Here is a 57,671-nt window from a genome sequence, read left to right as displayed (position 1 = left end):
TGCCGTTAGTCAGCAACTTTTGCAGCTTTTGCATACTTTGCGCCGCCGTTAGCGTGGGCGTGAATGCGCGAATAAACGCCGCCATATACTCCTGCGCTTTGGCTTTCGCTGCCTTCTGTTCCGGGCCTTGTACCGGTAGCCAGGTTATCTGCATGGATTTGATTTTCAACGTGCCACGTTCCAGCGCCGTAGACGCGTAAAGGCTCTCGTTAATCTTTGTTGCTGCTCGCGTCAGGTTCTGATCACTGCCGTCAACAGCGCGGAACTCGCTCAGCGCCAGCGTGGGATTGTCGGTATTAAACCGCTCACGGAACTGGCTGATCGATTGATCAAAGGTCGGTGCGCCCGGCAGTAAATAGGGCGCAGTCGCCGCGGTTGGCGCGTCTTCCGCCATGACGGGCGAACAAAAGATCAGCGTTGAGAATAGCAGCCAAACCTGATAACGCCATGCTTTCATGAACATCGCCCTCTGTACAGTTTGCTCACGATTAAAACGATAACCGACTGGCTTGTCAAAAACTCCTGCCTCCAGGGTAAACTACGCAGCATTACGATAATAAGGAACCATACATGGGTATACAGCAGTGGTTGTTTTCATTTAAAGGGCGTATAGGACGCCGTGATTTTTGGGTCTGGATTGTCCTCTGGCTTCTCAGCATGACCGTTTTATTTGCGCTGGCGAACGGTGGAATGCTCGATTTCCAGATGGCGGCCTTTATGCTGGTGTGCCTGATCTGGCCGACGACCTGCGTCATGGTGAAACGCCTGCACGATAGAGGACGCCACGGTGCGTGGGGATTATTAATGGTGCTGGCGTGGATGCTGCTTTCCGGAAACTGGGCAGTCCTCAACGATACGCTGGAATGGGCGGTGGGCAGCCTGATCCCGGTGGTGATTATCGTGATGATGTTGATTGACCTGGGTGCGTTTATCGGCACCCAAGGGGAAAACAAATACGGTAAGCAGACGCTGGATGTGAAGTACCGCTGATCACCAGTAATGTTCCGCGGTGATATGTCCCGGTCGGCGGCGAAGATGCTTCGTCATCTGCCGGGTCTCTTTCAGCAGTTGCGTGGTATCGCGCACCATCTGGGGGTTGCCGCACAGCATCACGTGACTGTTCCCGGCGTTCATTGGCAGCCCGACCGCGTCTTCCAGCGCGCCGTTTTCAATGAGTGCCGGCACCCGCCCGGTCAGGGAACCTGAAATGGTCTCCCGGCTGACCACGGTCTGAATGCGTAATTTTCCTTCGTAGCGTTTTTGCAGCTCAAGCATTAACGGCAAATAGCTTAAATCCGCCGCATAGCGTACTGCATGCACCAGCACCAGATTTTTAAAGCGTTCGAGGTCTTTGCCTTCTTGCAGAATCGACAGATATGGCCCAATCGCTGTGCCGGTAGCCAGCATCCACAGCGTATCGCAGTCCGGCACTTCTTCCAGCACAAAGAACCCCGCGGCTTCGCTCACCACCAGCACTTCATCCCCCGGCTGTAAAGCTGCAAGACGCGGGCTGAGTTTGCCTTCAGGAACAATAACAAGGTAGAACTCAAGGTCGGGGTTGCCTGGCGCATTCACATACGAGTAGGCGCGCTGTACGCGCTCGCCGTCAATTTCCAGTCCAAGTTTAGCGAATTGCCCGGCGGTGAAGGGAAGAACGGGGGCATGAACGGTGAGACTAAATAATGCGTCGGTCCAGAACTGCACCTTTGTGACTTTTCCTGTTACCCAGTCCGCCATGGTTATCTCCTGTTCTGTTGCGTTGCCTTATCTTCGTGTCAACAGGCGAAGATTTCCAGCCCATCCGGGCCGGAAAGCTCAATTGAACAAATACCCTTACAGTATATGTCGTTGTACTTCAGGGTCTTTGCGATCCAGATAATGAATCGATTGAATACGGCGAATCGTGCGTGACTTGCCGCGGATCAGCAGCGTTTCCGTGGTGGCGATATTCCCTTTACGGCTAATGCCATCCAGCAGATCGCCTTTAGTGATCCCGGTGGCGGAAAAAATCACGTTGTCGCTGCGAGCCATATCATCCAGACGCAGGACGTGACCGGCTTCAATACCCATGCCACGACAGCGTTTTAACTCGATTTCACCGATGCGGCGATTCTCTTCGCTGTCGCCTTTAACCTGATGGCGCGCCAGCAAACGCCCCTGCATATCGCCATCAAGTGCACGGATCACCGCAGCAGACACCACCCCTTCCGGTGCACCGCCAATGCCATACAGCACATCCACTTCACTATCCGGCATACAGGTGAGGATCGACGCTGCGACGTCGCCATCCGGGATAGCAAAAACACGAACGCCCAGCGTTTGCATCTCTGTGATAGTGGCATCGTGGCGAGGTTTTGCCAGAATGGTGACCGTCAGTTCGCTCAGCGGTTTATTCAGCGCAGCAGCAACATTACGCAGGTTATCCGCCAGTGGCAGATTCAGGTCGATAGCGCCTTTTGCACCCGGGCCGACGATCAGCTTTTCCATGTACATATCCGGCGCGTTCAGGAAGCAGCCTTTATCGCCCACTGCCAGTACCGCCAGCGCATTTGCCTGACCCATAGCGGTCATGCGTGTGCCTTCAATGGGGTCGACGGCGATATCCACCGCATCACCCTTACCGGTTCCCACTTTCTCACCGATAAACAGCATTGGGGCTTCGTCGATCTCCCCTTCGCCAATCACAATGGTTCCGTCGATATTGACCTGATTGAGCATAATGCGCATAGCGTGCACCGCTGCGCCGTCCGCTGTGTTTTTATCGCCGCGTCCCAGCCACTTATAGCCCGCCAGCGCGGCGGCTTCGGTAACCCGGGAGAATTCGATGGCAAGTTCTCGTCTCATAACAAACTCTACAGTGAAAGAAATTGAGCGAAGTTTATCACAGCGAGCGAGGGAGGGTTGATTGGGCATAGCCCTCTCCCCACCGGAGAGAGGGCATCTGTTCGGGCGGGTTATTCGTCGTGATCTTCCCACGCCAGCGCACGTTTAACGGCTTTTTTCCAGCCGTTGTAACGGAAATTACGCTCGGTGGTTTCGATGCCCGGGCGGAATTCGCGCTCGATCACCGCTTTTTCCTGCAGTTCATCCAGATTCTGCCAGAAACCGACCGCCAGACCGGCGAGGTATGCCGCGCCAAGGGCCGTGACTTCACGCACTTCCGGGCGTTCCACGCGGGTGCCGAGGATATCCGACTGGAACTGCATCAGGAAGTTATTGGCAACCGCGCCGCCATCCACACGCAGCGCGTGCAAACGAATGCCAGAGTCAGCCTGCATCGCTTCCAGTACATCGCGAGTCTGATAAGCAATAGATTCCAGTGTTGCACGAATGATGTGGTTTGCGTTGACGCCGCGGGTCAGACCGAAGATCGCGCCGCGCGCATACGGGTCCCAGTACGGCGCACCCAGGCCGGTAAAGGCCGGTACGACGTATACGCCATTGGTGTCTTTCACTTTGGTGGCGAAATACTCTGAGTCGAAGGCATCGCTAATCAGCTTCATCTCGTCACGCAGCCACTGAATGGACGCTCCCGCCATAAACACAGCACCTTCCAGCGCGTAGTTAACTTCGCCTTTCGGGCCGCAACCGATGGTGGTCAGCAGACCGTGTTCCGATTTCACTGCTTTCTCGCCAGTGTTCATCAGCATAAAGCAGCCGGTACCGTAGGTGTTTTTCGCCATCCCTTCTTTCACGCACAGTTGGCCGAACAGCGCCGCCTGCTGGTCACCGGCAATACCGGCGATAGGAATACGAGTGCCGCCTTTACCACCGATATTGGTCTGGCCATACACTTCCGACGATTTACGCACTTCCGGCAGCATGGCGCGCGGGATATCCAGCGCTTCGAGCATTTTGTCGTCCCAGTCCAGGGTGTGGATGTTGAACAACATGGTTCGCGAGGCGTTGGTGTAATCCGTGACGTGAACGCGGCCCTGCGTCATTTTCCAGATAAGCCAGGTATCCACGGTGCCGAACAGCAGTTCACCGCGTTTTGCGCGTTCACGTGAGCCTTCCACGTGGTCGAGGATCCATTTCACTTTGGTACCGGAGAAATACGGGTCAACCACCAGACCGGTGGCGTTACGCACGTATTCTTCCATGCCGTCGCGTTTCATTTTTTCGCAAATATCCGCGGTGCGGCGGCATTGCCAAACGATGGCGTTGTAAATCGGTTTACCCGTTTCGCGTTCCCAGACAATGGTGGTTTCGCGCTGGTTTGTAATGCCGATGGCGGCAATTTCATCGGAATTGATATCGGCTTTGGCTAATACTTCCACCAGCGTAGAGCTCTGGGATGCCCAGATTTCCATCGGGTCGTGCTCAACCCAGCCTGGTTTCGGGTAAATTTGTTCGAATTCGCGCTGTGAAACGCTGATGATGTTGGCGTCATGATCCATCACAACGGCGCGGGAGCTGGTAGTGCCCTGGTCGAGCGCAACGATATATTTTTTGTCAGTCATGGTTATGTTCCCGTAGTCACATTACAGCGAAGCTTTTTGTTGAGTCGTGGAGGCGGTGCCTTTTTCTTCCGCCGCCACGCTGGTATTTGACGGCAGATGGCGACCAATCAGCTTGCGGTAGCCAAATGCGCCGAGCGCCGCGCCTACGATCGGCCCGAACAGCGGGACGAGGAAGTAGGGAATATCTTTGCCGCCGGTAAAGGCGACATTGCCCCAGCCTGCCAGCCAGGCGAATGCCTTCGGTCCGATGTCACGTGCCGGGTTCATGGCGAAGCCGGTCAGCGGGCCCATTGATGCGCCGATAACGGCAATCAACAAACCGATCAGCAAGGGTGCCAGCGGGCCACGCGGAATGCCGTTGCCATCATCACCTAACGCCATAATCACGCCCATCAGGACTGCGGTAATCACCATCTCAACGGCGAAAGCCTGCACAAAATTGATGTGCGGGTTGGGGTAAGTAGAGAAAATACCAGCCAGATCAAGACTTTCAACACTGCCGCGCACCATATTGTGCGTTTGTTCAAAGTCGAGGAAAAGATTGTAGTAAAGCCCGTAAACAAGTGCAGCCGCGCAAAACGCGCCGGCAAACTGAGAAATAATAAACGGAACAACTTTACGTCCGTCAAAACTCGCGAAGAGCCACAATGCAATGGTAACTGCCGGGTTTAGATGCGCGCCGGAAACCCCTGCGGTCAGGTAAATGGCCATTGCCACGCCCAGACCCCAAATGATACTGATTTCCCACTGGCCAAAGGTAGCTCCCGCCACTTTTAGCGCTGCGACACAGCCTACACCGAAGAAAATCAACAACCCGGTGCCGAGAAACTCGGCGATGCACTGGCCTTTTAAGGTTGATGTTTGACTCATAATCGGATCCTGCAAAAAGTTTAGTGGTTATTGTTAGCACGGAGGCCGAAGACCACCATGGTGTCGTGTAGACACAGTGTTAATTTATCGTTAACGAGCAAAAACGAGAAATATCGAAATCAAAATGTGTGTACTGCGTCAATAAAATGAGCGTTTTCGCGCGATGATGCGCGTTTTTGCACCATGAAGAAGTGTGAGCTGAATCATTTTTGTAACCTGGGTATTAACAATTTAGAGGTAGATCCCTTTCTTGCACCAGGAGCAGGCTGAAAAGTGTTGCAAAGCGCAAACAGCGGGGCTCTGCGCTGGACAGGGGCTGGTGGGCTTCATACAATCGGTAACAAGCAAATATGCTCATATTCATAAGGCGTCACCGGTATTCGGGACGAGGATTTTGTAAGACACGAATAATTCGAGCGGCAGGAGAGCTAACCCCCTGCAACTTGAAAGATGAAGTGTATATCCATCAACGCCTTGCAACTCAGGAGAGGTATGACAATGTCATTAGAAGTGTTTGAGAAACTGGAAGCAAAGGTGCAGCAGGCGATTGATACCATCACGCTGTTGCAGATGGAAATCGAAGAGTTGAAAGACAAGAACAACAGCCTGACGCAGGAAATTCAGTCCGCGCAGCAGAATCGTGAAGAGCTGGAGCGCGAAAACAATCAACTGAGAGAGCAACAGCACGGCTGGCAGGAACGTCTGCAGGCGCTGCTGGGCCGTATGGAAGAAGTCTGATTACGCTCCTGATTGGCTGCCAGACATAAGAAATAAGAAGGGCGCCTGAAGGCGCCCTCTCTTTTACTACTCGATATCCAGCGGGTCTTCCGACAGGATAATGCCCGTGTTGTCGGCGTAGAGATGGTCACCGGAGAAGAAGGTTACCCCGCCGAAATTGACGCGGACATCGCTTTCGCCAATGCCTTCGCCTGCGGCGCCAACCGGGATTGCAGCAATCGCCTGAATGCCGATATCCAGTTCTTCTAGGTCGTCCACCTGGCGCACCGCGCCATAGACCACAATGCCTTCCCACTCGTTTTGCACCGCTGTGCGGGCGAGATCGGCGTCAATTAACGCGCGACGTACGGAGCCGCCGCCGTCAACCAGCAGGATGCGACCACGGCCATTCTGTTCGAGCAGATCGTAAAGCAACCCGTTATCCTCGAAACATTTCACCGTGATGATTTGTCCGCCAAAAGACGACCGTCCACCAAAATTGGAGAACAGCGGTTCCACGACGTTGATCTCTTCCTGGTAGATATCACAAAGCTCAGAAGTATCGTATTTCATAGGCTTAACGTTTAGTTGCGACAAGAGTTGTCAGTATATCGCGCATCGCGCACTGTTGGCAAAATCATCAATTTTTAATTGACATTAATCAGTTAAAAATGCGTTTGACTGAGGATAATTCCAACTACAAACAACAGGTTAGTTAACAGTGCACCTTTTACCGTGCGTTCCAGCATGGGCGGCATCGCGCGCGGGTCGAGTTCACGCAGCACAAAACGCGCCTGTTTTATCAGCAGCGGGGCGGAAAGAATAAACAGCCACCCCCAGGCGCTGTGCAGCGACAGCAGATTAAACAATGCCAGGCATATCAGCGCGCCAACCAGTAAACCCGCGTGATAACGGCGAGCATTGATCGGCCCTAAACGCACCACCAGCGTATTTTTACCGTTTTCGCGGTCGCTATCGATATCGCGCAGGTTGTTGATATTCAATACCGCTGTGGCCAGCAGGCCGCAGGCAGTTGCAGGCAGGATCACGGCGGGAACCAGCATATGCGTTTGCAGATACCAGCTACCCATGACGCTGAGCCAGCCAAAGAAAATCAACACTGACACATCGCCAAGGCCAATGTAGCCGTAAGGGCGTTTGCCAATGGTGTAGGTGATGGCGGCGATAATTGAGAGCCCACCCAGCACCAGAAAACCAATAAAGTCGGCCATTGTCTGAGTGGCGGCGGTGACCAGCAACAACCCGGAGATGCAGCTCAGTATGATGATAATGATCAGCGCGCGCTTCATTTGCGCGAGGGAAATCGCCCCTTTCTGCATGCCACGCAATGGCCCGAGACGGTCTGGCTTATCGCTGCCTTTGACCGCGTCACCATAATCGTTGGCGAGATTCGAGAGAATTTGCAGCAGTCCGGCAGTGAGCAGCGCGAGCACAGCGACCAGCGGATCAAAAAAGCCCTGCCACCAGGCCAGTACCGTACCCACAACAATGGCGGCAAACGCCAACGGTAGTGTTTTCGGTCGCAGGCTTTCCAACCAGGCTTGAGTACGGCTCAGAGTTTGCGTTTCGTTCATAAATTAGGCCGACAAAAATGGGGGCATAAGCCCCCATCGAATGTGATGAAAACGTTGTGGCGATGATTATAAGATAAAACGGCTCAGATCTTCATCTGCCACTAAAGCATCAAGGTGTTTACTCACATAGTCGGCATCAATGATGATCGTCTGGCCACCCAGATCGCTGGCATCATAGGAGATATCTTCCATCAGGCGTTCCAGCACGGTATGCAAACGGCGAGCGCCGATGTTTTCCGTGGTTTCGTTCACCTGCCAGGCTGCCTGTGCGATGCGTTTGATACCGTCGTCAGTGAAGTCGATATTTACGCCTTCGGTCGCCATCAGCGCTTTGTACTGAACGGTAACCGATGCGTTCGGCTCGGTGAGAATGCGCTCGAAATCTTCTGCGGTCAGCGCCTGCAGTTCAACGCGGATCGGCAAACGGCCTTGCAGTTCCGGGATCAGGTCTGACGGGCTGGCAATCTGGAATGCGCCGGAAGCGATAAACAGAATATGGTCGGTTTTGACCATGCCATGTTTCGTCGATACGGTGCAGCCTTCCACCAGCGGCAGCAGGTCGCGCTGTACGCCTTCGCGGGAGACATCCGGACCGGAGGTATTACCGCGCTTACAGATTTTGTCGATTTCGTCGATAAACACAATCCCGTGTTGTTCAACGGCGTCGATAGCCTCTTGTTTCAACTCTTCCGGGTTGACCAGCTTCGCGGCTTCCTCTTCAATCAGCAGCTTCATCGCATCTTTGATTTTCAGCTTGCGCGGCTTCTGCTTCTGGCCGCCCAGATTCTGGAACATCGACTGAAGCTGGTTGGTCATCTCTTCCATGCCCGGAGGTGCCATGATTTCGACACCCATCGGTGCTGCGGCGAGGTCGATCTCAATTTCTTTGTCGTCGAGCTGGCCTTCACGCAGTTTTTTGCGGAAAGACTGGCGCGCCGCAGAAGGTTCTGCGGGCTGCTCTGGCTGGCCCCAGTTATTTTTCGCCGGTGGGATCAGCACGTCGAGAATGCGTTCCTCCGCCATTTCTTCTGCGCGGTAACGGTTTTTCTCGATCGACTGAATACGCACCATTTTAACGGCAGCATCGGTCAGATCGCGGATGATAGAATCCACTTCTTTGCCGACATAGCCCACTTCGGTGAACTTGGTCGCTTCGACTTTGATAAACGGCGCATTGGCGAGTTTTGCCAGACGACGGGCGATTTCGGTTTTACCGACACCGGTCGGGCCGATCATCAGAATGTTTTTCGGTGTCACTTCATGGCGCAGTTCTTCATCGAGCTGCATACGACGCCAGCGGTTACGCAGAGCAATCGCCACTGACCGCTTGGCAGCGTCCTGGCCAATAATGTGTTTGTTCAGTTCGCTGACGATTTCGCGTGGGGTCATTTCAGACATGGGAGATCCTTACGCTTCAGAGGATAATTCTTCGATGGTATGGAAGTGGTTGGTATAGATGCAGATGTCGCCTGCAATATCCAACGCCTTCTCAGCAATTTCACGCGCGCTCAGTTCGGTATTTTCCAACAGTGCACGCGCCGCAGCCTGGGCATAAGGCCCACCGGAACCAATGGCGATCAGATCATTTTCTGGCTGCACCACGTCGCCGTTGCCAGTGATGATAAGCGATGCCGTTTCATCAGCCACGGCCAGTAACGCCTCAAGCTTGCGCAGCATGCGATCGGTACGCCAGTCCTTTGCCAGTTCGACAGCCGCTTTCACCAGATGTCCCTGGTGCATTTCCAGTTTACGTTCGAACAGTTCAAACAGCGTGAAGGCATCGGCGGTGCCACCGGCAAAGCCAGCGATCACTTTGTCGTGATACAGGCGACGGACTTTTTTCACGTTGCCTTTCATTACCGTGTTGCCCAGTGTGGCCTGGCCATCACCAGCGATAACGACATGGCCGTTACGGCGTACGCTTACTATTGTTGTCACGAGCAGACCCCTTGGTTACAAATGCAGAATACAGACCCCGCAACAGTGTGCGGGGCAGATTGCAATTATAAATGGGGGAGATTTTGGGGGTTTCAACCCCCGGCGGCGAGACGGATGCAGTTTGTGTGGCCGGCCATTTTCAGGCGGCTAATGGTGGAGTCGGCATTCTCTTTGCCTTTCACCGGGCCTATCACAACGCGATTCCAGCCGTTGTTGGCGGTAATGCGTGAGTCAAATCCTTCAAACGCCAGTTGCGCACGAACGGTTTCGGCTTGATCCTGGCCTTTAAACGAGCCGCACTGTACCAACCAGCGACGATCATCTTTTTTCTCTGCCGTTTGCTGCTGTTTCGGCGCTTCCATCTCATGTGTGATGGGCGCGGCTTGCTGCGTTTTGGGCTGTGACGCCGTGTTGTGTGGCGGAGTCTGCAACAGATCCTGATACGGCTGTGACGTCGTAGCGGGTTTCTGCTGCTGCGTCTGACGCGGTGCCGTTGTGGCTGGCGCTGTGGTTTGCGCTGTACGCGCAGGTTGCTGAACCGGTTGTTCCGTTACGCGTGGCTGCGAACGCGGCTGCTGCACTGGCTGCGTTTGTGCCCATTGCTGCTGCTGTTGCATCTGCACCTGCTGCTGCGCCTGGCGCTGGCGTTGCAATGTTTGCTGGCGCTGCTCCGCAGTTTGCTCATTCCACGGCACTTCGTTGAGCTGCGTTGGCTGCTGGCGCATATCCGCCTGCATTTGCGCTAACAACTGGCGTTGTTCATCAGTGAGCTGGTCCGGGTTTTTCACTTCACCACCGGCTGAAGGCTCCGTGGGGGCCAGTACGCCAGGCTGGCGGCTTTCCAGCTCCTTGATATAGCGCCAGCGTTCTTCCGGTTTCGGGGGTAAACCGTTACCGGCGACTTTTTGATTTTGCAGCGATTCGGATTCTTCTTTTTTGTGGTGCGTAATGAAGTACAGACCACCGATAAAGGCAACCAGCACGGCGGCCGCAATGGCGACCATGGCTGGAGAGACCGCAGACTTGCTGCGTTGCTTGTTCCTTGAGCTACTCTTTTTGCGCCGCGAAGGAGCCGACTGGCTGCCGCGGCGTACATAATCTCGTTGTGCCACTATCGTTGTTTCGCTGTCTTTATTTCGTTTATCAGCCCGCCATGTTACTTAAGCGACGGGCTTTTGACCAGAAGCGGGAGTCTGAAAGCCCCGGCTTTACTTCAGTGCCTGGGTTGACCCGCGCAGAATCAGTTCGCAATCCAACAGACGCGATCCGCTGTTGACGTTATGGCCTTGCAGTTGCTCGAGCAGCAATAGCATCGATTCGCGGCCAATGTCGTAGCGCGGCTGTGCAACGGTAGTCAGTGGCGGGTCGCAGAACTCCGCCAGTGAAATGTTATCAAAGCCGATGATGGATAAATCCTGTGGCACTCTCAGCCCGCGGCGTTTGGCTTGCGAGAGCGCGCCGAGCGCCATGACATCGCTATGGCAGAAGACAGCTGTTGGCGGTTTCGGCAGCGTCATTAATTGTTCCAGCGCATGAGCACCCGCTTCGAAGGTGAAGTCGCCGCGTGCAATATAATGGGGGTCGACGACTACGCCTGAGCGACGCAATGCTTGCACGTATCCCTGCAGCCGATAGTGACACAGCGGCATCTCTTCCGGCCCGGCGATACAGCCAATCAGATGATGTCCTTGTTCCTGCAGATAATTGACGGCGTTAAACGCGGCGGTCAGGTTATCAATATGAACCGTCGGCAGTTCCAGTTCGGGAGCAAATTCATTCGCCATCACCATAGGGGGCAGATTGCGTTGCTCCTCAATACTGGCATCAAACGGCAGACGCGAACCCAGCAGCAGCATGCCATCGATTTGCTTGGTGATAATCAGGTCGATAAAGGTCTTTTCCTGCTGATTCTGATGGGCGCAGTCGCCAATCAACACCAGATAACCGTGTTCAGCTGCGGCAACTTCAATACCGCGAATAATTTCGCTGAAAAAGGGATCGCAGATATCCGGCACAATCACCAAAATGGTCCGGGATTCATTGCGTTTAACGTTGCGTCCCATTGACTGGGGCAAATAGCCCACTTCCATCGCCGCTTGTTCAACCCGATTGCGGGTTGCTTGCGACACTTTATCCGGATTCATTAACGCACGGGATACGGTTGCCGTAGATACCTTTGCTTTCATGGCAACGTCTTTCATGGTCGCAGCCGCAACCTGATTTTTGGGTTTCACCTTGTTCTCCTCGCATGCACGGCGCAGGCGTAGTCACATTTTTATCAGATAGTTAAGCCCTTCGGTTACAGAATTTTCATGAAAAGTGTGATGAAAGTTGAATTTTACGCGCTGCCTCGCAGCATTAGCCTTCGATAGGGTCGACATCCAGCACCCATTTCACCCGGCGCGCTTCCGGCAGAGTATTCACGAGCGCCAGTGCGCCGTTAACAATATGTTGTAGACGAACGCGGGAAGGGTGTTGTAACAGGATCTGCCAGCGGTATCGTCCGGCACGTTTAGCCGCCAGCGCGGGAACCGGTCCAAGGATCCACAATGGATTATCCGCCAGCGGGCTGGCCTGCAGCAGATTTCTCAACTGTTGTAAAAACAGGGGCGCGTGCTGGTTGTTTTGATCTTCGGCGCGGATCAGCACATGACTGGTCCACGGGGGTAATTGCAGGGTTTGCCGCTCTGCCAGCGCCTGTTCAGCAAAGGTGTCATAGCCTTTATGCAGCAGTGTCAGCAAGAGCGGATGTTCCGGATGGTGTGTTTGCAACACCACCTCACCCTGCTTTCCGGCACGGCCAGCGCGACCGGATACCTGGGTATAAAGCTGGGCGAAACGTTCGGCTGCGCGGAAATCCGCCGAAAACAATGCGCCATCCACATCCAGCAGTGCGACCAGCGTGACATCCGGAAAGTGGTGACCCTTCGCCAGCATCTGAGTGCCAATAAGAATACGTGCGCCGCCACGGTGGACTTCGGCAAGATGTTGCTCTAATGCCCCTTTACGGCTGGTGGTATCCCGGTCGATACGCGATACCGGCACACCCGGAAACAGGGGGGCCAGCGCTTGTTCCAGTTGTTCTGTGCCTAACCCCACAGGCAGTAAGTGCGTGGAGCCGCAGGAAGGACACTGGCGCGGCACAGGCCGCTGGCTATCGCAGTGGTGACAGCGTAAATGCTGCTGCGCCTGGTGGAAGGTGTAATAGTGATCGCAGCGGGGGCATTCTGCTATCCAGCCGCAATCATGGCACAGCAGCGCCGGGGAAAAACCGCGACGATTAAGAAACAGGATCACCTGATTGCCCGCCTGCAGATGCTGGCGTATGCGGTTGATAAGCGCAGGTGCCAGTCCGGCCTGTAACTGCTGGCCTTTCATATCCAGTACATGCTGTGTTGCCGGGCGCGCATTACCGGCGCGGCGGGTGAGTCGCAACAGATGATATTTACGCATCCGGACGTTATACAGGGTTTCCAGCGCCGGGGTGGCGGAACCAAGAATAATCGGGATTTGCTCGCTGTGGGCGCGGTAAACCGCGAGATCGCGGGCGTGGTAGCGCCAGCCTTCTTGCTGTTTATAAGAACTGTCGTGCTCTTCGTCGATAACGATCACACCGAGGTTTTTAAACGGCGTAAACAACGACGAACGGGTACCGATAACGATGGCGGCTTCGCCGCTTTTCGCTTTCTGCCATGTCACCAACCTTTCGCTGTCGTTCAGCCCGGAATGCAGAACCTCAACGGGCGCGTTAAAACGTTCACGAAAACGGGCGATAGTTTGCGGTGTCAGACCGATTTCCGGCACCATCACCAGCGCCTGTTTACCTTGCGACAGTACGTTTTCCAGCACGCTTAAATAGACTTCTGTTTTGCCGGATCCAGTAACGCCCGCCAGCAGCCAAGCGGAGAAACGATCCGCCGCGCTATGAATGGCCCCCACCGCTGTTGCCTGCTCAGTGTTTAACCGCAGCCGGTCGCCGCTTACTGAGAAGCTGTTGCGCCAGTCGCTAAAAGAGGGAGCTTCACTGTTCATCTCCGCCAGACCTTTCGCGCGCAATGCCTGTAAAGTGACGCTTTTAAGATCCAACGCGGCCAGTTGATGCTGCCAGATTTTTCCTTTACGCAGCGCCGATAACGCCTGCTGTTGCTTTGCCGACTTTACGCGATTGATGTCCGTCGCTTGTCCCTGCTCGGTGGCGAACCAGTATCCTTGAAACTCCGCGCTGGCTGGCTTTGTTTGCCGTAGCAGAACGGGGAGGGCATTAAACAGCACATCGCCGATAGGATGATGATAATAATCCGCTGCCCACAACAGCAGTCGCCATACCGGTGGAGAAAATGACGGGTCGCTGTCGAGTACCTCTTCAACACGTTTTAACTCTGTGAGCGGCAATTCGCTTTTGTCGCTGATGGCCACCACAATGCCAACGCGGTGCTGCGTACCAAAAGGCACACGCACGCGACAACCTGCGCTAACGGGCATGTCATCCGGCAGCAGGTAGTCAAAGGTGCGGGGCAAAGGTACAGACAGCGCAACGTGAGCGACGGGCATCTCATCTTCCTGACTTGAAAACTGGCGGGTTAGTATACACATTGTTAAGACTGGCGAGCTGATCAGTTTGCATGTGGTGGTTAATTTCTGTATGATTCGCCGCCTTTGGTGCGCTTTTGCAGTGCCGAAGATACACTTACACATTAACTCGCGTGGTGTCTGGCGTTAGGGCTGGAAGAGCGACGCGGCCTTAAACTGAGGTTTCCCATGAAAAAAGGTATTCACCCGAATTATGTTGCTATTACTGCAACCTGTTCTTGCGGTAATGTGATCAAAACCCATTCTACCGTGGGTCACGACCTGAACCTGGACGTGTGCGGCAAATGCCACCCGTTCTTTACTGGTAAACAACGCGTAGTTGATACCGGTGGTCGTGTTGAGCGTTTCAACAAACGCTTCAGCATCCCGGGCAGCAAATAAGTTGCCAGAAAAAAGCGCCGAAAGGCGCTTTTTTTGTCTCTGATGTTTCCCGATGAGCAAGAAAGGCGGATAACATCATCTTCCGCCTTTTTCGTTTTTATCAGTATTCCCAGGTATCCGGGTCGATACCCAGTTCACGCATAATCACTTTCGCCTCTTCCGGGATTTCGTCGCTGCGCTCTTTACGCAGATCTTCATCGTTCGGCAAAGGTTGACCGGTAAACGCATGCAAAAACGCTTCACACAGCAGTTCGCTGTTGGTGGCATGACGCAGGTTGTTCACCTGACGACGGGTACGTTCATCGGTGAGGATTTTTAACACCTTAAGAGGAATGGAAACCGTAATTTTCTTTACTTGTTCACTCTTCTTGCCGTGCTCAGCGTATGGGCTGATATATTCGCCGCTCCATTCAGCCATGAGATACCTTTAATCCTCTCAGTCATTAGTCTCAGTCTCAGGTGGCTACACCTGAGTCATAATCCCGCGTAGTTTACCGTAGAGTCATCAGCGTGACACGGTGTATCGCGTAACAGTGCCTTACTAAAGCATATAATTTTAACGGCTATTATGCCTTTGCTCAATCTATACGCAAAGAAGTTTAGATGTCCAGATGTATTGACGTCTATCGGCGCAGTGTTTACTCTGTTGCCAGACTTTTCATCCATTAAGCCAGGAAGCCTTCATCATGACGCGTAAACAGGCCACCATCGCAGTGCGTAGCGGATTAAACGATGACGAGCAGTACGGTTGCGTTGTCCCGCCGATCCATCTTTCCAGTACGTATAATTTCACCGGTTTTAATGAGCCGCGCGCGCATGACTACTCGCGCCGTGGTAACCCAACGCGTGATGTTGTGCAGCGTGCGCTGGCGGAACTGGAAGGCGGCGCAGGCGCGGTGCTGACCAATACCGGGATGTCGGCTATACACCTTGTAACCACCGTGTTTCTTAAACCAGGCGATCTACTGGTTGCGCCACATGACTGCTATGGTGGGAGCTATCGCTTGTTTGATAGTCTGGCGAAGCGTGGTTGTTACCGTGTACGGTTTGTCGATCAGGGTGATGAGCAGGCGCTAAAAAATGCGCTGGCGGAAAAACCGAAACTGGTACTGGTTGAAAGCCCAAGCAACCCATTGTTGCGCGTCGTTGATATTGCGAAAATCTGTCAACTTGCTCGTGAGGCCGGTGCGGTGAGCGTTGTGGATAACACCTTCCTGAGCCCGGCGTTGCAAAATCCTCTGGCGCTGGGTGCCGATCTGGTGCTGCACTCCTGCACCAAATACCTCAACGGGCATTCCGATGTGGTGGCGGGCGTGGTGATCGCGAAAGATGAAGGGATTGTCACTGAACTGGCATGGTGGGCGAATAACATTGGCGTCACCGGTAGTGCCTTCGATAGCTATCTGTTACTGCGTGGTTTGCGCACACTGTCTCCGCGTATGGAAGTGGCCCAGCGCAATGCGCAGGCGATAGTTGATTTCCTGAAAAAACAGCCGCTGGTGAAAAAGCTGTATCATCCCTCTTTGCCGGATAATCAAGGGCATGAGATTGCAGTGCGTCAACAAAAAGGCTTTGGCGCGATGCTAAGTTTTGAACTGGATGGCGATGAGCAAACGCTGCGTCGCTTTTTAAGTGGGTTATCGCTGTTTACGCTGGCGGAATCATTAGGCGGAGTGGAAAGTTTAATCTCTCATGCCGCTACGATGACCCATGCGGGCATGGCGCCGGAAGCGCGTGCCGCAGCCGGGATCTCTGAGACGCTGCTGCGCATCTCAACCGGTATTGAAGATAGTGAAGATCTAATTGCCGATCTGGAAAATGGCTTCCGGGTCGCCGCTGAGGGGTAAACATGAGTGTGATTGCGCAGGCAGGGACGAAAGCTCGTCAGCTGCACAAATTTGGTGGGAGTAGTCTGGCGGATGTGAAATGTTACCTGCGCGTGGCGGGGATCATGGCGGAATATTCGCAACCGGGCGACATGATGGTTGTCTCGGCCGCTGGCAGCACCACCAATCAGTTGATCAACTGGCTTAAATTAAGCCAGACCGATCGCCTCTCTGCGCATCAGGTTCAACAATCACTGCGCCGCTATCAAAGCGATCTGATCGGCGGTTTGCTGCCCGCGGATGTCGCCGACGGGTTAACCAGTGAATTTATCCACGATCTGGAACACCTGGCTGCACTGCTGGATGGCGGCATTACCGATGCGGTATACGCGGAAGTGGTCGGCCACGGTGAAATCTGGTCTGCGCGTTTAATGGCTGCTGTACTGAACCAGCAAGGTCTGGACGCGGCCTGGCTGGATGCCCGTGACTTTCTGAGAGCGGAGCGCGCCGCGCAACCGCAGGTAAATGAAGGCGAGTCCTGGCCATTACTGCAACAGAAACTGGCGCAGTTGCCGGGTAAGCGCATTGTGGTGACTGGTTTTATCAGCCGCAACGACGCAGGTGAAACCGTGCTGCTGGGGCGTAATGGTTCCGACTATTCCGCGACACAGATCGGTGCGCTGGCGGATGTCTCGCGAGTCACCATTTGGAGCGATGTGGCGGGGGTGTACAGCGCCGATCCGCGCAAAGTGAAAGATGCCTGCTTGTTACCGCTGCTGCGTCTCGACGAGGCCAGCGAGCTGGCGCGTCTTGCCGCACCGGTACTGCATGCCCGCACGTTGCAGCCCGTTTCCGGCAGTAATATCGACCTGCAATTACGCTGTAGTTACAGTCCGGAGCAAGGTTCAACGCGTATTGAGCGTGTACTGGCATCCGGAACCGGCGCGCGTATTGTCACCAGCCATGATGATGTTTGCCTGATTGAGTTTCTCGTGCCGGCAGGTCAGGACTTTAAGCTGGCGCAAAAAGATATCGATGTGGTGTTGAAGCGCGCTCAGGTGCGTCCGTTGGCGGTTGGTGCACATGCCGACCGTAATCTGCTGCAACTGTGCTACACCTCCGAAGTGGTGGACAGCGTTTTCAAACTGCTGGATGAAGCGGGTTTGCCGGGCGAGTTGCGCTTGCGTCAGGGGCTGGCGCTGGTGGCGATGGTGGGAGCCGGTGTTTGCCGTAACCCCTTGCATAGTCACCGTTTCTGGCAGCAATTGAAAGGTCAGCCGGTGGAGTTTATCTGGCAGTCCGATGAAGGGATTAGCCTGGTTGCGGTGTTGCGCGTAGGGCCAACCGAGAGTCTGATCCAGGGGTTGCACCAGTCGCTTTTCCGCGCGGAAAAGCGTATTGGCCTGATGTTGTTCGGAAAAGGCAATATCGGTTCCCGCTGGCTGGAGCTGTTCTCCCGCGAGCAGAGCGCGTTGTCGGCGCGCACCGGGTTTGAATTTGTACTGGCCGGAGTGGTGGATAGCCGCCGCAGCCTGCTGAGTTACGACGGGCTGGATGCCAGTCGCGCGCTGGCGTTTTTCAATGATGAAGCGGTCGAGCAGGATGAAGAAGCCTTGTTCCTGTGGATGCGCGCCCACCCTTATGATGATTTAGTGGTGCTGGATGTCACCGCCAGCGAGCAGCTTGCCGATCAGTATCTGGATTTTGCCAGCCACGGTTTCCATGTGATTAGCGCCAACAAACTGGCTGGCGCGAGCAACAGTGATAAGTACCGCCAAATTCACGATGCGTTCGAAAAAACCGGTCGCCGTTGGCTGTATAACGCCACCGTCGGCGCAGGTTTGCCGGTTAACCACACCGTGCGCGATCTGCGTGAGAGTGGCGATGCGATTCTGGCGATCAGCGGAATTTTCTCCGGTACGCTCTCCTGGCTGTTTTTGCAGTTTGATGGTTCCGTGCCCTTTACCGATTTGGTCGACCAGGCCTGGCAGCAGGGGCTGACCGAGCCGGATCCGCGCGTCGATCTTTCCGGGAAAGACGTGATGCGTAAACTGGTGATCCTGGCCCGTGAAGCGGGTTATGACATCGAACCAGATCAGGTTCGTGTGGAGTCGCTGGTCCCGGCAGGGTGTGAAGAGGGCTCGGTGGATCACTTCTTTGAAAATGGCGACGAGCTCAATGAACAGATGCTACAGCGCCTTGAGGCCGCCCGTGAAATGGGGCTGGTGCTGCGTTATGTGGCGCGCTTTGATGCCAACGGTAAAGCGCGCGTTGGCGTGGAAGCCGTTCGTGCTGAGCATCCGCTCGCGTCGCTACTGCCGTGCGATAATGTTTTTGCCATTGAAAGCCGCTGGTATCGTGATAACCCGCTGGTGATCCGCGGGCCGGGTGCCGGTCGTGATGTGACCGCTGGCGCGATCCAGTCGGATATTAACCGTCTGGCGCAGTTGCTGTAATCCTCCCTTTGCATCTACCCTCTCCTTATAAAGGGGAGGGTTTTATCTTCAGTTATGAATTTTTTTCATCTTCACTGAACATTCCTCACGAATAATGGTGATTTTCCAGTTGACGCCCTGACCGTTTTCCGTCATTTTTACATCTGGACGTCTAAACGTATAGAAGTTCACAAGACAACAGACAATGACATGCGATTGATGAGGTAAGGTATGAGCTTTTTTCACGCCAACCAGCGGGAAGCCCTGAATCAAAGCCTGGCGGAAGTACACGGCCAGATTAATGTTTCCTTTGAATTTTTCCCGCCGCGCACCAGTGAAATGGAACAAACCTTATGGCACTCCATCGATCGCCTGAGCAGCCTGAAACCCAAATTCGTTTCAGTGACCTACGGCGCTAACTCCGGTGAGCGCGACCGTACGCACAGTATTATCAAAGGCATTAAAGAGCGCACAGGGCTGGAAGCCGTGCCGCATCTGACCTGCATTGATGCCAGCCGCGACGAGCTGCGTGCTATCGCTCAGGATTACTGGAATAACGGTATCCGTCATATTGTGGCGCTGCGCGGTGACTTGCCGCCGGGCGGTGGTAAGCCCGATATGTATGCCGCCGATCTGGTGACGCTGTTAAAAGAGGTGGCGGACTTTGATATCTCGGTCGCTGCCTATCCGGAAGTGCATCCGGAGGCGAAAAGCGCCCAGGCCGATTTGCTCAACCTGAAGCGTAAAGTGGATGCAGGCGCCAGCCGTGCCATTACCCAGTTCTTCTTTGATGTGGAAAGCTATCTGCGTTTTCGCGATCGCTGCGCGGCGACCGGCATCGATGTTGAGATTGTGCCGGGCATTCTCCCCGTCTCTAACTTTAAACAGGCGAAAAAATTCGCAGACATGACTAACGTACGTATTCCGGCGTGGATGTCGCAAATGTTCGATGGGCTGGATGATGACGCGGAAACCCGCAAGCTGGTGGGGGCCAATATCGCGATGGATATGGTGAAAATTTTAAGCCGCGAAGGGGTGAAAGATTTCCACTTCTATACGTTGAATCGCGCTGAAATGAGCTATGCCATTTGCCATACGTTAGGCGTTCGCCCGGCGGTGTAAACCACCCATCAGGTCGGACGGCGGTTTTATACCCGCACCCGACCAGTAAAACGTTCTGCAGGCCCGATAACCGGGCCTGTTACGTTTAGACGCTTATTCCCACTCACCTAAGAAACGCTGACCGTACTGGTCGGCGACCAGCAGTGCGGCATACACCTGATCCGGCGTCGCGCCGCCCGGCATATTGTGAATGGTTTCCCCTTCAGCGCAGGCCGCCTGCGCCACAATGCGCATTTTCGCCGGAATATCGGTTTTGATATCCAGTTGCGCCAGCGTGATGGGCAGGCCCACGGTATGACACAGCGCTGCAACGGTTTCGATCTCTTCCATCGGCGCGTTTTCCAGCACGAGTTGCGTTAACGTGCCAAATGCCACTTTCTCACCGTGATAAAAGTGATGAGCGTCCGGGATCGCGGTTAAACCGTTGTGGATAGCGTGCGCCGCCGCCAGACCAACGCTCTCAAAACCGACACCACTGAGGTACGTGTTCGCTTCCACCACGCGTTCCAGTGCGGGCGTTACCACATGTTGCCCGGCGGCCAGCATCGCTTTTTCACCCTCTTCTATCAGCGTGTTGTAGCAGAGTTCCGCCAGCGCCAGTGCGGCTTGTGTACACTGTCCACCCGCCATGGTTTTTGCGCCACTGCGCGAGCAGGCGCGGGCTTCAAACCAGGTAGAGAGGGCATCGCCAATCCCCGCAGCCAGCAGACGCGGTGGTGCACCCGCGACGATTTTGGTATCGACGATCACACGATTGGGATTGTTCGGCAGCAACAAATAGCGGTCGAATTCACCGTTATCGGTGTAGATGACCGACAGGGCGCTACAGGGCGCGTCGGTAGAAGCGATGGTGGGCGCAATCGCCACCGGGATCTGCATGAAATGCGCCAGCGCTTTGGCGGTATCCAGCGTTTTACCGCCGCCGATGCCCAGTATCGCTCCGGCATGGGCGTTTTTCGCTACGCTGCGTAGCCTGTCGATTTCATTTTGTGAACATTCGCCGCCGAAGGGCACCACCTCGCATGCCAGCCCGGCATCCGCCAGACTTTTTTGCAGCGCTTCCTGAGCGAAACCGAGAACAAACTTGTCGCCGACGACCAGCCAGCGGTCGGACAGCGGTTTGAGATAGTCGCCGAGACGGGTGATGACGTCTGCACCCTGGATGTACTTACCTGGCGCCTGGATGACACGATCCATATACTGCCTCCTTACAAATTAAGGTTGCCAAAAGCCGTTTTCCAGTCCTGTTCAAACTTCTCCACTGCTGACTCTACCGCTGGCGTATTGAGCATTTGTTGCGCTACATCTAAAGGAAGGGTGATTGCTTCGCATCCTGCCAGCAGGCAGTCGAGCGCCTGGCGTGGTGTTTTGAAACTGGCGGCCAGTACCTTGCTCTGCGGCGCATGGAGGGTGAGCAGCGTTTGTAACTCCTGCACCATTCGAATGCCGTCGCCGCCCTGGGCGTCTACACGGTTGACATAAGGAGCAATATATTTCGCGCCCGCGACGGCGGCCAGCAACCCCTGAGCGGCGCTGTACACTGCGGTTCCCAGCGTGACAATGTTTTCTTTTTTTAATTGCTTGATGGCGGCAAGCCCTTCGGCAGTCACCGGGATTTTCACCACAATACCGGGCACGGCATTATTAAGGCGTTTCGCTTCCGCCACCATGCCTGCGGCGTCGCGACTCATGACCTGCGCAAACAGCGTTCCCTCCGGGCCGACAGCCTGTTGCAGGCGCGGTAAAACATCCCATACGGACGTTTTGCCTGCGGCGATAATACTGGGGTTAGTGGTGACGCCCGCCAGGGGATAAATGCGCGCCAGGCGTTCAACTTCCGCCACGTTGGCGGTATCCAGATAGAGTTCCATTGTGCTTCCTCATCGCTCGTTTCTGCTAACAGCATACGAGCGTCTCGCCCGGTGCCGCTATATCACAAAACTGCCAAATACTGGACAAATGTGATCGCCCTATTGAAGTGTGATTTACTTCACAAGTAGCTGGATGGCTTGGTAAAACAGGGCGAAAAATCGTGTCGGAGACAGAGAGACATTTCAGATCGTACAAAAATCCAGTGCATGACTGCTTTGTCCAGATCAGTTCTTGTCACTGAGCTGGCTATGGTAATGACGACGATATTCAGAAGGGGAACGTTCTGTATTTTTACGGAACAGGCGGCAGAAGTAGTTGCTGTCGACAAATCCGCACGCGTGCGCGACCTCTTTTACTTTCAGGTCGTAGCCTTTAAGCAGGGTTTTCGCATGTTCCAGCCGGGTATGATTCAGGTATTCGTTAAACCCGATGGCACCGGTTTTCTGGAAGAGATGAGAAAGGTAGTTGGGAGAGATGTAAAATGCCTGCGCGACAGCTTCACGGGTAAGCGGCATCGCATAATGTTCGTCGATATAGTCGCGAATGGCCTCGAACAACGCCTGACTGCGGGAAGCTGTCTGGATTTGGCTACCTAACAGATCATGACAATGGCTGAGCAGACTGGCGACGATCAGACGTGCGGTTTGTTGTTCGCGCGGTTGCATCTGCATCTCATGGAGCGTTTGCAGCAGGAAAGATCCGATACGCGGCCCGCGGCGGGCAACATGCTGTTTGGCCTGGTTCTGTAATGCCAGTCCATTCCAGTGCGTTACGCTAAAACTCAGTTGTTGCTTGCCGAACAATACGCTTAATGTGGTGGCCGGGGTCTGCCACTGCGGCAGGTTCCAGCCGCCGGCAGGCACATACAGAACGTCATGCTGCGTCATCAGCGTGGCTTCTCCCGTGACGCCAGCATCCATCAATACACCTTCAAGTACGATTTCCAGACGCGGGAAATCCACCTGAACCGCCTGCGCAGGCGCTGTACCGGTTGCACCGGCGAAGCAAATTTGCCGCAACGGCGCAGGGCCGTTAATCAGGCGGGAGAGAAGATGAGCGACATCGTGGTTCATGGTGTTCCTTGCGTTGCACGCGAAGGGACAACCTTAACTGCCAGCATAAAAAAAGGCCACAACACGTGTGGCCTTTTGCGATAACAGCGGGGAATTAGCCAGTATTACGCATACCTGCTGCAACACCGGCAATGGTGACCATCAGCGCTTGTTCAACGCGATGATCCGGCTCTTTGCCTTCTTCTTCGGCAAGACGTGAGCGATGCAGCAGCTCGGCCTGCAGTACGTTCAGCGGGTCGGTATAAATGTTACGTAGCTGAATAGACTCGGCAATCCACGGCAAGTCGGCCATCAAATGCGAGTCGTTGGCGATTGCCAGCACGACTTTGATATCGGCTTCTAACAGCTTACGCAGCTCTGCGCCCAGCGCCCACAGCTCTGGTTTCACCAGCCGCTGATCGTAATATTCCGCCAGCCACAGGTCGGCTTTTGAGAAGACCATTTCCAGCATCCCGAGACGGGTTGAGAAGAACGGCCAGTCGCGGCACATCGCTTCCAGCTCGCTTTGCTTGCCGTCTTCCACCACTTTTTGCAGCGCAGCGCCAGCGCCCAGCCATGCCGGCAGCATCAGGCGGTTTTGCGTCCATGCGAAGATCCACGGGATCGCACGCAGCGATTCCACCCCACCAGTCGGGCGACGTTTTGCCGGACGGGAGCCGAGAGGCAGTTTACCGAGCTCCTGCTCTGGCGTGGCGGAACGGAAATAGGGGACGAAGTCTTTATTTTCACGTACATAGCCGCGGTACATATCGCAGGAGATATCGGACAGCTCATCCATAATGTGGCGCCATTCGGTTTTTGGCTCCGGCGGCGGCAGCAGGTTGGCTTCCATAATCGCGCTGGTATACAGCGACAGGCTGCTGATGGTGATTTCCGGCAGACCGTATTTAAAGCGGATCATCTCACCCTGTTCGGTCACGCGCAGGCCACCTTTCAGGCTGCCTGGCGGTTGTGAAAGCAGTGCCGCGTGCGCAGGCGCGCCGCCACGACCGATAGAACCCCCACGACCGTGGAACAGCGTCAGTTCAATACCGGCTTTTTCGCAGGTTTTGATCAACGCATCCTGTGCCTGATATTGCGCCCAGCTTGCTGCCATCACGCCTGCGTCTTTCGCCGAGTCGGAATAGCCAATCATCACCATCTGTTTGCCCTGAATAAAGCCGCGATACCAGTCAATATTCAGCAATTGGGTCATCACATCGTCGGCGTTGTTCAGATCGTCCAGCGTTTCAAACAGCGGCGCGACAGGCAGGGCGAAACCAATACCGGCTTCTTTCAGCAGCAGGTGTACTGCCAGGACATCGGACGGTGTCTTCGCCATGGAGATCACATAGGCGGCGATGGAGCCACGCGGCGCTTCCGCGATCACCCGGCAGGTATCCAGCACTTCGCGGGTTTCATCGCTTGGCTCCCACTGGCGCGGCAGCAACGGGCGTTTCGAGTTCAGTTCGCGGATCAGGAATGCTTGTTTGTCGGCTTCGGACCAGCTCTCATAGTCGCCAATACCGAGATAACGGGTTAATTCGCCCAGCGCTTCGGTATGACGCGTACTTTCCTGACGAATATCAATGCGTACCAGCGGGACGCCAAAACACTTCACGCGACGTAATGTATCGAGCAGTTCGCCGTTGGCGATAATGCCCATGCCGCAGGCTTGCAGAGATTTATAACAGGCGTAAAGCGGTTCCCACAGCTGTTCGTTTTGCGTCAGCAGTCCTTCAGGTTTCGGCAACTTCTGACCTTTCAGACGCGCTTCCAGCCAGGCCTGAGTGGCCATCAGATCGCTGCGCAGCTTTTTCATCAGATAACGATACGGTTCGCGAGCACCTTCAGCGCCAGCCAGTTCCCGCAGCTCGTCGGTACACTCCACCATCGACAACTCGGAAATCAGCAACTGCACATCTTTGAGGAACAGGTCGGTGGCTTTCCAGCGGCTGAGCAGCAGCACATGGCGGGTGATATCGGCAGTCACGTTCGGGTTGCCGTCGCGGTCACCGCCCATCCATGACGTAAAGCGTACCGGCACAAAGTCGACCGGCAGCTTGTAATTGAGGTTCTCTTCCAGTTGTTCGTTCAGTTCGCGAAGGTAGTTCGGCACGCCTTCCCATAGGCTATTTTCCACTACCGCGAAGCCCCATTTGGCTTCGTCTACCGGGCTTGGACGATATCTGCGGATTTCATCGGTATGCCAGGACTGCGCAATAAGCTGGCGCAGACGGCGCATCAACTGGTGGCGCTCATAGTCGGCAATGTCAGTGTTATCCAGCTGTTTTAAGCAGGCATTCACTTCCACCATTTTATGGATCAATGTACGACGGGTGATCTCGGTCGGGTGTGCGGTCAGCACCAGCTCCAGCGACAGGGATTCCACGGCTTTAATGATCGTGGCTTCGTTAAGATTCGGTTGGTCTTTCAGTTTTCTGAGAGTGCGGGCAATGACTTCCGGGTTATTGGCGGCTTCGCCTTTCGCGGAGATGCTGTGGTATTGCTCGGCAGTGTTGGCAAGGTTCAGAAACTGGCTGAACGCTCGCGCCACCGGCAGCAGCTCGTCATTGGAGAGATTCTGCAACGTGGTGAGCAGTTCCTGACGATTGGCTTCGTTACCGGCGCGAGAAGATTTGGACAGCTTACGGATTGTTTCTACACGGTCGAGAATGTTCTCACCCAGTGCATCCTTGATGGTATCTCCCAGCAGTTTGCCGAGCATACTGACATTACTACGCAAAGCGGAATATTGTTCGTTCATGTTACCCCAGACACCCCATCTCATTTTATTTTGTTATATCTGCCGTTGGGCAGATATAAGACACCGTCTTTTATAAAGCCACGTAAAACCCACCACGTCAATTGTTGCGAAATCGCTTCAGCAAACGAATAAATGCCGACAATTTACGAAATTTAATTCCCTTTCGGCCAGATAAGTATTGCTTATGAAAACGTGACAGCTGTCACGTCCCGACAGACGTAAAAAACCCCCTCACCGGGAGGGGGTTAGCAAGAAAAACGAACTCAGTGCCAGCAGAAATGATGCACAACTTGTGTAATCAGTTCACGCGTCGGTTTGATAAAACGCGTCTCAAGATATTCATCCGGTTGATGGGCCTGATTAATGGAGCCTGGGCCAAGCACCAGCGTCGGGCACAATGTTTGAATAAACGGGGCTTCGGTGCAGTAGTTAACGACCTCGGTTTCGACGCCGAGCAGTTTCTCCACCACGTCCACCAGTTGGTGGTCCGGCGGACATTCGTAGCCCGGAATAGGCGGGTGCAGTTCTGAAACAGTCAGGCGACCTGGCCAGCGGGAACTGACCGGCTCCAGTGCATCATTAAGCAGGCCGTTTAAATCATTCAGCGTCATGCCCGGCAGCGGACGGATATCCATATGTAGCTCGCAACACGCGCAGATACGGTTTGCCGCATCACCGCCATGAATATGACCCAGGTTGAGGGTGGGATAAGGCACGGTAAATGCCTCATAGTGATAACGCGCTTTCAGGCTGTCGCGCAGTTGCAGAATATGGCCAATAGCATCGTGCATGAGCTCAATTGCATTCACGCCGCGCGCCGGGTCGCTGGAGTGTCCGGACTGCCCCAGGATACGAATTGCATTAGAGATATGGCCTTTATGCGCGCGCACTGGTTGCAGCGATGTCGGTTCGCCGATAATGGCACAATCCGGGCGCAGTTGGGTGTTTTCTGAGAAATAGCGGGCACCCGCCATGCTGGTTTCTTCATCGGCTGTTGCCAGCACATACAGAGGCTTGCTCAGTTTTGTCACATCGACGTCACGCAGTGCGTCGAGAATGAAGGCAAAAAAGCCTTTCATGTCGGCGGTGCCCAGACCGTAGAGTTTGTTGTCATGCTCGGTCAGTGTGAAGGGGTCGCGCGTCCAGCGCCCATCATCAAAAGGCACGGTATCGGTATGGCCGGTTAACAACAGCCCCCCTGCGCCAGTGCCTGCGCTGGCGAGCATATTGAATTTATTGCGTGTGCCGGGCACAGGTTGCACTTCAACATTGAAGCCGAGGTCGCCAAACCATCCTGCCAGCAGATTGATTAAAGACGCATTGCTCTGATCCAGTGCTTCTTCCGTTGCGCTGATCGACGGTGTGGCTATCAGGGCGCGGTAAATCTCGATAAATGGCGGCAAATTCATTTTCATTGTTGACATACCTGAGTTCGTGATAGTATCAATATTCATGCACTAAATGTGAATAAAAATACATTAATGTTGAGCGTAAGGGAACCCATCCGGCGACTTGGCTCAGCGACGCGGGATTGACGCCTGGTCTCTCCCTGACACACATGACGTAAGAAGGTAAACCGCCCCAATGTTGAACACATTAATTGTGGGCGCCAGCGGTTACGCCGGCGCAGAGCTAGTGACCTATGTAAATCGCCATCCTCATATGAACATAACCGCTTTGACGGTTTCTGCGCAAAGTAATGATGCAGGAAAATGTATCTCCGATTTACATCCGCAGTTGAAAGGCATTGTTGATCTCCCGTTACAGCCGATGTCCGATATTGGTGAGTTCCTGGAAGGTGTGGATGTCGTCTTCCTGGCGACAGCGCATGAAGTGAGTCACGATCTGGCGTCGACATGCCTGGCGGCGGGTTGTGTGGTGTTCGATCTCTCCGGCGCGTTCCGCGTTAACGATCCTGCTTTCTACGAAAAATTCTACGGTTTCACGCATCAGCACGCCGATCTGCTTGCACAGGCGGTGTATGGGCTGGCGGAGTGGAATCACGAGCAATTGAAAAGCGCACAGCTGATTGCCGTGCCGGGGTGTTACCCGACGGCGGCGCAGTTGTCATTAAAACCGCTGATCGACGCTGGCGTGCTGGATCTGAATCAGTGGCCGGTGATCAACGCCACCAGTGGCGTGAGCGGAGCCGGGCGCAAAGCGGCGCTCTCCAACAGTTTTTGCGAAGTGAGCCTGCAACCGTATGGCATTTTCAACCATCGTCACCAGCCGGAGATCGCCACGCATCTCGGTACGGATGTGATTTTTACCCCGCACCTGGCGAGCTTCCCGCGCGGTATCCTGGAAACCATTACTTGCCGTTTAAAAACGGGGGTCACCCAGGCGCAGGTCGCTGAGCTGTTTAAACAGGCTTACGGCGACAAACCGCTAGTCCGCCTCTATGACAAAGGGGTTCCGGCGCTGAAAAACGTGGTGGGACTGCCGTTCTGCGATATCGGCTTTGCCGTGCAGGGCGAACATCTGATTGTCGTTGCCACGGAAGATAACCTGCTGAAAGGCGCGGCGGCACAGGCAATGCAATGCGCAAATATTCGTTTCGGCTATGCTGAAACCCAGTCACTTATTTAAATGAACAGGCGTGATGATGAATCCATTAATTATTAAGCTCGGTGGCGTACTGCTGGATAGCGAGGAAGCGCTGGAACGTTTGTTTACCGCACTGGTGCACTATCGCGAATCTCATCAGCGCCCGTTGGTTATTGTGCACGGCGGCGGTTGCGTGGTGGATGAGCTGATGAAACAGCTCAACCTGCCGGTGAAAAAGAAAAACGGTCTGCGCGTCACACCAGCGGACCAGATCGATATTATTACCGGAGCGCTGGCTGGCACGGCAAACAAAACGCTGCTGGCATGGGCTAAGAAACATCATCTTGCCTCCGTCGGTCTCTATCTCGGCGACGGTGATAGCGTAAAAGTGACGCAGCTTGACGAAGAGCTGGGACATGTTGGCCTGGCGCAGCCGGGTTCGCCGACACTGATTAACGCGCTGCTGGATGGCGGTTTCCTGCCGGTTATCAGCTCCATTGGCGTAACCGACGAAGGCAAACTGATGAATGTCAATGCGGACCAGGCAGCGACGGCGCTGGCGGCAACGCTGGGCGCAGACCTGATCCTGTTGTCTGATGTGAGCGGCATTCTGGATGGCAAAGGCCAGCGGATTGCCGAAATGACCGCGGCCAAAGCGGAGCAACTGATTTCGCAGGGCATTATTACCGATGGCATGATCGTGAAAGTGAACGCGGCACTGGATGCTGCCCGTACGCTCGGCCGCCCGGTGGATATCGCTTCCTGGCGTCACGCCGAGCAATTACCGGCGCTGTTTAACGGTACGCCGATTGGCACGCGTATTCTGGCGTAATCCATGATGTGCCCGATGGCGGTTACGCCTTATCGGGCCTGCGTGAACTGAACCTGTAAGCCGGATAAGCACAGCGCCATCCGGCAGTGAAATTCAAGAAATTAAGGAAGCATATTATGGCACTTTGGGGCGGGCGTTTTACTCAGGCAGCGGATCAACGGTTCAAACAGTTCAACGACTCTTTGCGCTTTGACTATCGCCTGGCGGAGCAGGATATCGTTGGCTCTGTGGCCTGGTCTAAAGCGCTGGTGACGGTAGGTGTTCTGACCCCGGTGGAGCAGCAGCAACTGGAAGAGGCGCTGCATGTGTTGCTGGAAGAGGTGCAGGCCAACCCGCAGCAGATCCTCGAAAGCGACGCTGAAGATATTCACAGCTGGGTGGAAGGCAAGCTGATCGATAAAGTAGGTCAACTGGGTAAGAAGCTGCACACCGGGCGCAGCCGTAATGATCAGGTTGCAACCGATTTGAAACTGTGGTGCAAAGACACGGTCAGCGAGCTGCTGGTGGCGAACCGCCAGTTACAGAGCGCGCTGGTGGTGACCGCAGAGAATAATCAGGACGCCGTGATGCCGGGCTATACGCACCTGCAACGCGCCCAACCGGTGACTTTTGCACACTGGGCGTTAGCTTACGTGGAGATGCTGGCGCGCGATGAAAGCCGTTTGCAGGACACGCTGAAACGCCTGGATGTGAGTCCGCTGGGCTGCGGCGCGCTGGCGGGCACGGCGTATGAAATCGATCGCGAGCAACTGGCCGGCTGGCTGGGTTTTGCTTCTGCGACGCGCAACAGCCTGGACAGCGTTTCTGACCGCGACCATGTGCTGGAACTGCTCTCTGACGCGTCTATCGGCATGGTTCACCTGTCGCGTTTCGCCGAAGATCTGATCTTCTTTAACTCCGGTGAAGCGGGCTTTGTTGAGCTGTCAGACCGTGTTACCTCGGGTTCTTCATTAATGCCACAGAAGAAAAACCCGGATGCGCTGGAGCTGATCCGCGGTAAATGCGGTCGTGTACAGGGCGCGCTGACCGGCATGATGATGACGCTCAAAGGCCTGCCGCTGGCGTACAACAAAGATATGCAGGAAGACAAGGAAGGGCTGTTCGACGCGCTGGATACCTGGCTTGATTGCCTGCATATGGCGGTACTGGTACTGGATGGCATTCAGGTGAAACGCCCACGTTGCCAGGAAGCTGCACAGCAGGGTTATGCGAACGCCACTGAACTTGCGGATTATCTGGTCGCCAAAGGGGTGCCGTTCCGCGAAGCGCATCATATTGTGGGTGAAGCAGTGGTGGAAGCCATTGCTCAGGGCAAACCGCTGGAAGAGCTGGCGTTGGCCGACCTGCAAAAATTCAGTGCGGTGATCGGTGACGATGTCTATCCGATTCTCGCGTTGCAGTCATGCCTTGATAAACGTGCCGCGAAAGGTGGCGTTTCTCCCACTCAGGTAGCGCAGGCGATTACCGATGCGAAAGCGCGGCTTGTCTGAGGTGAGTGGATGAACAGGGAGCCTGGCTATACGCCGGGCTTTTTTATGCAAAAAAAAAGCGGACACGGGGTCCGCAAAAGTTCACGTTGGCTTTAGTTGTTCAGAGAAACATAAGGGTAGGCAGTCTTCTCAAGGGGTCAGTTGAGGTCCCGCTTCGTTTCTGACGCCAATTATTAAACAGAATGCTTGATAGGGATAATCGTTCGTTGCTATGCTATCTATCGCCATGAACTATCGTGGCGACGGAGGATGAATAATGAATATTCGTGATCTTGAGTACCTGGTGGCGTTAGCTGAGCACCGCCATTTTCGCCGTGCAGCCGACTCCTGCCACGTCAGCCAGCCCACACTGAGTGGGCAGATCCGCAAACTGGAAGATGAACTTGGCGTGATGCTGCTGGAGCGTACCAGCCGCAAAGTGTTGTTTACCCAGGCCGGGTTGTTACTGGTGGATCAGGCGCGCACTGTACTGCGCGAGGTCAAAGTGCTGAAGGAAATGGCAAGCCAGCAGGGGGAGACGATGTCCGGCCCGCTGCATATTGGTCTGATCCCAACCGTTGGACCTTACCTGTTGCCGCATATTATTCCAATGTTGCACCAGACCTTCCCTAAGCTGGAAATGTATCTGCATGAAGCACAGACGCATCAACTGCTGGCGCAGTTAGACAGCGGCAAGCTTGATTGCGCAATCCTGGCGCTGGTGAAGGAGAGTGAAGCCTTTATCGAAGTACCGTTGTTCGATGAGCCGATGATGCTGGCAATTTATGAAGATCATCCGTGGGCGAACCGCGAGTGCGTGCCGATGTCTGATCTGGCCGGTGAAAAATTGCTGATGCTGGAAGATGGGCATTGTCTGCGCGATCAGGCGATGGGCTTCTGCTTTGAAGCCGGTGCGGATGAAGATACGCACTTCCGCGCGACCAGCCTGGAAACGCTGCGTAATATGGTGGCGGCTGGCAGTGGGATTACGCTGTTGCCAGCCCTGTCGGTACCGCGCGAACGCAAACGCGATGGTGTGGTGTATCTGCCGTGCATCAAACCGGAGCCGCAACGTACCGTTGGCCTGGTCTATCGTCCGGGATCGCCGCTGCGCAGCCGCTATGAGCAGTTAGCAGAGGCCATTCGTAGTTCGATGAATGGCCACTTTGATAACGCGTTAAAACAGGCGGTTTAAGCCATTTAGCGCCGCTACCCGATAGGCTTCCGCCATGGTTGGGTAGTTAAAGGTGGTGTTAACGAAGTACTCGATGGTGTTACCGCCACCTTTCTGTTCCATAATCGCCTGGCCGATATGAATAATTTCGGCCGCGCGCTCGCCAAAGCAGTGAATACCGAGGATCTCTTTGGTTTCCCGGTGGAACAAAATCTTCAGCGTTCCCACGTTCATCCCGACGATTTGCGCCCGTGCGAGGTGTTTAAACTGTGCGCGACCCACTTCGTACGGCACTTTCATTGCGGTAAGCTGCTGTTCGGTTTTCCCCACCGAGCTGATTTCCGGAATGGTATAAATCCCGGTCGGGATATCCTCAATCAGATGCGCGGTTGCTTCACCCTTGATCATCGCTTGCGCGGCAATACGCCCTTGATCGTAGGCTGCAGATGCGAGACTTGGGTAACCAATCACATCCCCCACGGCATACACGTGCGGCAGGGCAGTCTGGTACATACTGTTGACTTTCAACTGCCCGCGCCCGTCTGCTTCAAGACCGATATTGCCCAGTTGCAAACTGTCGGTGTTGCCGGTGCGCCCGTTGGCGTAGAGCAGGCAATCCGCTTTCAGTTTTTTACCGGATTTCAGATGCATGATCACGCCATCATCCAGTGGCTCGATGCGCTCGTACTCTTCGTTGTGGCGAATCACCACACCGCTGTTCCAGAAGTGATAGGAGAGCGAATCCGACATCTCCTGGTCGAGGAATGCCAGCAAGCGATCGCGCGTATTGATCAGGTCGACTTTGACGTTCATTCCCCGGAAGATTGATGCATATTCGCAGCCAATCACCCCGGCGCCATAGATGATCACATGACGTGGCTCATGGTGCATATCCAGAATGGAGTCGCTGTCATAAACGCGCGGATGGGTAAAGTCGACGTCCGCCGGATGGTAGGGACGTGAACCGCAGGCAATAACAAATTTTTCGGCGGTGAGTGTTTCGACGGTACCGTCGTGACACTCCAGTGCCAGTGTGTGATCGTCAACAAAATGAGCGTCGCCTTGCAGGATTTCACAGCGGTTACGCTCATAAAAACCCTGACGCATGCGTGTTTGTTGGTTAATCACGCTTTCAGCATGGTTCAGGATATCGGCGAAAGAGGAGCGGAGAAGGCGGGAATGGTCACTGTAGAGCGGATTTTGGTTAAATTCGATAATACGGCTGACCGCGTGGCGTAGCGCTTTCGATGGGATGGTGCCCCAGTGCGTACAGCCGCCGCCAACATTATGGTAGCGCTCAATTACTGCGACCCGCGCCCCCTGTTTAACCAGACCCATAGCAGCACCTTCGCCGCCGGGGCCGGAGCCTATTACTATTGCATCATAATCGTAGGAATGTGGCATGGTAAGGCTTACCTGTTCTTATACATAAAAACAACATAATACTAACATCAAAGCGGTGATAACCCAATTATCGTTGTGCTTTTTTCAGGGGTAAGAGAAGAAACCGCCCGTAAACAATCAGTCACAATCCAGTACAATCGGATTAGATTTATTCTCTGGTATAGTGCCAGCAGGCCATTGGAAGGATTCAAACATCGTGATGGGTGTAAGAGCGCAGCAAAAAGAAAAAACCCGACGTTCGCTGGTGGAAGCGGCATTCAGCCAACTTAGCGCTGAACGTAGCTTTGCCAGCCTGAGCCTGCGAGAGGTTGCCCGTGAGGCGGGCATCGCGCCGACTTCTTTTTATCGCCATTTCCGCGACGTGGATGAACTCGGCCTGACCATGGTGGATGAAAGCGGGCTGATGCTCCGCCAGTTGATGCGCCAGGCGCGTCAGCGTATTGCCAAAGGCGGCAGCGTGATCCGTACTTCCGTGTCGACCTTTATGGAGTTTATCGGCAATAACCCCAACGCGTTCCGATTGCTGCTTCGTGAGCGCTCTGGTACATCCTCTGCATTTCGCGCCGCGGTGGCACGTGAGATCCAGCATTTTATTGCGGAACTTGCTGATTATCTTGAACTCGAAAATCATATGCCGCGCGCGTTCACCGAAGCACAGGCGGAGGCGATGGTAACCATTGTTTTTAGTGCCGGCGCAGAAGCGCTGGATGTGGGCGCAGAACAGCGTCGGCAACTGGAAGAGCGACTGGTGCTACAACTGCGGATGATTTCCAAAGGCGCGTATTACTGGTATCGCCGTGAACAAGAAAAAATAGCGCATCAAACCGATGAGTGAAGGATGAGTGATGAAACAGTCAGGTCAAGATAAAGGTACGTTGCTGCTGGCGCTGATCGCTGGCTTGTCAATTAATGGCGCATTTTCGGCTATTTTCAGTTCGATTGTGCCGTTTTCCGTCTTTCCGCTGATTTCACTGGTGCTGACGGTCTATTGCCTGCATCAGCGCTATCAAAATCGCACGATGCCTGTTGGCCTGCCAGGGCTTGCCGCTGCCTGTTTTATCCTCGGTGTGTTGCTGTACAGCACCGTGGTGCGTGCGGAATATCCCGCTATTGGCTCCAATTTCCTGCCCGCTGTGTTGTCGGTGATTCTGGTGTTCTGGATAGGTTACCGCCTGCGTAACCGTAAACGCGACGAAGCGTCAGAGTAACGTAGCCCCCTCTGGCGATGAGGGGGACAACATGGGGCATTATTTCCGGGTGAGCAGCACACCGCACTCCATGTGGTGCGTGTACGGGAACTGATCGAACAGCGCCAGACGCGAAACCTCATGCGTCTGGCTTAATGTTTCCAGATTCTTACTCAGTGTTTCCGGATTGCAGGAAATGTACAGAATGCGTGGGTACGACTGCACCATCTTCTCGGTTTCTGCATCCAGCCCACTGCGCGGCGGATCGACGAAAATCGTCTCACACTGATAACTCTTCAGATCGATACCTTGCAGACGGTTAAAGGCCCGGACGCCATTCATCGCTTGGGTGAACTCTTCTGCCGACATGCGGATAATCTGCACGTTATCAATGTGATTTGCCGCAATGTTGTATTGTGCCGCTGCCACTGAGGGTTTCGCGATTTCCGTGGCCAGTACACGATCAAAATTGCGTGCCAGTGCCAGCGAAAAGTTACCGTTGCCGCAGTACAATTCCAGCAGATCGCCCGTTGAATTGCGGGTCACGTCCAGCGCCCATTCCAGCATCTGGATGTTCATTGCCGCATTAGGCTGGGTGAAGCTGTTTTCTACCTGACGGTAGATCATCTCTCTGCCGCCAACCGGCAATCGCTCGTCGATATAATCCCGATCAAGTTCGATTTTGGTCTTGGTGGCGCGGCCAATCAACTGCACATTCAGGTTTTGCGCGCGTAGCGCATCGCGTAAACGCGTCGCTTCTGCCTGCCACTCCTCATCGAGTTTTTTGTGATACAGCAACGTAACGACAGCCTGGTTACTGAGGGTGGTCAGGTAATCAATCTGGAACAACTTATGGCGCAGCGTTTTGTTGCCGCGCAGTGCGCCGATCATCACTGCCATAAGTTGGTTAATCAGCTCGCTGGCCGCCGGGAAGCTGTCTACGCGGATCCGGGACTTTGTCTGCTGATCGAAGATGATGTGGTAAAGATCGTCGCCGTCATGCCAGATACGGAACTCGGCGCGCATGCGGTAATGACTGGTCGGTGAGCGGAACACCTCCGGCAACGGCGCTGAAAATGGCGTCATCATTGATTGCAGACGCACGACTTTCTCGGCCAGCTGGGCTTCGTACTGTTCTGTCGGCAGGTGTTCGGGAGTCATGATGTTTCCTGAGAGATTAAGAATAACGCGGGGATTGTAGGTGTTGCGTACGGGATGTCCAGCCCCGGATGTTTTCTAAATACTCGCTTAGCAGTCTGGACATCCATATGTAACCGAATGTAGCATCCATGTTCCGGTCCTGTGAGTTAAAAGGGAACCCAGTGTAAATCTGGGGCTGACGCGCAGCGGTAAGGATCAGGTGAGATGGTCGCGCAAGCAGACACTGCCATAGGTGGGAAGTCGCCGTCTCGTTATACCCCCAAGCCCGAAGACCTGCCGGAATACGTCGCATTTGGTGACATCATCGCGTGCTATTGATGGAACCTGCGGCATCCTTTTACTTTGTGGATGCTCTCACAATGATTAAAAAAGCTTCGCTGCTGACGGCGCTCTCCGTCACAGCTTTTTCCGGCTGGGCGCAGGATAGCGGCTCAGACAATTTGGTGGTGACAGCAAACCGTTTCCAACAACCCGTCAATACCGTACTGGCACCGACAGAAGTTGTGACCCGTGAAGATATTGATCGCTGGGGAGCCAGAACCTTAACAGATGTGATGCGCCGTTTGCCGGGTGTCGATGTGGCTGAAAACGGCGGCATGGGACAAACCAGCTATATTTATATCCGCGGTGCGGAAGCGCGCCATACGCTGGTATTGATTGATGGTATCCCGTTGGCGAAGTCCGGCATTACCGGTATTGCTGATTTCAGCCAAATCCCTGTTTCTTTGATTGAACGTATCGAGATGATCCGTGGGCCGCGTTCTGCGGTCTATGGCGCAGATGCGATTGGCGGCGTGATCAACATCATCACCCAGAACGACACGCCGGGCGGCAAAGTTGAGGCTGGCATCGGTTCTAATCATTATCAGAAATACGATGCGACGGTTCGCCAGAAACTGGGTGAAGATACACTGGCAACCGTAGCGGGTTCCTTTACTGATACGCGTGGCTATAACATTCGCCCGCAATCCACTTACTCTGTGGATAGCGATCGCGATGGTTTCCGTAATAAAACCTTCTGGGCGGGTCTGAATCATCAGTTCAATCAGGAGATTTCAGGGTTTGTGCGTGGCTACGGGTATAGCAATAAAACGGGCTATGATGCGGGCTACACCGATGGTGGTGATGAGCGTCAGGTTTATAACCATACCTATGAAACCGGGCTGACTTACAGCGGCGATGTTTTCTCTTCACAACTGACCGGCAGCTATCAGCGCTATAAAGATTACAACTATGCCGGGCCGTTAGGATTATACAACGAGGGTACCTCGCTGGATGATATGACGCAGCGTAACCTGCAGTGGGGCAATAGCCTGGCGCTGGGTGCGGGGACGGTCAGCGCCGGTATTGACTGGCAGCAGCAGAAGTTGACCTCAGCAGATAACGACTACAGCAACAAATATAAGCGGAATAACACTGGTTATTACCTGACGACGCAGCAGAAGCTCGACACCGTGACGCTGGAAGGCTCTGTGCGTGGTGATGATAACGATCAGTTTGGCTGGAATGGTACCTGGCAGGCCGCGGCAGGCTGGGAGTTTGTACCGGATTACCGTTTTACCGTGTCTTATGGTACTGGCTTCCAGGCGCCGACGTTGGGGCAACTCTATGGGCAAGAGCGTCTCTTTATTCTCTCTAACCCGGATCTAAGTGCAGAAAAATCTCGCCAGGTTGAAGTGGGGCTGGAAGGCCTGACCGGGCCGGTTAACTGGCGCCTGTCTGCTTATCAGAACAAAATCAAGAACCTGATCGACTACTACTACGATGACGACACCTTTTTGGGCACCTATTACAATATTCAATCCGCGACCATTAAAGGGGTTGAGTTAACGGGTAGCTTTGACACCGGTGTGGTGAGCCATCGTATTACGCTGGGTTATCTTGATCCGCGCCGTGACAGTGATAATGAAGTGCTTGCCCATCGCTCGCGGCAGCAATTCAAATATCAACTGGACTGGACGATGTTTGGCTTGGATATGGATGCTGCGTGGCAGTACTTCGGCAAGAGCTACGATAACAACACCAACCAGTTTGCTGATACGCAGCGTCGTATGCCGTCTTACAGCTTGGTTGATCTTTCTGCTTCATATCCAGTGACCTCAAACCTCACAGTTCGTGGTAAAATCGCCAACCTGTTCGATAAAGATTACGAGACAGTTTATGGCTACCACACTGCAGGACGGGAATACACCTTGTCTGGCAGCTACACCTTCTGACGCGCGTCCTACCGTCCTGGTTTTTGACTCCGGCGTCGGTGGGCTATCCGTTTATGATGAGATCCGGCATCTCCTGCCGGATCTGCATTACATCTACGCATTTGACAACGTTGCTTTTCCATATGGGGAAAAGAGCGAAGCGTTCATCGTTGAGCGCGTTGTTGAAATTGTCACGGCTGTTCAGGCGCAATATCCACTCGCTCTTGCCGTTGTCGCCTGTAACACCGCTAGCACCGTTTCGTTGCCTGCGCTGCGCGAAAAATTCAGTTTCCCGGTTGTTGGCGTTGTTCCGGCCATAAAACCTGCTGCACGTTTAACGGCGAACGGCGTGGTGGGGCTGTTGGCAACGCGGGGAACGGTGAAGCGTCCTTATACGCACGAACTCATCTCGCGTTTCGCCAATGAGTGCAAAATTGAAATGCTGGGCTCGGCGGAGCTGGTCGAACTGGCGGAGGCAAAATTGCACGGCGAACCTGTTCCTCAGGAAGAACTGCGTCGTATTCTGCGCCCGTGGTTGCGGATGGCCGAGCCGCCAGATACCGTTGTGTTGGGGTGTACGCATTTTCCATTATTGCAGGAAGAGTTGTTGCAGGTATTGCCGGAGGGGACGCGGCTGGTGGATTCCGGCTCAGCTATTGCACGCCGTACGGCCTGGCTGCTCGATCATGAAGCACCGGATGCAAAATCGTCTGATGACAATATTGCTTATTGCATGGCGTTAACGCCTGAGACTGCGCAATTGTTGCCCGTCTTGCAACGCTACGGCTTTAAATCGCTCGAAAAACTGGCGCTTTAGGGTAGGTTTGAACAAAAAAGAGACGGTTGATAACTTTTTTTAAATTAGGGGTTGTCAGCCGGAATTAACTCCCTATAATGCGCCACCACTGACACGGCACAACGGCAAACACACCGGCCTGTCAGGTGAAGAAATCTGAAAATATTCAGTTGACTTCGCAGCGGGAAAGCGTAATATGCACACCCCGCGCCGCAGCGAAAACACAGCGGCACTGCTCTTTAACAATTTATCAGACAATCTGTGTGGGCACTCAAAGTGACATGGATTCTTGACGTCCACGGACGCTAAATGAATACCAAGTCTCACGAGTGAACACGTAATTCATTACGAAGTTTAATTCGATGAGCATCAAACTTTTAAATTGAAGAGTTTGATCATGGCTCAGATTGAACGCTGGCGGCAGGCCTAACACATGCAAGTCGAACGGTAGCACAGAGAGCTTGCTCTCGGGTGACGAGTGGCGGACGGGTGAGTAATGTCTGGGAAACTGCCTGATGGAGGGGGATAACTACTGGAAACGGTAGCTAATACCGCATAACGTCGCAAGACCAAAGAGGGGGACCTTCGGGCCTCTTGCCATCAGATGTGCCCAGATGGGATTAGCTAGTAGGTGGGGTAACGGCTCACCTAGGCGACGATCCCTAGCTGGTCTGAGAGGATGACCAGCCACACTGGAACTGAGACACGGTCCAGACTCCTACGGGAGGCAGCAGTGGGGAATATTGCACAATGGGCGCAAGCCTGATGCAGCCATGCCGCGTGTATGAAGAAGGCCTTCGGGTTGTAAAGTACTTTCAGCGGGGAGGAAGGTGTTGTGGTTAATAACCGCAGCAATTGACGTTACCCGCAGAAGAAGCACCGGCTAACTCCGTGCCAGCAGCCGCGGTAATACGGAGGGTGCAAGCGTTAATCGGAATTACTGGGCGTAAAGCGCACGCAGGCGGTCTGTCAAGTCGGATGTGAAATCCCCGGGCTCAACCTGGGAACTGCATTCGAAACTGGCAGGCTGGAGTCTCGTAGAGGGAGGTAGAATTCCAGGTGTAGCGGTGAAATGCGTAGAGATCTGGAGGAATACCGGTGGCGAAGGCGGCCTCCTGGACGAAGACTGACGCTCAGGTGCGAAAGCGTGGGGAGCAAACAGGATTAGATACCCTGGTAGTCCACGCTGTAAACGATGTCGATTTGGAGGTTGTGCCCTTGAGGCGTGGCTTCCGGAGCTAACGCGTTAAATCGACCGCCTGGGGAGTACGGCCGCAAGGTTAAAACTCAAATGAATTGACGGGGGCCCGCACAAGCGGTGGAGCATGTGGTTTAATTCGATGCAACGCGAAGAACCTTACCTGGTCTTGACATCCACAGAACTTGGCAGAGATGCCTTGGTGCCTTCGGGAACTGTGAGACAGGTGCTGCATGGCTGTCGTCAGCTCGTGTTGTGAAATGTTGGGTTAAGTCCCGCAACGAGCGCAACCCTTATCCTTTGTTGCCAGCGGTCCGGCCGGGAACTCAAAGGAGACTGCCAGTGATAAACTGGAGGAAGGTGGGGATGACGTCAAGTCATCATGGCCCTTACGACCAGGGCTACACACGTGCTACAATGGCGCATACAAAGAGAAGCGACCTCGCGAGAGCAAGCGGACCTCATAAAGTGCGTCGTAGTCCGGATTGGAGTCTGCAACTCGACTCCATGAAGTCGGAATCGCTAGTAATCGTGGATCAGAATGCCACGGTGAATACGTTCCCGGGCCTTGTACACACCGCCCGTCACACCATGGGAGTGGGTTGCAAAAGAAGTAGGTAGCTTAACCTTCGGGAGGGCGCTTACCACTTTGTGATTCATGACTGGGGTGAAGTCGTAACAAGGTAACCGTAGGGGAACCTGCGGTTGGATCACCTCCTTACCTTAAAGAACCTGCCTTTGCAGTGCTCACACAGATTGTCTGATGAAAAACGAGCAGTAAAGAATCTCTGCAGGCTTGTAGCTCAGGTGGTTAGAGCGCACCCCTGATAAGGGTGAGGTCGGTGGTTCAAGTCCACTCAGGCCTACCAAATTTCAGCTGATACTGCGTTGCGGCGACACTCACATACTTCAGTATGCTTCGTGTCACCCCGCCTTGTCTCAGCTGAAATTAAGGTTACAGAGACCACGATGGGGCTATAGCTCAGCTGGGAGAGCGCCTGCTTTGCACGCAGGAGGTCTGCGGTTCGATCCCGCATAGCTCCACCATCCTTTACTGTCCGGCTCAAAAAAAACTTCAGAGTGCACATTCTGTGTGTACTGCGAAGTTTTGCTCTTTAAAAATCTGGATCAAGCTGAAAATTGAAACACAGAACAGTGCGAACTGTTCTGCGAGTCTCTCAAATTTTCGCAACTGAGGATGTTTCACGAAACATCTTCGGGTTGTGAGGTTAAGCGACCAAGCGTACACGGTGGATGCCCTGGCAGTCAGAGGCGATGAAGGACGTGCTAATCTGCGAAAAGCGCCGGTGAGGTGATATGAACCGTTATAACCGGCGATGTCCGAATGGGGAAACCCAGTGTGACTCGTCACACTATCATTAACTGAATCCATAGGTTAATGAGGCGAACCGGGGGAACTGAAACATCTAAGTACCCCGAGGAAAAGAAATCAACCGAGATTCCCCCAGTAGCGGCGAGCGAACGGGGAGGAGCCCAGAGCCAGAATCAGCTTGTGTGTTAGTGGAAGCGTCTGGAAAGTCGCGCGATACAGGGTGACAGCCCCGTACACAAAAATGCACAGGTTGTGAGCTCGATGAGTAGGGCGGGACACGTGGTATCCTGTCTGAATATGGGGGGACCATCCTCCAAGGCTAAATACTCCTGACTGACCGATAGTGAACCAGTACCGTGAGGGAAAGGCGAAAAGAACCCCGGCGAGGGGAGTGAAAAAGAACCTGAAACCGTGTACGTACAAGCAGTGGGAGCACCCTTTTGGGTGTGACTGCGTACCTTTTGTATAATGGGTCAGCGACTTATATTCTGTAGCAAGGTTAACCGAATAGGGGAGCCGAAGGGAAACCGAGTCTTAACTGGGCGTTAAGTTGCAGGGTATAGACCCGAAACCCGGTGATCTAGCCATGGGCAGGTTGAAGGTTGGGTAACACTAACTGGAGGACCGAACCGACTAATGTTGAAAAATTAGCGGATGACTTGTGGCTGGGGGTGAAAGGCCAATCAAACCGGGAGATAGCTGGTTCTCCCCGAAAGCTATTTAGGTAGCGCCTCGTGAATTCATCTCCGGGGGTAGAGCACTGTTTCGGCTAGGGGGCCATCCCGGCTTACCAACCCGATGCAAACTGCGAATACCGGAGAATGTTATCACGGGAGACACACGGCGGGTGCTAACGTCCGTCGTGAAGAGGGAAACAACCCAGACCGCCAGCTAAGGTCCCAAAGTCATGGTTAAGTGGGAAACGATGTGGGAAGGCCCAGACAGCCAGGATGTTGGCTTAGAAGCAGCCATCATTTAAAGAAAGCGTAATAGCTCACTGGTCGAGTCGGCCTGCGCGGAAGATGTAACGGGGCTAAACCATGCACCGAAGCTGCGGCAGCGACACGAATGTGTTGTTGGGTAGGGGAGCGTTCTGTAAGCCTGCGAAGGTGTGCTGTGAGGCATGCTGGAGGTATCAGAAGTGCGAATGCTGACATAAGTAACGATAAAGCGGGTGAAAAGCCCGCTCGCCGGAAGACCAAGGGTTCCTGTCCAACGTTAATCGGGGCAGGGTGAGTCGACCCCTAAGGCGAGGCCGAAAGGCGTAGTCGATGGGAAACAGGTTAATATTCCTGTACTTGGTGTTACTGCGAAGGGGGGACGGAGAAGGCTATGTCATCCGGGCGACGGTTGTCCCGGTTTAAGCGTGCAGGTGTGTGTTCCAGGTAAATCCGGTTCACTTTAACACTGAGGCGTGATGACGAGGCACTACGGTGCTGAAGTGACAAATGCCCTGCTTCCAGGAAAAGCCTCTAAGCTCCAGGTAACACGAAATCGTACCCCAAACCGACACAGGTGGTCAGGTAGAGAATACCAAGGCGCTTGAGAGAACTCGGGTGAAGGAACTAGGCAAAATGGTGCCGTAACTTCGGGAGAAGGCACGCTGATATGTAGGTGAAGCGGTTTACCCGTGGAGCTGAAATCAGTCGAAGATACCAGCTGGCTGCAACTGTTTATTAAAAACACAGCACTGTGCAAACACGAAAGTGGACGTATACGGTGTGACGCCTGCCCGGTGCCGGAAGGTTAATTGATGGGGTTATCCGTAAGGAGAAGCTCTTGATCGAAGCCCCGGTAAACGGCGGCCGTAACTATAACGGTCCTAAGGTAGCGAAATTCCTTGTCGGGTAAGTTCCGACCTGCACGAATGGCGTAATGATGGCCAGGCTGTCTCCACCCGAGACTCAGTGAAATTGAACTCGCTGTGAAGATGCAGTGTACCCGCGGCAAGACGGAAAGACCCCGTGAACCTTTACTATAGCTTGACACTGAACATTGAGCCTTGATGTGTAGGATAGGTGGGAGGCTTTGAAGCGTGGACGCCAGTCTGCGTGGAGCCAACCTTGAAATACCACCCTTTAATGTTTGATGTTCTAACGTGGACCCGTAAACCGGGTTGCGGACAGTGTCTGGTGGGTAGTTTGACTGGGGCGGTCTCCTCCTAAAGCGTAACGGAGGAGCACGAAGGTCAGCTAATCCTGGTCGGACATCAGGAGGTTAGTGCAATGGCATAAGCTGGCTTGACTGCGAGCGTGACGGCGCGAGCAGGTGCGAAAGCAGGTCATAGTGATCCGGTGGTTCTGAATGGAAGGGCCATCGCTCAACGGATAAAAGGTACTCCGGGGATAACAGGCTGATACCGCCCAAGAGTTCATATCGACGGCGGTGTTTGGCACCTCGATGTCGGCTCATCACATCCTGGGGCTGAAGTAGGTCCCAAGGGTATGGCTGTTCGCCATTTAAAGTGGTACGCGAGCTGGGTTTAGAACGTCGTGAGACAGTTCGGTCCCTATCTGCCGTGGGCGCTGGAGAATTGAGGGGGGCTGCTCCTAGTACGAGAGGACCGGAGTGGACGCATCACTGGTGTTCGGGTTGTCATGCCAATGGCACTGCCCGGTAGCTAAATGCGGAAGAGATAAGTGCTGAAAGCATCTAAGCACGAAACTTGCCCCGAGATGAGTTCTCCCTGAGACCTTGAGTCTCCTGAAGGAACGTTGAAGACGACGACGTTGATAGGCCGGGTGTGTAAGCGCAGCGATGCGTTGAGCTAACCGGTACTAATGAACCGTGAGGCTTAACCTTACAACGCCGAAGATGTTTTGGCGGAAGAGAGACAATAATCAGCCTGATACAGATTATATTGACAGACCGGAAGGTGTGTTGATGACAGAATTTGCCTGGCGGCACTAGCGCGGTGGTCCCACCTGACCCCATGCCGAACTCAGAAGTGAAACGCCGTAGCGCCGATGGTAGTGTGGGGTCTCCCCATGCGAGAGTAGGGAACTGCCAGGCATCAAATTAAGCAGTAAACCGGTGTGAAAACCGGTAAAGTGACAAATTCGGTGGAGCGGTAGTTCAGTCGGTTAGAATACCTGCCTGTCACGCAGGGGGTCGCGGGTTCGAGTCCCGTCCGTTCCGCCACCCTATTTAGGGGCGTAGTTCAATTGGTAGAGCACCGGTCTCCAAAACCGGGTGTTGGGAGTTCGAGTCTCTCCGCCCCTGCCAGAAACAATCCTTAGCATTTATTTGCTAAGGATTTTTTTTTGCGTTTTTTTATCTCATTTCTGTGGAATACCATTCAGCATCCTTGCCTCACGGTTCAATCAATCACTTTGATCTTCAAGAGATCTTTGATCTGGTTTTGTTTGTCACTGTTCTGCAACCAGATGGCATAAAGCGGACGGGAAAGCGCCACAGTATCCGTCACCTGGTGTAAGCATTCTTTTTTATCTGCCCATAAGACAGGTAACCATGTACAGCCATTCAATTGAGTTAACTGGCGATGCGCAACTTCTGCCGAGCTCGTCGTCAATGTGGGCACATCATCGCTGGCAATCAATTCCACCTCATGCTGCTGGAAATCAGGCCCCCATTCCAGACGAAGGTAATTTAGCTCTGATTTTGTTTTTTCAGGTGCTGAGCAATACAGCGCCAGCGTGAAATGTCCCAGCAGCTGACTGCTGAACTCATCCATTTTGGGCGTCTCGGTGGTGATCAGCAGATCTAACTGACGCTCATGCAACTGCTTAACAAGCGATTGCCGCTGTGCAATACGCGCTTCAAACTGCAGATTACCGCCAAGATCATAAAGCCTGGTCAGCCAATCGCTTAGCATGCATTCCCACAGTGAAGCGCTGGCACCGATAGAAAATTGGTGATGACGTGAAGTGTGCGCGACTTCCTTCCTTGCTGCCTGCCATGTGTTCATTAACGTTTCTGCGTAAGGCAGAAGTTTTTCTCCTGCAGCTGTCAGACGGATGTTATTACGATGACGAGTGAAAAGATTGACTCCAAGCTGGTTTTCCAGTTGGCGAATACGAAAACTCACCGCAGATTGCGTCAAATAGAGAGCTTCAGCCGCCCGACCAAAGTGACGAGTCCTGCTCACTTCCAGGAAAGTTTTTAATAATTCCGTATCCACAGCTTTCTCCACAAAAATATTTGTCGTAATGATTTAAATGTTTTGTTTTACACTCTGTCAAGCGTAACTAATACTCCGCGCCATAAATAGCTCGGCCAAAGAATTAGGAGCGTGCAGGATGGCGGAAAGCTTTACGACGACGAATCGTTTTTTCGACAATAAAAATTATCCACGCGGGTTCTCTCGCCACGGTGATTTCACCATCAAAGAGGCTCAACTGCTTGAGCGTCATGGTTATGCTTTTAACGAGCTGGAGCTCGGCAAGCGCGAACCGATGACCGAAGAAGAGATGCAGTTTATTGCCGTTTGCCGTGGAGAACGTGAACCCAGCACTGAAGCAGAACGTGTCTGGATTAAGTATATGGCGCGCATTAAGCGTCCGAAGCGTTTTCATACCCTGTCCGGCGGTAAGCCGCAGACAGAGGGCACGGAAGACTACACAGATTCCGACGATTAAGACAAAGGGGCTGCGGCCCCTTTTTTTATCTCAGCATTTTTTGCAGATGAACAAATAGCCTGTCGATAGCACGGTAACTTAGCGCTTCCTGCAGGTGGCAACGCTGAATCCGTTCTTGCTGCTCCAGATCGGCAATGGTCCTTGCTACCTTCAGCAGACGCTGCCAGGCCCGCACAGACAGACCCAAACGTATTAATGTCTCTTCCAGCCAGTCGCTGTCCTCCCCGGAGAGTGAACAGAACAGCCTGGTTTCGCTACTCTCAAGCCGCGCGTTGAGTTTATTCTGACGAGCCAACTGGCGCGCTTGCGCGCTCACAACGCGGGCACGAACCGTTTCACTGCATTCACCTTTGACTTGCGTCTGACTCATTAGCCCGGCGACAGGAAGCGGTATCTCCAGCGAGAGATCAAAACGATCGAGAAACGGGCCTGATAATTTTGCCAAATAGCGTAACGTTTGTTCCGGCGTACAGCGGTTATGTTTCCCCTGATAGTGCCCTGTAGGGCTAGGGTTCATGGCGGCGATCAATTGGAACCGTGCCGGGTAGGTGACTTTCGCTCGTGTTCTGGAAATATCAATTTTCCCTGACTCAATCGGCTCGCGTAACGCATCCAGTACCCGCCTCTCAAATTCTGGCAACTCGTCGAGAAATAATACGCCGTTATGTGCCAGCGAAATTTCACCCGGACCGGGTATTGAACCTCCCCCAACCATAGCTGCGAGTGAGGCGCTGTGGTGAGGCGAACGGAACGGTCGCCGTCGCCAATGCTGGGTGAGGTTGGCGGCGTTTAACACACTCATCACCGCAGCGCTTTCCAGCGCTTCCTGATTGCTCAGTGGTGGAAGTAATCCACCTAACCGACTTGCCAGCATTGTTTTTCCTGTGCCGGGTGGTCCGATGAGCAAGAGATTATGTCCGCCGGCAGCGGTGATTTCCAGTGCCCGTTTTCCCTGTTCTTGTCCGATAACATCACTTAAATCTTCACTGTGCACTTCCTGAGGGAGGTGAAAAGGCTTCGGTGGTAACAATTGATGTTTGTCTTCCAGAAAGGCGCAGACCTCTTGTAAATGTCCAGCAACAAGGCATGCCTGCGTTTGTGCCAGGCTGGCTTCTGCTTCGTTCCCCTGCGCAAGGATGATGTTTCTGTGGGCTTTTAAGGCTTCCATCACACAGGAGATAGCACCAGGAACCCCGCGTAATGCCCCTGTAAGCGCGAGTTCGCCGACAAACTCGTAATGGCTTAACTTTCCGGTTGTAAGCTGCTCAGAGGCAGCGAGAAGCGCGATGGCAATAGGTAAATCGTATCTACCTCCTTCTTTAGGTAGATCCGCCGGTGCCAGGTTGATGGTGATCCGTTTAGCGGGAAACTCATAGCCGCTGTTGATAAGTGCGCTACGTACTCTGTCTCGCGCTTCCCTGACAGTCGTTTCTGGCAGTCCAACGATAGTCAGACCGGGCAGTCCATTGCTGATATGGACTTCTACCGTCACCAGCGGTGCGGCGACCCCCAGAACTGCCCGTGTGTAAATTACTGACAACGCCATAACACCTCCTTTTCGGGGCATTATCGGTTCTCAGTTTTGTCATTTCTCTGCTGTTTTTTTCTATTTGCGTGATGTTTCCCGTTCTTTCATCGCAAGCCTAAACACTTTTCACACTGTTGGAAGCGCGTTCGCATGATCAGTTATAGGGATGTTCAATCTCTGAACAGTGACATGAAAAAGTGAAATATTTTCACCCTTCTTTTTTGCTATATAAAACAAAGGTTTTTTAGCAACCTGTCGACTGCCTCGCAAAATAAGTCATAAATATTTCTTGTGTCTTGTCTCAAATCTGTGATAACTCTTTAGGCATTCCTTCGAACATGAAGCAAGAACGAACACAAATGACAGCCCTTCTACGAGTGATTAGCCTGGTCGTGATTAGCGTGGTGGTGATTATTATCCCACCGTGCGGGGCTGCACTTGGACGAGGAAAGGCTTAAAAAACAAGCCTTAACGAACTAAGACCCCCGCACCGAAAGGTCCGGGGGTTTTTTTATGACCTAAAAACATTAACGAGGAGCAGAGAATGAGTTGTAGCACAAAATTCTGTTTCTCCCGATATCCGGCGGGGAACTAACTATGAATGGGGCACAGTGGGTAGTACATGCGTTGCGGGCACAGAAAGTGGATACCGTATTCGGGTATCCGGGTGGCGCAATTATGCCGGTTTACGATGCATTGTATGACGGCGGCGTGGAACACCTACTGTGTCGGCATGAGCAAGGCGCGGCGATGGCAGCCATCGGGTATGCCCGCTCTACGGGTAAGACTGGTGTGTGTATCGCCACCTCTGGTCCTGGTGCCACCAACCTGATCACAGGTCTTGCCGATGCACTGTTAGATTCCGTTCCGGTCGTCGCTATCACAGGGCAGGTTGCAGCGCCGTTTATCGGTACCGATGCATTTCAGGAAGTAGACGTGCTGGGTTTATCCCTGGCCTGTACGAAACACAGCTTTTTGGTTGAGTCGCTGGAGGATTTACCCCGCGTGATGGCCGAGGCTTTTCACATTGCCAATTCGGGCCGTCCTGGTCCGGTACTGGTTGATATCCCAAAAGATATCCAGCTGGCAGTCGGTAATCTGGAGCCCTATTTCTCCACCGTTGAAGACGATGTTTCCTTTCCGCAAGAGCAGGTTGCTGACGCGTATCAGATGCTCTCTCAGGCTAAAAAACCGATGCTGTATGTCGGCGGCGGCGTGGGAATGGCTCAGGCTGTTCCGGCATTGCGCGACTTCCTTGCGGTCACAAAAATGCCGGTTACCTGCACACTGAAGGGGTTAGGCGCAGTTGAGGCGGAGTACGCTTACTACCTTGGCATGTTGGGTATGCACGGGACGAAAGCGGCAAACTTTGCGGTGCAGGAGTGTGATTTGCTGGTTGCCGTTGGCGCGCGTTTTGATGATCGCGTCACCGGCAAACTGAACACATTCGCGCCGCACGCCAAAGTCATCCATATGGATATCGATCCTGCGGAAATGAGCAAATTGCGTCAGGCGCACGTTGCGCTACAGGGTGATTTAAATGCCTTGCTGCCTGCGTTGCAGCAACCGCTGATGATTGACGAATGGCGTCAGTTCAACGCCGACCTGCGCCGCGAGCATGCCTGGCGTTATGACCATCCCGGTGAGGCTATCTATGCCCCTCTGCTGTTAAAGCAGCTTTCTGAGCGTAAACCGGAAAATAGCGTAGTGACCACCGATGTGGGACAGCACCAAATGTGGGCGGCCCAGCATCTGAGTTTCAATCGCCCGGAAAACTTCATTACTTCCAGCGGATTAGGCACCATGGGATTTGGTTTGCCTGCTGCGGTGGGGGCGCAGGTTGCCCGCCCGGACGATACGGTTATCTGTATCTCCGGTGACGGCTCTTTCATGATGAATGTTCAGGAGCTGGGCACCGTAAAACGCAAACAATTACCGCTGAAGATCATTTTATTGGATAACCAGCGCTTAGGGATGGTTCGTCAATGGCAGCAGTTATTCTTCAATGAACGTTATAGCGAAACCACCCTGACCGATAACCCCGATTTCCTTACGCTGGCCAGCGCCTTTGGCATCCCCGGCCAGCACATCACCCGTAAAGACCAGGTTGAAGCGGCACTCGACACCCTGCTTTCGTGCCAGGGGCCATATTTGCTTCATGTCTCAATCGACGAACTTGAGAATGTCTGGCCGTTGGTGCCGCCCGGCGCCAGTAACGCACAAATGCTGGAGAAATTATCATGATGCAACATCAAGTCGCCGTTGAGGCTCGTTTCAACCCGGAAACGTTAGAACGCGTATTGCGTGTGGTACGCCACCGTGGCTTTCAGGTGTGCGCGATGAACATGGAAACCGCCAGTGATGCGCGGAATATAAATATTGAATTGACCGTTGCCAGTCCGCGGCCTGTCGAATTACTGTTTAGCCAGTTGAGCAAACTTGTCGACGTTGCCAGGGTTGATATCCGACAGCGCGCCACATCATCACAATCACAACAAATCCGCGCATAAGCGCAATAGGAAGAACAATGACGACGAAAAAAGCAGACTACATTTGGTTCAATGGCGAGATGGTTCGGTGGGAAGACGCAAAAGTCCACGTGATGTCCCACGCGCTGCATTACGGTACGTCTGTATTTGAAGGCATCCGTTGCTACGACTCTCACAAAGGTCCTGTGGTCTTCCGCCATCGTGAACATATGCAGCGCCTGCAAGACTCTGCAAAAATTTACCGTTTCCCGGTTTCTCAGAGCACTGACGAACTGATGGAAGCATGCCGTGCCGTGATCCGCAAAAATAACCTGACCAGCGCTTATATCCGCCCATTGGTATTTGTGGGCGACGTGGGTATGGGCGTGAACCCGCCTGCAGGTTACTCCACTGACGTGATCATCGCTGCGTTCCCGTGGGGAGCTTATCTCGGCGCTGAAGCGCTGGATCAGGGGATCGACGCCATGGTGTCTTCCTGGAACCGCGTTGCGCCAAACACCATTCCGACAGCTGCAAAAGCCGGTGGTAACTACCTTTCATCCCTGCTGGTTGGTAGCGAAGCGCGCCGCCATGGTTATCAGGAAGGTATCGCGCTGGATGTGAACGGCTATATCTCTGAAGGCGCAGGCGAAAACCTGTTTGAAGTGAAAGACGGTATCCTGTTTACCCCACCGTTTACTTCTTCCGCACTGCCGGGTATCACGCGTGATGCCATCATTAAGCTGGCGAAAGAGCTGAATATTGAAGTACGCGAGCAGGTACTGTCCCGCGAATCTCTGTACCTGGCGGATGAGGTGTTCATGTCCGGTACCGCCGCAGAAATCACGCCGGTACGCAGCGTCGATGGTATCCAGGTTGGTGAAGGCCGTTGTGGCCCGGTTACCAAACGCATTCAGCAAGCATTCTTTGGCCTCTTCACCGGTGAAACCGAGGATAAATGGGGCTGGTTGGATCAAGTTAACCAATAAATACCCATCATACTTCAGGTTGTAAGTGTGTTGGCTGCACGCGTTCACCCCAGTCACTTACTTATGTAAGCTCCTGAGGATTCACTTGCTTGCCGCCTTCCTGCAACCAGAATGATTTAGGGTATACAGAGAAACATGGGGTGGCACGCACCATCCCATCTACAGGATAGACTGGGAGTTTAAGCATGCCTAAGTACCGTTCCGCCACCACCACCCACGGGCGCAATATGGCGGGTGCCCGCGCGCTGTGGCGCGCAACCGGGATGACCGATGCCGATTTTGGCAAACCGATTATTGCCGTCGTAAACTCGTTTACCCAGTTCGTGCCGGGCCACGTCCATTTGCGCGATCTTGGTAAACTGGTTGCGGAGCAAATTGAAGCCGCAGGCGGCGTCGCGAAAGAGTTCAATACTATTGCTGTCGATGATGGCATCGCGATGGGGCACGGCGGTATGCTTTACTCACTGCCCTCCCGCGAGCTGATTGCTGATTCCGTTGAATATATGGTGAATGCCCACTGCGCCGATGCCATGGTGTGTATTTCCAACTGCGACAAAATCACCCCGGGGATGCTGATGGCCTCCCTGCGTCTGAACATTCCGGTCATTTTTGTTTCCGGCGGCCCCATGGAAGCCGGGAAAACCAAACTCTCTAACCAGATCATCAAACTCGATCTGGTGGATGCAATGATCCAGGGCGCAGACCCGAAAGTCTCTGACGATCAGAGTGAACAGGTTGAGCGTTCCGCTTGCCCTACCTGCGGCTCCTGTTCCGGTATGTTTACCGCCAACTCAATGAACTGCCTGACCGAAGCGTTGGGCCTTTCTCAGCCGGGTAATGGCTCACTTCTCGCCACCCATGCCGATCGCAAAGACCTGTTTATCAATGCCGGCAAACGCATTGTTGAACTGACCAAACGTTATTACGAGCAGGATGATGCCAGTGCGTTGCCGCGTAATATCGCCAGCAAAGCGGCGTTTGAAAATGCCATGACGCTGGATATCGCCATGGGCGGTTCGACCAATACTGTTCTGCACCTGCTGGCCGCCGCGCAGGAAGCGGAAATTGACTTCACCATGAGCGACATTGACAAGCTTTCCCGCAAGGTGCCGCAGTTGTGTAAGGTCGCACCAAGTACGCAGAAATACCATATGGAAGATGTGCATCGCGCCGGTGGCGTGTTGGGTATCCTCGGAGAGCTGGATCGTGCAGGCCTGCTGAACCGCGACGTGAAAAACGTGCTGGGCCTGTCGTTGCCGCAAACCCTTGAACAATACGATGTGATGCTGACCAAAGACGAGGCGGTGAAAACCATGTTCCGCGCAGGTCCGGCAGGCATCCGAACCACGCAAGCATTTTCGCAGAATTGCCGCTGGGACACGCTGGATGACGATCGCGCTGAAGGCTGTATCCGCTCGCTGGATCATGCTTACAGTAAAGATGGCGGTCTGGCGGTGCTGTACGGCAACTTTGCGGAGAACGGTTGTATCGTGAAAACAGCGGGTGTTGATGACAGCAACCTGAAATTTACCGGCCCGGCGAAAGTGTACGAAAGCCAGGACGCGGCTGTTGAGGCTATCCTCGGCGGCAAAGTGGTAGCCGGCGATGTCGTGGTGATTCGCTACGAAGGTCCAAAAGGTGGCCCAGGTATGCAAGAGATGCTTTATCCAACCAGCTTCCTGAAATCAATGGGTTTAGGTAAGGCCTGCGCACTGATCACCGACGGTCGTTTCTCCGGCGGTACCTCCGGTCTTTCTATCGGTCACGTTTCACCCGAAGCGGCCAGCGGTGGCAACATCGGCCTGATTGAAAATGGCGACATCATTGCTATCGACATTCCGAGTCGTAGCATTCAACTGCAACTGAGCGATCAGGAACTGGCTGCGCGTCGTGAAGCCCAGGAAGCCCGCGGCGATAAAGCCTGGACGCCTGTCGATCGCGAACGTCAGGTATCCTTTGCGCTGCGCGCCTATGCCAGCCTCGCGACCAGTGCAGACAAAGGCGCAGTACGTGATAAATCTAAACTCGGGGGTTAATGATGGCCGAATCCCAACCCCTCTCCGCCGCCCCCGAAGGGGCGGAATATCTGAGGGCGGTGCTTCGCGCACCGGTTTATGAAGCGGCGCAGGTAACGCCGCTGCAAAAAATGGAAAAGCTCTCTTCACGTCTTGATAACGTCATTCTGGTGAAACGCGAAGACAGGCAGCCAGTGCACAGCTTTAAGCTGCGTGGGGCGTACGCGATGATCGCCGGGCTGACGGAAGAGCAGAAAGCAAGCGGCGTAATCACGGCTTCGGCAGGTAACCATGCGCAAGGTGTGGCAATGTCTTCCACCCGGCTTGGTATTAAATCGCTTATCGTTATGCCGGTCGCGACTGCGGATATCAAAGTTGATGCGGTACGAGGCTTCGGCGGCGAGGTACTGCTGCACGGCGCTAACTTTGATGAAGCCAAAGCTAAAGCCATTGAGCTGTCGCAACAGCAGGGTTTCACCTTTGTACCGCCATTCGATCACCCGATGGTGATTGCCGGGCAGGGGACACTGGCGTTGGAGCTTTTACAGCAGGATGCGCATATCGATCGCGTTTTTGTACCGGTGGGCGGCGGCGGTCTGGCGGCGGGCGTAGCGGTGTTGATTAAGCAACTGATGCCGCAAATCAAGGTTATTGCCGTCGAAGCGGAAGAGTCGGCCTGTCTGAAAGCCGCCTTGGATGCGGGCCATCCGGTTGATTTACCCCGTGTCGGGCTGTTTGCGGAAGGGGTGGCGGTAAAACGTATCGGCAACGAAACGTTCCGGCTGTGTCAGGCCTATCTCGACGACATCGTCACCGTGGATAGCGATGCGATTTGTGCGGCGATGAAAGATCTGTTCGAAGACGTTCGTGCTGTGGCTGAACCTTCCGGTGCGTTGGCGCTGGCGGGCATGAAAAAATACATCGCTATGCATAATATTCGCGGCGAACGACTGGCGCATGTGCTTTCCGGCGCTAATGTCAATTTCCACGGTCTGCGCTATGTCTCCGAGCGTTGCGAACTGGGTGAACAGCGCGAAGCACTGTTGGCGGTCACAATTCCGGAAGAGAAAGGCAGCTTTCTGAAGTTCTGCCAGTTGCTTGGCGGGCGTTCTGTTACCGAGTTTAACTATCGCTTTGCGGATGCGAAGGACGCCTGCATTTTTGTCGGCGTGCGCTTAAGCCGTGGGGTAGAAGAACGTAAAGAGATACTCGAACTGCTGCATAAAGGCGGCTATGACGTGGTGGATCTCTCCGACGATGAGATGGCGAAACTGCACGTGCGTTACATGGTCGGCGGTCGGCCATCTAAGCCGTTGCAAGAGCGCTTATACAGTTTTGAATTCCCGGAATCCCCCGGCGCGCTGCTGAAGTTTTTGCACACGCTCGGCACTCACTGGAATATCTCGCTGTTCCATTATCGCAGCCACGGTACTGATTATGGTCGTGTGCTGGCGGCGTTTGAGCTGGCGGATCATGAGCCGGACTTCGAAACCCGGCTCAATGAGCTCGGTTATGATTGCCATGATGAGACGCATAACCCGGCGTTCCGGTTTTTCCTCGCTGGTTAGTCGGTTAATGGTTGGGCAGGATTTGCCAGAAAGCACTGACAAGCGGCTCATGCAGCCGCTTTTTTTGTGCGCATACGCCCAGCTCGAACGGGGTTTTCTCGTCGCTGCGCTCAAGGATCATCACCCGATTGCGCACCGGTTCCGGGCTGTTTTCCAGCACCACTTCCGGAATCAGCGCTACGCCACAGCCTAATGCGACCATTGATACCATTGCTTCGTGGCCGCCAACGGTGGCGTAAATCGACGGGTTACTGATTTTATGACGACGAAACCACAGCTCAATGCGGCGGCGCACTGGCCCTTGATCCGCCATAATAAACGGCACCGTCGACCAGTCGGGATCTGGCTGCGAAACCTGGTTGCGTACCGGGCAGGGTAAGGCCGGGGCTATCAGCACAACAGCAAGATTTTCCAGCATGGAAAAAGCCACTGCGCCGGGCAAGGTTTCCGGTTTCCCGGCTATCGCCAGATCTGCTTCGCCAGTGACCACTTTTTCCATCGCGTCGGCGGCATCGCCGGTGGTGAGTTTGATTTCCACCGACGGATGTTCAGCACGGAAGCGATCGAGGATCGGCGGCAAATGGCTGTACGCCGCAGTAACGGAACAAAACAGATGCAACTCGCCGGAAAGGGAGGGGCCTTGCTGGTCTATCGTGTGGCGGAGTTGCTGATACTGCAATAAAGTTTGTTGAGCGAAAACGCGCAGTTCTTCTCCCGCTTCGGTCAGTGTGACGGTGCGGTTATCCCGCACAAAAAGCGGCTGGCCGAGATCCTCTTCCAGTCGCTGAATCTGGCGCGAGAGCGTGGAAGGGCTGACGTGCATGGCCCGCGCGCTACGGCCAAAATGGCGGCTTTCCGCCAAATGCAGAAAAGTTTTCAGGTCGCGTAAATCCATGAGACAGGCTCCACAAATTTGTATTGCAAAAATTGCAATGTCACATTGTTAATATATCAATTTAAGCAACGCATTTCCTGTCATATAGTGGGTTCAATCTCGCGAAACAGCGAACCGAACAATAAGCACGACAACACAACATCATGAGGTCTCACCATGGCTAACTACTTTAATACACTGAACCTGCGCCAGCAGCTGGCGCAGCTGGGCAAATGTCGCTTTATGGCGCGTGAAGAATTTGCCGATGGCGCAAGCTACCTTCAGGGTAAAAAAGTGGTCATTGTCGGCTGCGGCGCCCAGGGCCTGAATCAGGGTCTGAATATGCGCGACTCTGGCCTGGATATCTCCTACGCGCTGCGTAAGGAAGCGATCGCTGAAAAACGTGCATCCTGGCGCAAAGCGACCGAAAACGGTTTTAACGTTGGCACCTATGAAGAGCTGATCCCGCAGGCGGATCTGGTGGTTAACCTGACGCCGGACAAGCAACACTCTGACGTAGTGCGTTCCGTACAGCCGCTGATGAAAGATGGCGCGGCGCTGGGTTACTCCCATGGTTTCAATATCGTCGAAGTGGGCGAGCAGATCCGTAAAGACATCACCGTGGTGATGGTTGCGCCGAAATGCCCGGGTACCGAAGTGCGTGAAGAGTACAAACGCGGTTTTGGCGTACCGACCCTGATTGCTGTGCACCCGGAGAACGATCCGAAAGGTGAAGGTATGGCGATCGCTAAAGCCTGGGCTGCAGCCACGGGCGGCCATCGCGCCGGGGTTCTGGAGTCCTCTTTCGTTGCGGAGGTGAAATCTGACCTGATGGGCGAACAGACCATTCTCTGCGGTATGTTGCAGGCTGGTTCTCTGCTGTGCTTCGACAAGCTGGTGGCAGAAGGTACTGATGCCGCTTACGCGGAAAAACTGATTCAGTTCGGCTGGGAAACCATCACCGAAGCGCTGAAACAGGGCGGCATCACTCTGATGATGGACCGTCTTTCTAACCCGGCAAAACTGCGTGCTTACGCGCTGTCAGAACAACTGAAAGGCATTATGGCGCCGCTGTTCCAGAAACATATGGATGACATCATCTCCGGCGAATTCTCCTCCGGCATGATGGCTGATTGGGCTAACGATGATAAAAAACTGCTGACCTGGCGTGAAGAGACCGGTAAAACCGCATTCGAGACCGCACCGCAGTTTGAAGGCAAAATCAGCGAACAAGAGTACTTCGATAAAGGCGTACTGATGATCGCGATGGTGAAAGCGGGTGTTGAACTGGCGTTTGAAACCATGGTTTCCTCCGGCATCATCGAAGAGTCAGCTTACTATGAATCACTGCACGAGCTGCCGCTGATTGCCAACACCATCGCGCGTAAACGCCTGTATGAAATGAACGTGGTTATCTCTGATACCGCTGAGTACGGTAACTACCTGTTCTCTTATGCCTGTGTTCCGCTGCTGAAAGAGTTTATGACCACGCTGCAGACGGGCGATCTGGGCCAGGCGATTGCCGAAGGCGCTGTTGATAACGCGCAACTGCGTGATGTGAACGAAGCGATCCGCAGTCATGCGATTGAAAAAGTGGGTCAGAAACTGCGTGGCTATATGACCGATATGAAGCGTATTGCTGTCGCAGGCTAAAAAAGAGGTCGGGTAAGCGTTTCGCCAGCCCGACCTGCAGTAACGTAAGCCCGGTAAGCGTGAGCGCTACTGGGCTTTATATTAGTTGCGATACAGCACTTTGATAATGTGATAACCGAACTGGGTGTGCAGCGGGCCGGTCGGCTCCAGCACCGGGCAGGAAAACACCACTTTATCGAAAGCCGGTACCATCTGACCCTGACGGAATTCCCCTAAATGGCCTCCCTTTTTGCCTGACGGGCAAATAGAGTGTTTTTTCGCCAGTTTCTCGAAGTCGCCGCCGTTTTTGATTTGTTCCAGAAGATCCAGCGCCAGTTTCTCTTCTTTAACAAGGATGTGCAGTGCTGCTGCTGTTTTTGCCATGATCGTGCCTTGAGTGGAGGAGTTTGGGCTGGCTATACTACCACGCTGTTTATTTCCTTCCTGACTTTCATTGAGTGATTTTTTCTATGCGTTTAAATCCCGGACAACAACAAGCCGTCGAATTCGTCACCGGCCCCTGCCTGGTGCTGGCGGGCGCAGGATCCGGTAAAACGCGCGTGATCACCAATAAAATCGCTCACCTTATTCGGGGTTGCGGCTATCAGGCGCGACATATTGCAGCGGTCACCTTTACCAACAAAGCCGCACGCGAAATGAAGGAGCGTGTCGCGCAAACGCTGGGCCGGAAAGAGGCTCGGGGGTTGATGATCTCCACGTTCCATACGTTGGGGCTGGATATCATCAAGCGTGAATATGCTGCGCTGGGTATGAAATCTAACTTTTCGTTGTTCGACGATACCGATCAGGTCGCCCTCCTCAAAGATCTGACTGAGGGGCTGATCGAAGATGACAAAGTCGTCCTGCAACAACTGATCTCGGCGATCTCAAACTGGAAAAACGATCTGCTTACCCCGCAGCAGGCGGCCGCTCGCGCGATCGGCGAACGGGATCGTATGTTCGCCCATTGCTACGGTCTTTATACCGCCCATATGAAGGCGTGCAACGTTCTCGATTTTGACGATTTGATCCTGCTACCCACGCTACTATTGCAGCGCAATGAAGAGGTGCGCGA

At 53.9% G+C, this 57,671-nt stretch carries 48 protein-coding genes, 4 tRNA genes, 3 rRNA genes and 1 riboswitch (2 of these 56 cut by a window edge); of the genes, 31 read left to right on the top strand and 24 right to left on the bottom strand.

The annotated features are described in order from the left end of the window. Nucleotides 1-457, bottom strand: the 5' portion of a protein-coding gene (locus O9K67_RS24025; RefSeq protein ID WP_061499355.1) for a DUF1454 family protein. Its footprint begins 137 nt before the window's first position; 457 of the gene's 594 nt are visible here — the first part of the coding sequence; it begins with the start codon at nucleotides 455-457; its stop codon lies off the left edge, out of view. 113 nt (nucleotides 458-570) lie between these two features. Between O9K67_RS24025 and O9K67_RS24020 the strand changes: the two genes are divergently transcribed. Next, nucleotides 571-990 carry a DUF805 domain-containing protein gene (locus O9K67_RS24020; RefSeq protein WP_061499352.1) on the top strand — a complete coding sequence of 140 codons (420 nt, stop codon included), beginning with the start codon at nucleotides 571-573 and terminating at the stop codon, nucleotides 988-990. Here the strand turns inward: O9K67_RS24020 and fpr are convergent, their stop codons facing one another. The 4 genes from fpr to O9K67_RS24000 all read right to left on the bottom strand — a co-directional run bounded on the left by fpr (nucleotide 991) and on the right by O9K67_RS24000 (nucleotide 5,333). Then, a complete protein-coding gene (gene fpr, locus O9K67_RS24015; RefSeq protein WP_061499349.1) occupies nucleotides 991-1,737 on the bottom strand; it encodes a ferredoxin--NADP(+) reductase in 747 nt (248 codons plus the stop codon). It lies immediately after the preceding gene. A 96-nt stretch (nucleotides 1,738-1,833) separates the two neighbouring features. After that, the gene (gene glpX, locus O9K67_RS24010; protein WP_061499344.1) at nucleotides 1,834-2,844 is read right to left on the bottom strand and encodes a class II fructose-bisphosphatase; all 1,011 of its coding nucleotides are present in this window, start codon (nucleotides 2,842-2,844) and stop codon (nucleotides 1,834-1,836) included. Nucleotides 2,845-2,954: 110 nt separating this feature from the next. Then, complete coding sequence (gene glpK, locus O9K67_RS24005) at nucleotides 2,955-4,463, bottom strand: glycerol kinase GlpK (RefSeq protein WP_061499341.1); 1,509 nt, start codon at nucleotides 4,461-4,463, stop codon at nucleotides 2,955-2,957. Between the two features lie 21 nt (nucleotides 4,464-4,484). Continuing rightward, nucleotides 4,485-5,333, bottom strand: a complete 849-nt coding sequence (locus tag O9K67_RS24000; protein ID WP_061499338.1) for an MIP/aquaporin family protein — start codon at nucleotides 5,331-5,333, stop codon at nucleotides 4,485-4,487. 492 nt (nucleotides 5,334-5,825) lie between these two features. Here O9K67_RS24000 and zapB point away from each other — a divergent pair, with 492 nt between their 5' ends. Continuing rightward, a complete protein-coding gene (gene zapB / locus O9K67_RS23995; protein WP_090269457.1) occupies nucleotides 5,826-6,071 on the top strand; it encodes a septal ring assembly protein ZapB in 246 nt (81 codons plus the stop codon). 66 nt (nucleotides 6,072-6,137) lie between these two features. Here the strand turns inward: zapB and rraA are convergent, their stop codons facing one another. From rraA to priA, 7 genes are all read right to left on the bottom strand, one after another. Further along, nucleotides 6,138-6,623, bottom strand: coding sequence for a ribonuclease E activity regulator RraA (gene rraA / locus O9K67_RS23990; RefSeq protein ID WP_061499332.1), 486 nt, complete (start codon nucleotides 6,621-6,623; stop codon nucleotides 6,138-6,140). A gap of 92 nt (nucleotides 6,624-6,715) precedes the next feature. Next, nucleotides 6,716-7,645 carry a 1,4-dihydroxy-2-naphthoate polyprenyltransferase gene (gene menA / locus O9K67_RS23985; protein ID WP_061499327.1) on the bottom strand — a complete coding sequence of 310 codons (930 nt, stop codon included), beginning with the start codon at nucleotides 7,643-7,645 and terminating at the stop codon, nucleotides 6,716-6,718. Nucleotides 7,646-7,711: 66 nt separating this feature from the next. Beyond that, nucleotides 7,712-9,043 carry an HslU--HslV peptidase ATPase subunit gene (gene hslU / locus O9K67_RS23980; RefSeq protein ID WP_061499325.1) on the bottom strand — a complete coding sequence of 444 codons (1,332 nt, stop codon included), beginning with the start codon at nucleotides 9,041-9,043 and terminating at the stop codon, nucleotides 7,712-7,714. Nucleotides 9,044-9,052: 9 nt separating this feature from the next. Continuing rightward, on the bottom strand, nucleotides 9,053-9,583 hold the full coding sequence (gene hslV, locus O9K67_RS23975; RefSeq protein WP_061499322.1) for an ATP-dependent protease subunit HslV: 531 nt from the start codon (nucleotides 9,581-9,583) through the stop codon (nucleotides 9,053-9,055). Between the two features lie 92 nt (nucleotides 9,584-9,675). Continuing rightward, on the bottom strand, nucleotides 9,676-10,695 hold the full coding sequence (gene ftsN, locus O9K67_RS23970) for a cell division protein FtsN (protein ID WP_071890650.1): 1,020 nt from the start codon (nucleotides 10,693-10,695) through the stop codon (nucleotides 9,676-9,678). 96 nt (nucleotides 10,696-10,791) lie between these two features. After that, complete coding sequence (gene cytR / locus O9K67_RS23965) at nucleotides 10,792-11,817, bottom strand: DNA-binding transcriptional regulator CytR (RefSeq protein WP_061499316.1); 1,026 nt, start codon at nucleotides 11,815-11,817, stop codon at nucleotides 10,792-10,794. A gap of 124 nt (nucleotides 11,818-11,941) precedes the next feature. Next, nucleotides 11,942-14,134: a primosomal protein N' gene (gene priA / locus O9K67_RS23960; protein WP_061499312.1), complete on the bottom strand. Its 2,193-nt coding sequence runs from the start codon at nucleotides 14,132-14,134 to the stop codon at nucleotides 11,942-11,944. Between the two features lie 207 nt (nucleotides 14,135-14,341). Here priA and rpmE point away from each other — a divergent pair, with 207 nt between their 5' ends. After that, nucleotides 14,342-14,554: a 50S ribosomal protein L31 gene (gene rpmE, locus O9K67_RS23955; protein ID WP_007369223.1), complete on the top strand. Its 213-nt coding sequence runs from the start codon at nucleotides 14,342-14,344 to the stop codon at nucleotides 14,552-14,554. 100 nt (nucleotides 14,555-14,654) lie between these two features. Here rpmE and metJ read toward each other — a convergent pair whose 3' ends face one another. Continuing rightward, the gene (gene metJ, locus O9K67_RS23950; RefSeq protein WP_007369220.1) at nucleotides 14,655-14,972 is read right to left on the bottom strand and encodes a met regulon transcriptional regulator MetJ; all 318 of its coding nucleotides are present in this window, start codon (nucleotides 14,970-14,972) and stop codon (nucleotides 14,655-14,657) included. 268 nt (nucleotides 14,973-15,240) lie between these two features. Between metJ and metB the strand changes: the two genes are divergently transcribed. The 3 genes from metB to metF all read left to right on the top strand — a co-directional run bounded on the left by metB (nucleotide 15,241) and on the right by metF (nucleotide 19,937). Beyond that, complete coding sequence (metB, locus tag O9K67_RS23945) at nucleotides 15,241-16,401, top strand: cystathionine gamma-synthase (RefSeq protein WP_061499309.1); 1,161 nt, start codon at nucleotides 15,241-15,243, stop codon at nucleotides 16,399-16,401. A gap of 2 nt (nucleotides 16,402-16,403) precedes the next feature. Further along, nucleotides 16,404-18,836: a bifunctional aspartate kinase/homoserine dehydrogenase II gene (locus tag O9K67_RS23940; protein ID WP_061499307.1), complete on the top strand. Its 2,433-nt coding sequence runs from the start codon at nucleotides 16,404-16,406 to the stop codon at nucleotides 18,834-18,836. Nucleotides 18,837-19,046: 210 nt separating this feature from the next. Next, on the top strand, nucleotides 19,047-19,937 hold the full coding sequence (gene metF, locus O9K67_RS23935; RefSeq protein ID WP_061499304.1) for a methylenetetrahydrofolate reductase: 891 nt from the start codon (nucleotides 19,047-19,049) through the stop codon (nucleotides 19,935-19,937). A gap of 93 nt (nucleotides 19,938-20,030) precedes the next feature. On the opposite strand, the gene gldA is transcribed toward metF, so the two are convergent. The 5 genes from gldA to argE form a co-directional block, all read right to left on the bottom strand. Next, a complete protein-coding gene (gene gldA / locus O9K67_RS23930) occupies nucleotides 20,031-21,134 on the bottom strand; it encodes a bifunctional L-1,2-propanediol dehydrogenase/glycerol dehydrogenase (RefSeq protein ID WP_061499301.1) in 1,104 nt (367 codons plus the stop codon). An 11-nt stretch (nucleotides 21,135-21,145) separates the two neighbouring features. Beyond that, nucleotides 21,146-21,808: a fructose-6-phosphate aldolase gene (fsa, locus tag O9K67_RS23925; protein ID WP_061499296.1), complete on the bottom strand. Its 663-nt coding sequence runs from the start codon at nucleotides 21,806-21,808 to the stop codon at nucleotides 21,146-21,148. 225 nt (nucleotides 21,809-22,033) lie between these two features. Then, nucleotides 22,034-22,882 carry an AraC family transcriptional regulator gene (locus tag O9K67_RS23920; protein ID WP_061499293.1) on the bottom strand — a complete coding sequence of 283 codons (849 nt, stop codon included), beginning with the start codon at nucleotides 22,880-22,882 and terminating at the stop codon, nucleotides 22,034-22,036. A 94-nt stretch (nucleotides 22,883-22,976) separates the two neighbouring features. Further along, nucleotides 22,977-25,628 (bottom strand): phosphoenolpyruvate carboxylase, encoded by a 2,652-nt coding sequence (gene ppc, locus O9K67_RS23915; RefSeq protein WP_061499290.1) that lies wholly within the window; start codon nucleotides 25,626-25,628, stop codon nucleotides 22,977-22,979. Nucleotides 25,629-25,891: 263 nt separating this feature from the next. Beyond that, nucleotides 25,892-27,043, bottom strand: coding sequence for an acetylornithine deacetylase (gene argE, locus O9K67_RS23910; protein ID WP_061499287.1), 1,152 nt, complete (start codon nucleotides 27,041-27,043; stop codon nucleotides 25,892-25,894). A 169-nt stretch (nucleotides 27,044-27,212) separates the two neighbouring features. Between argE and argC the strand changes: the two genes are divergently transcribed. From argC to oxyR, 4 genes are all read left to right on the top strand, one after another. Next, nucleotides 27,213-28,217, top strand: a complete 1,005-nt coding sequence (gene argC, locus O9K67_RS23905) for an N-acetyl-gamma-glutamyl-phosphate reductase (RefSeq protein WP_061499282.1) — start codon at nucleotides 27,213-27,215, stop codon at nucleotides 28,215-28,217. 13 nt (nucleotides 28,218-28,230) lie between these two features. After that, complete coding sequence (gene argB, locus O9K67_RS23900; RefSeq protein ID WP_088237045.1) at nucleotides 28,231-29,007, top strand: acetylglutamate kinase; 777 nt, start codon at nucleotides 28,231-28,233, stop codon at nucleotides 29,005-29,007. A 116-nt stretch (nucleotides 29,008-29,123) separates the two neighbouring features. Continuing rightward, on the top strand, nucleotides 29,124-30,497 hold the full coding sequence (gene argH / locus O9K67_RS23895; RefSeq protein WP_061499274.1) for an argininosuccinate lyase: 1,374 nt from the start codon (nucleotides 29,124-29,126) through the stop codon (nucleotides 30,495-30,497). A gap of 256 nt (nucleotides 30,498-30,753) precedes the next feature. Continuing rightward, complete coding sequence (gene oxyR / locus O9K67_RS23890; RefSeq protein ID WP_061499271.1) at nucleotides 30,754-31,671, top strand: DNA-binding transcriptional regulator OxyR; 918 nt, start codon at nucleotides 30,754-30,756, stop codon at nucleotides 31,669-31,671. Here oxyR and sthA read toward each other — a convergent pair. Beyond that, nucleotides 31,654-33,054 (bottom strand): Si-specific NAD(P)(+) transhydrogenase, encoded by a 1,401-nt coding sequence (gene sthA / locus O9K67_RS23885; RefSeq protein ID WP_061499268.1) that lies wholly within the window; start codon nucleotides 33,052-33,054, stop codon nucleotides 31,654-31,656. The genes oxyR and sthA overlap by 18 nt on opposite strands. 196 nt (nucleotides 33,055-33,250) lie before the next feature. Between sthA and fabR the strand changes: the two genes are divergently transcribed. Both fabR and O9K67_RS23875 read left to right on the top strand, forming a co-directional pair. Beyond that, nucleotides 33,251-33,889, top strand: coding sequence for an HTH-type transcriptional repressor FabR (fabR, locus tag O9K67_RS23880; protein ID WP_061499265.1), 639 nt, complete (start codon nucleotides 33,251-33,253; stop codon nucleotides 33,887-33,889). Nucleotides 33,890-33,899: 10 nt separating this feature from the next. Next, nucleotides 33,900-34,262, top strand: coding sequence for a YijD family membrane protein (locus O9K67_RS23875; RefSeq protein WP_061499262.1), 363 nt, complete (start codon nucleotides 33,900-33,902; stop codon nucleotides 34,260-34,262). A 39-nt stretch (nucleotides 34,263-34,301) separates the two neighbouring features. Here O9K67_RS23875 and trmA read toward each other — a convergent pair whose 3' ends face one another. Then, on the bottom strand, nucleotides 34,302-35,402 hold the full coding sequence (gene trmA, locus O9K67_RS23870) for a tRNA (uridine(54)-C5)-methyltransferase TrmA (protein ID WP_061499259.1): 1,101 nt from the start codon (nucleotides 35,400-35,402) through the stop codon (nucleotides 34,302-34,304). A gap of 117 nt (nucleotides 35,403-35,519) precedes the next feature. After that, nucleotides 35,520-35,697: riboswitch (cobalamin riboswitch) on the top strand. A gap of 64 nt (nucleotides 35,698-35,761) precedes the next feature. Between trmA and btuB the strand changes: the two genes are divergently transcribed. From btuB to O9K67_RS23825, 9 genes are all read left to right on the top strand, one after another. Continuing rightward, nucleotides 35,762-37,618, top strand: coding sequence for a TonB-dependent vitamin B12 receptor BtuB (gene btuB, locus O9K67_RS23865; RefSeq protein ID WP_061499256.1), 1,857 nt, complete (start codon nucleotides 35,762-35,764; stop codon nucleotides 37,616-37,618). Further along, a complete protein-coding gene (gene murI, locus O9K67_RS23860) occupies nucleotides 37,563-38,414 on the top strand; it encodes a glutamate racemase (RefSeq protein WP_061499254.1) in 852 nt (283 codons plus the stop codon). The genes btuB and murI overlap by 56 nt, the downstream gene beginning before the upstream one ends. A gap of 358 nt (nucleotides 38,415-38,772) precedes the next feature. After that, nucleotides 38,773-40,312: ribosomal RNA gene (locus tag O9K67_RS23855) — 16S ribosomal RNA — on the top strand. 71 nt (nucleotides 40,313-40,383) lie between these two features. Continuing rightward, nucleotides 40,384-40,460: transfer RNA gene (locus O9K67_RS23850), tRNA-Ile, on the top strand. A 102-nt stretch (nucleotides 40,461-40,562) separates the two neighbouring features. Further along, nucleotides 40,563-40,638: transfer RNA gene (locus O9K67_RS23845), tRNA-Ala, on the top strand. Nucleotides 40,639-40,818: 180 nt separating this feature from the next. Beyond that, nucleotides 40,819-43,726: ribosomal RNA gene (locus O9K67_RS23840) — 23S ribosomal RNA — on the top strand. 94 nt (nucleotides 43,727-43,820) lie between these two features. After that, nucleotides 43,821-43,936, top strand: a 5S ribosomal RNA gene (gene rrf, locus O9K67_RS23835). Together the 16S, 23S and 5S rRNA genes with 4 tRNA genes alongside form the textbook arrangement of a ribosomal RNA operon. A gap of 52 nt (nucleotides 43,937-43,988) precedes the next feature. Next, a tRNA-Asp gene (locus O9K67_RS23830) sits at nucleotides 43,989-44,065 on the top strand. Nucleotides 44,066-44,073: 8 nt separating this feature from the next. After that, nucleotides 44,074-44,149: transfer RNA gene (locus tag O9K67_RS23825), tRNA-Trp, on the top strand. 94 nt (nucleotides 44,150-44,243) lie between these two features. Here the strand turns inward: O9K67_RS23825 and hdfR are convergent. Then, the gene (gene hdfR, locus O9K67_RS23820; protein WP_088237706.1) at nucleotides 44,244-45,077 is read right to left on the bottom strand and encodes an HTH-type transcriptional regulator HdfR; all 834 of its coding nucleotides are present in this window, start codon (nucleotides 45,075-45,077) and stop codon (nucleotides 44,244-44,246) included. A 106-nt stretch (nucleotides 45,078-45,183) separates the two neighbouring features. On the opposite strand from hdfR, the gene O9K67_RS23815 reads away from it, so the two are divergent. Continuing rightward, complete coding sequence (locus O9K67_RS23815) at nucleotides 45,184-45,522, top strand: DUF413 domain-containing protein (protein ID WP_061499247.1); 339 nt, start codon at nucleotides 45,184-45,186, stop codon at nucleotides 45,520-45,522. A 25-nt stretch (nucleotides 45,523-45,547) separates the two neighbouring features. On the opposite strand, the gene O9K67_RS23810 is transcribed toward O9K67_RS23815, so the two are convergent. Then, on the bottom strand, nucleotides 45,548-47,068 hold the full coding sequence (locus tag O9K67_RS23810; protein WP_061499243.1) for a YifB family Mg chelatase-like AAA ATPase: 1,521 nt from the start codon (nucleotides 47,066-47,068) through the stop codon (nucleotides 45,548-45,550). Nucleotides 47,069-47,409: 341 nt separating this feature from the next. Between O9K67_RS23810 and ilvL the strand changes: the two genes are divergently transcribed. The 7 genes from ilvL (at nucleotide 47,410) to ilvA (ending at nucleotide 54,090) form a co-directional block, all read left to right on the top strand. Then, entirely contained in the window at nucleotides 47,410-47,508 is a 99-nt protein-coding gene (gene ilvL, locus O9K67_RS23805) for an ilv operon leader peptide (RefSeq protein ID WP_001311244.1), read from the top strand. An 86-nt stretch (nucleotides 47,509-47,594) separates the two neighbouring features. Next, nucleotides 47,595-47,645 carry a peptide IlvX gene (gene ilvX / locus O9K67_RS24805; RefSeq protein ID WP_209446748.1) on the top strand — a complete coding sequence of 17 codons (51 nt, stop codon included), beginning with the start codon at nucleotides 47,595-47,597 and terminating at the stop codon, nucleotides 47,643-47,645. 2 nt (nucleotides 47,646-47,647) lie between these two features. After that, entirely contained in the window at nucleotides 47,648-49,294 is a 1,647-nt protein-coding gene (gene ilvG / locus O9K67_RS23800; RefSeq protein WP_061499240.1) for an acetolactate synthase 2 catalytic subunit, read from the top strand. After that, entirely contained in the window at nucleotides 49,291-49,560 is a 270-nt protein-coding gene (ilvM, locus tag O9K67_RS23795; RefSeq protein WP_017459702.1) for an acetolactate synthase 2 small subunit, read from the top strand. Before ilvG ends, ilvM begins: the two co-directional genes overlap by 4 nt. A gap of 17 nt (nucleotides 49,561-49,577) precedes the next feature. Continuing rightward, nucleotides 49,578-50,507, top strand: a complete 930-nt coding sequence (gene ilvE / locus O9K67_RS23790) for a branched-chain-amino-acid transaminase (protein ID WP_061499237.1) — start codon at nucleotides 49,578-49,580, stop codon at nucleotides 50,505-50,507. Nucleotides 50,508-50,692: 185 nt separating this feature from the next. Beyond that, on the top strand, nucleotides 50,693-52,543 hold the full coding sequence (ilvD, locus tag O9K67_RS23785) for a dihydroxy-acid dehydratase (RefSeq protein ID WP_061499234.1): 1,851 nt from the start codon (nucleotides 50,693-50,695) through the stop codon (nucleotides 52,541-52,543). Between the two features lie 2 nt (nucleotides 52,544-52,545). Continuing rightward, nucleotides 52,546-54,090, top strand: a complete 1,545-nt coding sequence (gene ilvA, locus O9K67_RS23780; RefSeq protein WP_088237739.1) for a threonine ammonia-lyase, biosynthetic — start codon at nucleotides 52,546-52,548, stop codon at nucleotides 54,088-54,090. A gap of 4 nt (nucleotides 54,091-54,094) precedes the next feature. On the opposite strand, the gene ilvY is transcribed toward ilvA, so the two are convergent. Then, complete coding sequence (gene ilvY, locus O9K67_RS23775; RefSeq protein ID WP_061499226.1) at nucleotides 54,095-54,985, bottom strand: HTH-type transcriptional activator IlvY; 891 nt, start codon at nucleotides 54,983-54,985, stop codon at nucleotides 54,095-54,097. Between the two features lie 156 nt (nucleotides 54,986-55,141). Between ilvY and ilvC the strand changes: the two genes are divergently transcribed. Continuing rightward, a complete protein-coding gene (ilvC, locus tag O9K67_RS23770) occupies nucleotides 55,142-56,617 on the top strand; it encodes a ketol-acid reductoisomerase (RefSeq protein ID WP_061499223.1) in 1,476 nt (491 codons plus the stop codon). 81 nt (nucleotides 56,618-56,698) lie between these two features. Here the strand turns inward: ilvC and ppiC are convergent, their stop codons facing one another. Continuing rightward, on the bottom strand, nucleotides 56,699-56,980 hold the full coding sequence (ppiC, locus tag O9K67_RS23765; protein ID WP_001140255.1) for a peptidylprolyl isomerase PpiC: 282 nt from the start codon (nucleotides 56,978-56,980) through the stop codon (nucleotides 56,699-56,701). Nucleotides 56,981-57,066: 86 nt separating this feature from the next. Between ppiC and rep the strand changes: the two genes are divergently transcribed. Then, nucleotides 57,067-57,671 carry the 5' portion of a DNA helicase Rep gene (gene rep, locus O9K67_RS23760; RefSeq protein ID WP_061499220.1) on the top strand. Its footprint extends 1,417 nt past the window's final position, so the window shows 605 of its 2,022 coding nt (coding positions 1-605); the start codon lies at nucleotides 57,067-57,069; its stop codon lies off the right edge, out of view.

Source organism: Kosakonia oryzendophytica, from assembly GCF_027886705.1.
GTDB lineage: Bacteria > Pseudomonadota > Gammaproteobacteria > Enterobacterales > Enterobacteriaceae > Kosakonia > Kosakonia oryzendophytica.
Note: the sequence above shows the minus strand (reverse complement) of the source record. Positions and strands in the feature narration are given on the sequence as shown.

Excerpts from the sequence above, each read along its gene's own strand:
- O9K67_RS24020 (WP_061499352.1), top strand. The coding sequence starts at position 571 with ATGGGTATACAGCAGTGGTTGTTTTCATTTAAAGGGCGTATAGGACGC.
- fpr (WP_061499349.1), bottom strand. The coding sequence starts at position 1,737 with ATGGCGGACTGGGTAACAGGAAAAGTCACAAAGGTGCAGTTCTGGACC.
- glpX (WP_061499344.1), bottom strand. The coding sequence starts at position 2,844 with ATGAGACGAGAACTTGCCATCGAATTCTCCCGGGTTACCGAAGCCGCC.
- glpK (WP_061499341.1), bottom strand. The coding sequence starts at position 4,463 with ATGACTGACAAAAAATATATCGTTGCGCTCGACCAGGGCACTACCAGC.
- O9K67_RS24000 (WP_061499338.1), bottom strand. The coding sequence starts at position 5,333 with ATGAGTCAAACATCAACCTTAAAAGGCCAGTGCATCGCCGAGTTTCTC.
- zapB (WP_090269457.1), top strand. The coding sequence starts at position 5,826 with ATGACAATGTCATTAGAAGTGTTTGAGAAACTGGAAGCAAAGGTGCAG.
- rraA (WP_061499332.1), bottom strand. The coding sequence starts at position 6,623 with ATGAAATACGATACTTCTGAGCTTTGTGATATCTACCAGGAAGAGATC.
- menA (WP_061499327.1), bottom strand. The coding sequence starts at position 7,645 with ATGAACGAAACGCAAACTCTGAGCCGTACTCAAGCCTGGTTGGAAAGC.
- hslU (WP_061499325.1), bottom strand. The coding sequence starts at position 9,043 with ATGTCTGAAATGACCCCACGCGAAATCGTCAGCGAACTGAACAAACAC.
- priA (WP_061499312.1), bottom strand. The coding sequence starts at position 14,134 with ATGCCCGTCGCTCACGTTGCGCTGTCTGTACCTTTGCCCCGCACCTTT.
- rpmE (WP_007369223.1), top strand. The coding sequence starts at position 14,342 with ATGAAAAAAGGTATTCACCCGAATTATGTTGCTATTACTGCAACCTGT.
- metJ (WP_007369220.1), bottom strand. The coding sequence starts at position 14,972 with ATGGCTGAATGGAGCGGCGAATATATCAGCCCATACGCTGAGCACGGC.
- metB (WP_061499309.1), top strand. The coding sequence starts at position 15,241 with ATGACGCGTAAACAGGCCACCATCGCAGTGCGTAGCGGATTAAACGAT.
- O9K67_RS23940 (WP_061499307.1), top strand. The coding sequence starts at position 16,404 with ATGAGTGTGATTGCGCAGGCAGGGACGAAAGCTCGTCAGCTGCACAAA.
- metF (WP_061499304.1), top strand. The coding sequence starts at position 19,047 with ATGAGCTTTTTTCACGCCAACCAGCGGGAAGCCCTGAATCAAAGCCTG.
- gldA (WP_061499301.1), bottom strand. The coding sequence starts at position 21,134 with ATGGATCGTGTCATCCAGGCGCCAGGTAAGTACATCCAGGGTGCAGAC.
- fsa (WP_061499296.1), bottom strand. The coding sequence starts at position 21,808 with ATGGAACTCTATCTGGATACCGCCAACGTGGCGGAAGTTGAACGCCTG.
- O9K67_RS23920 (WP_061499293.1), bottom strand. The coding sequence starts at position 22,882 with ATGAACCACGATGTCGCTCATCTTCTCTCCCGCCTGATTAACGGCCCT.
- ppc (WP_061499290.1), bottom strand. The coding sequence starts at position 25,628 with ATGAACGAACAATATTCCGCTTTGCGTAGTAATGTCAGTATGCTCGGC.
- argE (WP_061499287.1), bottom strand. The coding sequence starts at position 27,043 with ATGAAAATGAATTTGCCGCCATTTATCGAGATTTACCGCGCCCTGATA.
- argC (WP_061499282.1), top strand. The coding sequence starts at position 27,213 with ATGTTGAACACATTAATTGTGGGCGCCAGCGGTTACGCCGGCGCAGAG.
- argB (WP_088237045.1), top strand. The coding sequence starts at position 28,231 with ATGATGAATCCATTAATTATTAAGCTCGGTGGCGTACTGCTGGATAGC.
- argH (WP_061499274.1), top strand. The coding sequence starts at position 29,124 with ATGGCACTTTGGGGCGGGCGTTTTACTCAGGCAGCGGATCAACGGTTC.
- oxyR (WP_061499271.1), top strand. The coding sequence starts at position 30,754 with ATGAATATTCGTGATCTTGAGTACCTGGTGGCGTTAGCTGAGCACCGC.
- sthA (WP_061499268.1), bottom strand. The coding sequence starts at position 33,054 with ATGCCACATTCCTACGATTATGATGCAATAGTAATAGGCTCCGGCCCC.
- O9K67_RS23875 (WP_061499262.1), top strand. The coding sequence starts at position 33,900 with ATGAAACAGTCAGGTCAAGATAAAGGTACGTTGCTGCTGGCGCTGATC.
- trmA (WP_061499259.1), bottom strand. The coding sequence starts at position 35,402 with ATGACTCCCGAACACCTGCCGACAGAACAGTACGAAGCCCAGCTGGCC.
- btuB (WP_061499256.1), top strand. The coding sequence starts at position 35,762 with ATGATTAAAAAAGCTTCGCTGCTGACGGCGCTCTCCGTCACAGCTTTT.
- murI (WP_061499254.1), top strand. The coding sequence starts at position 37,563 with ATGGCTACCACACTGCAGGACGGGAATACACCTTGTCTGGCAGCTACA.
- O9K67_RS23815 (WP_061499247.1), top strand. The coding sequence starts at position 45,184 with ATGGCGGAAAGCTTTACGACGACGAATCGTTTTTTCGACAATAAAAAT.
- O9K67_RS23810 (WP_061499243.1), bottom strand. The coding sequence starts at position 47,068 with ATGGCGTTGTCAGTAATTTACACACGGGCAGTTCTGGGGGTCGCCGCA.
- ilvL (WP_001311244.1), top strand. The coding sequence starts at position 47,410 with ATGACAGCCCTTCTACGAGTGATTAGCCTGGTCGTGATTAGCGTGGTG.
- ilvG (WP_061499240.1), top strand. The coding sequence starts at position 47,648 with ATGAATGGGGCACAGTGGGTAGTACATGCGTTGCGGGCACAGAAAGTG.
- ilvM (WP_017459702.1), top strand. The coding sequence starts at position 49,291 with ATGATGCAACATCAAGTCGCCGTTGAGGCTCGTTTCAACCCGGAAACG.
- ilvE (WP_061499237.1), top strand. The coding sequence starts at position 49,578 with ATGACGACGAAAAAAGCAGACTACATTTGGTTCAATGGCGAGATGGTT.
- ilvD (WP_061499234.1), top strand. The coding sequence starts at position 50,693 with ATGCCTAAGTACCGTTCCGCCACCACCACCCACGGGCGCAATATGGCG.
- ilvA (WP_088237739.1), top strand. The coding sequence starts at position 52,546 with ATGGCCGAATCCCAACCCCTCTCCGCCGCCCCCGAAGGGGCGGAATAT.
- ilvY (WP_061499226.1), bottom strand. The coding sequence starts at position 54,985 with ATGGATTTACGCGACCTGAAAACTTTTCTGCATTTGGCGGAAAGCCGC.
- ilvC (WP_061499223.1), top strand. The coding sequence starts at position 55,142 with ATGGCTAACTACTTTAATACACTGAACCTGCGCCAGCAGCTGGCGCAG.
- ppiC (WP_001140255.1), bottom strand. The coding sequence starts at position 56,980 with ATGGCAAAAACAGCAGCAGCACTGCACATCCTTGTTAAAGAAGAGAAA.